The sequence below is a fragment of the Bifidobacterium simiiventris genome, from assembly GCF_019331715.1.
GTDB classification, from domain to species: domain Bacteria; phylum Actinomycetota; class Actinomycetes; order Actinomycetales; family Bifidobacteriaceae; genus Bifidobacterium; species Bifidobacterium simiiventris.
Window position 1 is genome coordinate 1 of record NZ_JAHBBG010000014.1, and the last position, 57,671, is coordinate 57,671.

A 57,671-nucleotide genomic window follows, 5' to 3' on the forward strand; every position below is an offset into this window, starting at 1 on the left:
CCCTCTCCGACGGGAGGGGATCGCATAGGTTATCATGCATAGCAACAAGCTTAATGAGGCCTTCCCCAACCGACTTGCCGTCCGGTCGGGTTGGCGGAGTTGGCTTGCTAGGTCACTGCCGGATATCTTCACGGGCGCAAGCCTTGAACCGTTAGGAAGGTGTAGTCTACTGGCCGGGCGAAACCGCTGGAATGCGGAAGGCCGTGTCACCATCACGTGAAGACGGGATGGATTGCCTTGCAGATGGCATGAGACCCTGGGAGGGGACGGGAAAAGCTTCCATCCCCTCCTCTCTATATCAGAGAAGACCTACAAGAACCATGTCGAATCACGCAACTCGTGATGAATAAGTACCGGTTCCAATCCCCCGGACGTTGGTATAGGTCATCCAATCCGCGGCACATCGAACAACGTATCAGTCCGAGGTTCGACATGTTGCAGTTCGTCGACATATGGCTGTAATACGTCGATCACCTGTGGCAACTCCTGTGTGACTGCTTGATAGAGACGAGCGAAGTCGAGTTCATCGTAATCGTGTACGATCCAATCGCGGGTGCCGGCAATAGCTTTCCATTCCGTTTGCGGCTCCGCATCCCGGAACTTGCGGGACAGTCCTTTGACGTGCTCGCCCACGCGTGCCACCGCCATCGCGACGGCGTTCTGTGTTTTGTCGTCATCGCTGAATTCTTCCAACGTCATGTTTCCCAGAAAGCGCTGGGCGTCCCTCATCGCGCGCATGATGGCGACGATGTGAATGGCGTCTCGCTCCGTCTGGTTTGCGTTCCGTATGTGCCGCTCGTCATTATGATCAGGCTTGGCCGTTTTGATCATGGGAATCTCCTAGGCGAAGGTTTCAGGGCCGTGTCATACGATACGGTACATAGGATGTTTGGTGATGCTGTTGACGAACAGTATCCTCTGCATTTCTTTGAGCTGGTCGCGCTGCGGTTGGGTGAGATAGTCCTTGCGTACGAGGTCGATGTCGCGTCCGAATGCCCTGCGCAGCTCGTCACGCAGTGCGATGACGTCGATCAGGGGGTTGGCGTCGGGGGAGAAGTGGTAGATGAAATCGATGTCCGAATCGGCTCGTCCCTCGCCTCGTGCCATCGAGCCAAACAGGTAGAGTTCGTCGACGCGGTTGCGCAGCGCAATCGGTTTGGCGATCGCTGCGATATGCTTGGGTGTGGTGCCGCGTGATATGTCATCAAGTGCTTGCTGGTACCGTTCCAGAAAACCTTGCGTGGGATTACCGCGTAGCGCGCGGGACAGCACGGGTGGGCTGACATGCATCGCCTGGGCGACGGAGCTTTGCGAAAACCCGCGTTCTTTGCGGACCTGATCCAGCTGTTCAATAGTTCGCATACCGCCAACATTAGCATAAAAACTAATTTAAAGGCATGTCGGCTGATTTAAGGCCGTACATCGGGTGGCTGTCGTACTAAGGCCGGGAGCAATTTCTGTTTGACTCGCTTTGGCTTCTATTTTATGGTTCTATAACTAAAACAGGTGTTATAAAGGTGAGTCTTGCTCAATATTGACGGAACGTGTGCTGCTCGCCGAACGGCGGGTGTCCCGGTTGTGGAACCAGATTCCCGACGTCATGCGTTGGGACTACATACGGCATTCCATCAGTGAGGAACTGTTCGCCGCCAATGAGATGGAAGGGGTGCGCGGCACTCGCGGGGAAACGCAGAATGCGGTGTCGGTGGCTGAGCAAGCAAGAAAACAGGGCGATGAATCCAGAGCAAGATTCACTCAGTGAGTAGTCAATATGGAGTGTTGAGGAAGCTTCTCTCCGACGAGAGGGGGCGCGTATGCTGTTCTGTATGCACTCTATGCACGATACGAGATCGTCGAAATTCTCGCAATGGAAACCGTGGCTGGCCGGGACGCGACCGCGCACGTTGCCGGCTTCGATCTCGCCGGTGGTAGTGGGGGCGGCCTGCGCGTGGAGTCATATCCGTGTGCTCGGCGTGTGCACCATGAACTATCCGGTTCCGGCGGAATGCGTGGCGAACCGGGCGCTGCTGGGCGAACTGACCGGGCGGTTCTGGCCGGTCGCCGTCCTGTGCACGGTCGTCGCATTGTGCCTGCAGATCGCCGTCAACTTCGCCAACGACTACTCCGACGGCATCCGCGGCACGGACGATGGGCGGTCGGTGCCTGAATCGGCCGTGGCGTCGGCGCAATCGGCACCGCAGCCACAAGCATCATCGCGGTCTCAAGCGTCGGCTCAGCCGATCAATTCAACCGACCTCGCGGCATCGCAATCGCAACCGTCATCCGCGCATTCGATATCCGGCGCGCGGTCCACATCGTCATCCGGCGAACGTCTTCATCCGGCTTCCGCTCCCAAACCGCAACGGCTCGTCGCATCCGGTGTCCCACCGAGGCAAGTCCTCGCCGCCGCCGGCATCGCCGCCGCGATCGCATGCGTCGCCGGGCTCGCGGCAATCCTCATCTCGCATGCCTGGTGGCTGTTCGCGGTCGGCATGCTGAGTCTCCTCGCCGGCTGGTTCTATACCGGCGGCCGTCACCCTTACGGCTACGCGGGATTCGGTGAACTCGGCGTGTTCCTGTTCTTCGGACTGGCGGCCGTGCTCGGCACCGAATACGCACTCGCCGGCACGATCGACCTCATGGGCGTGCTCGCGGCTATATGCTGTGGACTCAACGCGATGCTCCTGCTCATGGTCAACAACCTGCGCGACATCGATTCGGATGCGAGGCATGGCAAACGCACGCTGGCCGTACGACTGGGGGAGCGGGGAGCGCGCGTTGCACTGACCGTGTGCGTCGTGGTCGATTTGCTGCTGTCTCTCGCGATCGTCGCCATGCTGTGGTGGCCGTGGGGCATGATCCTGGCGATTTCCGGCATCGCCGTGCCGCTGCGGATCCTGCGCAGCGTCGAACGGCACGACTATCGGTGGGCGCTCGCCGACGCCGGCTATCAGACGCTGTTCTTCGCGGCTCTGATCGTGGTCTGCGTGCTCGCATCCGGCATCTGACCGCGCCGACCGCGCTGATGGTCACATTGATGACCGTGGCCCTGACCGCGCCGACCGCCCGTTTTTCAGACAAACGCTCGTGTCTGGGCTGACGGGGCGGTAGACTGGGCCGTATGACTTACAAACTAGTACTGCTCCGTCATGGACAGAGCGCATGGAACAAAACCAATCAGTTCACCGGCTGGGTCGACGTCCCGCTGACCGAGCAGGGTGAGGCCGAAGCCAAGCGCGGCGGCGAGCTGCTCAAGGAGAAGAACGTCCTGCCGGACATCGTCTTCACTTCGCTGCTGCGTCGTGCGATCAACACCGCCAACATCGCGCTGGACGCCGCGGATCGTCTGTGGATCCCGGTCGAGCGCAGCTGGCGTCTCAACGAGCGTCACTACGGCGCTCTGCAGGGCAAGAACAAGACCGAGATCCGCGAGGAATACGGCGACGAGAAGTTCATGCTGTGGCGTCGTTCCTACGCGACCCCGCCGCCCGAGATCGACCCGAACGACCAGTACGCGCAGAGCCACGACCCGCGCTACACCGGCGATCCGGTTCCGGAAGCCGAGTGCCTGGCCGACGTCGTCAAGCGTGTCGAGCCGTACTTCAAGTCCGACATCGAGCCGCAGCTCAAGGCCGGCAAGACCGTCCTGATCGCCGCCCACGGCAACTCGCTGCGTGCCATCGTCAAGATGCTCGACAACCTGACCGAGGAAGAGATCGCCAAGGTCAACATCCCGACTGCCATCCCGCTGCTGTACGAGCTTGACGACGACTTCAAGCCGATCAAGCCGCGTGGCGAGTACCTCGACCCGGAGGCCGCCGCTGCCGGTGCCGCCGCCGTCGCCGCCCAGGGCCAGAAGTGATCTGACCTCACGCTGTCAGGCAACCAAAGAAGCCTCCCGAAAGGGAGGCTTCTTGCGTATTCATGCCATTGTTCGTGCGACCGACAACAAAAGGGGGATTCCTGACTTGCAGGAATCCCCCTACATCGCTCACAAAGAGAACGATGGCGATCAGTCGACGGCACCGTCCTCGTCGCGGGTCGGCTCCTTGCTCGGGTCGAAGCCGGAGACGATGAACACCACGCGGCGCGCGGCGGACACGGCATGGTCGCCGAGGCGCTCCATGAAGCGGCCGAGCAGCACCACGTCGATCAGCTGCTGCTTGGTACCCTTCCAATCGTCGGACAGCGTCAGCTCGAAGGTCTTGTGGTGCAGCTCGTCGAGCTTGTCGTCGTTGCGGATGATGCGGTCGGCGATCTTCGCGTCGCGGTCGGCCAACATGGCGACAACGTTGTCGGCGGTCTCGTCGAGGAAGTCCTGCATCTGCTTGAAAACGTCCTTCGCCTCTTCCGGCAGCGGGGACTCCGGGTACGCGCGGCGGGCCGACTCGGCGATGTGACGGGCCAGATCGCCCATGCGCTCAAACGTCGCGGCCAGACGAAGCGTGGAGACGACCACGCGCAGATCGGTGGCGACCGGGGTCTGCTTGGCAAGCAGCTTGACGCACTGGTCGATCACGCTGGATTCAAGGGCATCGATCTCAATATCGCCGTCGATCACGGCCTGCGCCGCTTCGACATCGGTGTCCAGCAGCGCCTTGCCTGCGCCGTTGATGGCCTTGCGAACATCCCTGGCCATGCGGTCGAGATCGTCGGCGACGGCCTTCATCTCCTCATTAAAGATAACGCGCATTGTGGTGCCTTTCCTTTCAACACTTCTGCAACCTATACCAGTGTATTAGCCGTATCGCACGTTTCTCAACAACGTAGCGATAAAGCCACGCGACGTTTAGGCATTGTTCACGGAAACGTTCACCCTGCATTCACCTGCCCGGCATGTCGTTAGCCTTCACACTCGCGATGTGGGAAAATAGAACGTATGCCTGAAACCTTGCGAACCATCATTGTGTTTGTGCCATTCTCCATCATGGGGTTGGGATTGGTGACCCTGGCGGTGTTCTGGATCTACGATCTGATCCGCCCGCTGTTCGACAATCGGTTCGTCGGCAAGGACGCGCAGGATGAGACGGACGGCGCGCAAAGCCAGCCGGACCGCGGCACGGATCGTGCGGGTTCGCTGCCGCAGCGGATCGTCTCATGGTTTCACGCATTGTTTCACAACAGGATCGATGACGATGCCGAAACCGAGGATCTTGATCCAGATACGACCTCGCTGCTGGCGATGCTGCCCGAGGCGACGGTCGTGATCAACGATCATGACGAGGTGATCCGCGCGAATCCGGACGCGTACACGCTCGGCGTGGTCGACGACGAGTCGATCATCAGCGACGAGGTGCGTGACGCGGTGCGCGAGGTGCGTCGCGTCGGCGGCCGCAAACAGTTCGATCTGACCACGCATACGCGCGAGCAGGACGGCCCTGATGCGTCGGTGAAGGTGCGTGGCGTGGTGCGGCCGAACTGGCTGAAGGTCACCGTCGGCAAGGTCGGCGATTTCGTGGTCGTGCTCATCGATGACGTGAGCGAGGCGATCCGGTTCGCCCAGGTGCGCGACTCGTTCATCAGCAACGTGTCCGAACAACTGATCAAACCGTCGCAGGCGTTGGAACAGCTCGCCGATTCGCTCGCGAACGACGCATTGGACGCCGAGCAGGTGTCGTGGCATGCACATCAGGTGCGTTCGTCGTGCGACCGGCTCAACCGCATGGTGGCCGACCTCATGCTACTCATCAAGGCGCAGGAGCCGATCGCTCCGTCATCCGCGAACCGGCTGAACATGATGGAGCAGGTGCGTCTGGCATGCGAACGGTTGCATGCGGAGAGCGCTCGATACGACGTTTCCGTCAATATTTCCGGCGATGATTCGCTGACCGTGAACGGGGATGCGGAACAGGTCGTCGCCGCGATTTCGAAACTGGTGCAGAACGCGCTCGTGTACTCGCCGGCCGGCGGCACGGTGAACATCGCGGTATCCAAGTCGGAGAACGGTTCGCAGGCTGCGGTCGAGGTCGTCGACCAGGGTGTGGGCATCGCCAAGGACGAGCAGACGCGCATCTTCGAGCGGTTCTACCGCGGCAGCAACCAGACGCTGCGCTCGCGTGACGGCATCGGATTGGGATTGGCGATCGTCAAGCACGTCGCGCTCACTCATCACGGCAATGTGACGGTATGGAGCGTGCCCGGCAGCGGCAGCACGTTCACGTTCTCGCTGCCGCTGGCACAGTAGGCTGGTGAATCACACGCCGAGACGGCGGTAGTCCCAGCGGTCGAAATGCTCCCAGATCAGCATCATCACGCCGATCACCGTGCCGGCCGCGCATACGATCAGCCAACGCAGCACCGGCAGATCGAGGAACAGCAGAACCGCGCACACGATCAGCGCCACGCACCATATCGCCGTGCCGATCAGGAACGTCTTGCGCAGATCGACGCGCACGGGCTTGGGAGCCGGACGGCAGGCGTCCGGATTGATGATCGGTGCGAATTTCATATCGTGCACTCTACCGCGAACCCGTTACCGTGGCGGATATGGTGTCATTTCGACCGAGCGCAGCGAGTGGAGAAATCTCTTGCCGACGGTGGATATGAAAGATTTCTCGACTCGGCTTCGCCTCGCTCGAAATGACAGGCGACGAGGATATGGAGTCAGTCGGCGAGATGTTCGACAACGTAGTCAACGCACTGCGTGAGCGCGGCCACGTCGGACGGTTCGACCGAGGGGAACACGCCGATGCGCAGCTGGTTGCGGCCCAGCTTGCGGTATCCGGACGTATCCACGATGCCGTTCTCGCGCAACGCGGCCACGACCTGATTCGCGCTGACGGCATCGTCCAGATCGATGGTCACCACCGAATGCGAACGCGCGTTTGCATCGGCAACAAACGGCTGCGCGTACTGCGAACGTTCGGCCCAGTCATACAGCAGTGACGCGGACTTCGCGCACCGTGCGGCCGCCCAATCCAGTCCACCGTTGTCGTTGAGCCAACGCACCTGATTCTCCAGCATGACCAGCGTGGCCACGGCCGGCGTATTCAACGTCTGATCCTTGCGCGAATTGGTGATCGCCGAGGTCAGCGACAGGAACGGCGGCACCCAACGGCGCGCACCGTCCAGCTTCGCGCCCTGCTCCACGCTGGCGGCGCGTTCGACCGCAGCGGGGGAGAGCACCGCGATCCACAGGCCGCCATCCGAACCGAACGCCTTCTGCGGCGAGAAATAATAGGCATCCGTCTCGCTCACATCCACCGGCAGCGCGCCGGCCGCCGACGTGCCGTCCACCAGCGTGATCGCGCCCTGCTCAAGCGAGCCGGACACGCGCCGCACCGGGGCCGCCACGCCGGTCGACGTCTCGTTGTGCGCCCAGCAATACGCGTCCGCATCCTCGGTGAACTCAGGCAGACGATACGTGCCCGGCTCGCCCTCGTAGACCACGGGATCCTCCAGAAACGGCGCATTGGCCGCCGACGCGGCGAACTTCGCGCTGAACGAGCCATATGCGCCGAACGCGGCGCGCCTTGAGATCAGCGAGGCGCAGGCCATGTCCCAGAACGCGCTCGCGCCGCCGTTGCCCAGCGCGATCTCATAGCCGTCCGGTGCGTGGAAGAACGCCGACAGTCCCTCGCGGATCGAGGCGACCACCTGCTTGACCGGGGTCTGGCGGTGCGAGGTGCCGAGCAGCGTCCGCGCGTCGGCCTGCAGGGCGTCGACCTGTTCGCCGCGGATCTTGCTCGGGCCGGAACCGAACCGACCGTCCTCGGGCAACATGGACTGGGGGATGATAATCGTATTGGCCATGCCCCTCAGCCTAGCCGTCGACTCGGATTCGGGGCAGAATCGTCCGTTGTGCGAAACGCCGTCGGTCGCGGCCGGCCGTCTCGTACAACGTGTCCCGTTGCCCGCAGGAACGGGGGAGTTGACCGCGCCTTGGGGTAAGGTGCAGGGATGGAGCGGAAGCATAGGCTTTTTCGCTGATGATTGATAATTCGCACAACGGCAGACAGGCAAGGAGCGTACCGTATGAGGCATGGAGCCCACAAGGCGCACAAGGCTACGCCGCAGTATCTTCAGCTGGCGCAGTCGCTGTTTGCCTCGAGCCGCGGCTCGCATTCGCCGCGCAACGTGCGCGCGGTGCAGCTCGCCAACGGCGGTGCGATCCTCGGCCTTGATCAGGCGCTCGCCGACAAGCTCAACGAAGTCGCCCCGCAATCCCGTCGCGCCATCCGCGAGGCGGCGCGTGCGGCCGAACGTCGTTCCGCATTCGTGACGTCCGCGTCCCTGGCCGCACTGGTCGGTGCCGCCGCCAGTGCGATCGCCGTCGCCAATCCGAACGTGCTGGATCTCGCCGATGCGGATCCGGCAACCACCACCACGCAGCTCAAGCCGGTCGTCGCCAGCGAGAGCGGCTCTGATACCGCCTCGGCGTCGCGTTCGGAAAGCCGTACGCCGCTGAGCGAGCTGTCTTCCGCCTCTTCCGCGAACTCCGCCGACGGTGCGTCCCAGCAGACCGCCAACGAGGGCGATTGGGGTCTGGACAGCGGTACCGCCTCGCTGGACGTTGACAGCATGTCCAAATCCATTGCGGACAACGCCGTGGTTGCGGCGCTGATGGATCAGGATGCGGACGCGCTGCCGGAAGGTTTCAACCCGAACCATGCGACCGGCGAGAACGGCGGCAATGCCTACCCGTGGGGCCAGTGCACGTGGTACGCCTACAACCGGCGCGTGGAGCTCGGCCTGCCGGTCGGCTCGTATTTCGGCAACGGTGCGGATTGGGCCGATGCAGCGCGCACGTTCGGCTACTGGGTCGATTCGACCGCGCGTCACGTCGGCGACGTGGTCGTCTTCCAGCCCGGACAGCTGAACGCCGATTCGTATTACGGCCATGTCGCGGTCGTCGAGAAGATCCACAAGGACGGCTCGATCGAGGTGTCCGAATCCAACGTCAAGGGTCTCGGCGTGATCTCGACACGTACGATCAGCGCGACCGACGCGGCGCAGCTGCAGTTCATCCACTACTGATTCATCCACTACTGATCGCTGACATTTCTGATTCCGACAGACAAGCCGCCAGACAAATTCCAGACAGACTGTTCGTGGCTGGTTGTCCGTGGCGATCGCTTGTGCCGTATGGTCTGACCGCTCGTCTGATCGATCGTCGCGTATTTTTCGGATCTGCGGCGGAATGGTGACCGGACGATGTGTGATGTTCGCGACTTTACTGGGCGTTATCTTGGCGATTCCTGAACAAGTCGGACATTTGGATAGATCCCGTAGTAGTGTCGCTTGGTGATGAATATTAAACGTAATGTATCTGTGATTGTCGCCGTCGCGGCGTTGTCGGGCATGGCCTGTGTTGCGGTCGCCCCTGCCGCGTTCGCCGCCGATGCGGCTGGAACCGTCACCTCGTCTCGCTCGTTCCCGAAGGCTCAGGTGGTGCGTAAGGATCTGCTGGCCGAAGCGACCTCCACGTCGGTGAATGACGATGCGAACTGGGGCAGCACCGAGAACCTCGATGTGCCGCAGACCCAGTCCCAGGCTGAGAAGGACGCCGCCGCGGCCAAGGCCGCCGAGGAACAGGCCGCCAAGGAGGCAGCCGAAGCCGCCGCGCAGGCCGCTCAGGAGGCTGCTGCGGCTCAGGCGGCCGCCGCCAGCCGTTCGTCCGAGCGCGAGTCCATCTCCAACGACTCGTCCTCTCAGTCCACGTCTTCTTCCGATTCGTCCACGTCCACTGGCGAGGCCGCCGGCTCCGCCGCAAGCACGTCGGCCGTCACCTCGGCCAGCGCCGAGGCGCTTGTTTCGTATGCCACCCAGTTCGTCGGCGCGCCGTACGCCGCCGGCGGCAACACGCCCAGCGGCTGGGACTGCTCCGGCTTCGTGCAGTACGTGTTCGCCCAGTTCGGCATCAGCCTGCCGCGATCGTCCGGAGCGCAGGCCACGGTGGGCACCGCGGTCGCCAGCATCGCCGAGGCACAGCCCGGCGACATCCTCGCCAACGGCACCCACGCCGCCATCTACATCGGCAACGGTCTGGTCGTCAACGCGCTCAACCCGTACCAGGGCACGCAGATCACCGGCCTGGGCGTGTTCACCAGCGGCTACTCCATCCGACGGGTTCTCTGATCATTCCGATCGTCACGACCATCCGGCATTACGTTTAGGTCCAGACACCAACGCGAACGGCATCCGATTTCGGATGCCGTTTTGTGTTTTTTCCCACGTTTTTCCGCGTGGGGAAACACGCGATTTGTGTGTTTGACGGGTATTGTTAAGTGATGAGGGCGGTGCATAGATGCACCAAACGACGTAAGGAGGTCGTCATGATCAACGACAAGGCAATTCTCGTGGGCGTCGATGGCTCGCACGCCAGTTACAAGGCCACATGGTGGGCTGCGAACTACGCCAAGCATGCCGGACTCACGCTGCAGATCGTCTGCGCATACTCCCTGCCCAGCTACGCCGCGGTATCGTTCGATGCCACCTATACCGCGATGGGCGACGACAACGCCGCGCATTCCGACGCACAGGAGATCCTGTCCAAGGCCAAGGCCATCGCCGACGAGCAGGGCGTGGAGGCCGCCACGCTGATCGTCACCGGCGATCCGGCGTCCGTGTTCGTCGAACTGTCGCGCAACTACAACCTGATCGTCATCGGTAACCGTGGCAAGGGCGGTCTGGCCGAGCGGCTCCTCGGCACCACGTCGTCGTCGCTGCCGGCGTACGCATACTGCCCGATCGTCGTCGTGCCGTACACCGACGACGACGGCAACCTGATGCACCTGAACAACACGATCACCAAGGTCGCGGTCGGCTCCGACGAATCCAAGTGGGGCCTGAAGGCGCTCGAGATCGCGGCAGCGTTCGCGGACACGTGGGGCGCTGAGCTCGACGTGATCTCCGCGGTGCCGAAGATCCAGGGCATCGACGGCGAGGAGGGCGTGATCGAGTCCTACAAGGAGGATCTCGACGTGCGCTTGAAGCCGATCGTGGAGGCGCATCCGGGACTCAAGGTCAACAAGCAGGTCGTGCCCGGCTCCGCGGTGAACGCGCTGACCAAGGCCAGCTGGGACCACGACGTCGTGGTCGTCGGCTCGCGTGGCCGCGGTGGCTTCACCGGACTGCTGCTCGGCTCGACCAGCCAGGGACTGCTGCAACACGCCGTGACGCCGGTGTACGTGGTGCCGCGCAAGTATGTGGAGGCCGCGGAAAGCCGTCTCGACACGGTACCGAGCTCGCCGGCCGAAGTGCCGACCAAGTCGCTGGATGAGATCAGCGGCGTCGAGGAGGTTGCGGTGCCGACCGCCGAGCCGGAGGTCGCAGCCAAGATCGAGGCCAAGATCGATCCCGATCGTCAGTAGACCGTTCATCAGTAGATAGCGATTGCCCGGATGCATCGCGCTGAGGTATCTCTCTCGGCGCAACACATCCGGGCAATTGTGGTTGATCGCCGAGAATAGTTGCACTGAGGTAGCGTCAGCGCAACTATTCCCGGATTGTCAGCAGTGCCGCCGGCAAGACCGACGGTGAGATGAGATCAATCGGCGATATCAGTGGCGGATCGTCACGTTCATGCGCACGGGGGTCTCCTGCACGTAGGTGTGCTTGACCGTGCAGCCCTTGTCGATGTGGCGGGTGACGCGCTCCTTGAGCTTTTCGGCATCCTCGTCGGACAGGTTTGCATCGGTCGCGTCCACGACCACCTGTTCGTCGAAGCTGGTGTACGCGTCGCCTTCCGGATCATACTGGCCGTCGACCACGATCCTGGCGCCCTTGCCCTCGCCGAGCGTGTGCTCGATCGCGAACTCGCTTGACAGCGCGGCGCAGCCGGCCAGCGCGATCTTCATCAGATCGCCCGGCGTGAACACGCCCTTGCCCTTGCCGAACTTGATGTGCGCGCCATCGTCGCTGAACGCGTCCCACGAACCGTCCTTGTTGCGCTCGACCCACAGTCGCTTGCCCATAGTGTCCTCCTTGGAGTCCATCTGTCCGCGCGTCGCGCCGATCGCGTCGCGTCGTCATCACCTCCAATCTAGCCCACCCGCGCCGCGGTCTGCACACGATCGTCCAGCAGCGATATCCGTCCAATGCCGACGGGCATGTATGCTGGAACGCATGGCTTTGACACCTGAACAGCTCGCAGACATCCGCACCCGCATCCCGGCCCGACCGGCCACCGACATTCCCATGCCGTATGAGGACCTCGTGCGCAAGATCCTGACTGAAGGCACGCTCAAGTCCGACCGCACCGGCACCGGCACGATCTCCTTGTTCGGCCAGCAGATCCGTTTCGACCTGTCCGGTGGCGACTTCCCGCTGCTGACCACCAAAACCGTGTTCTTCAAGGGACTCGCGTACGAACTGCTGTGGTTCCTCAAGGGCTCGAGCAACGTGCGCTGGCTGCAGGAGCACAACGTGCACATCTGGGACGAATGGGCCGACGAGAACGGCGACCTCGGCCCGGTCTACGGCGTGCAGTGGCGCAGCTGGCCCGCGCCCACGCCCGAGGATCCGAATCGCACCATCGACCAGATCTCGAACGTGCTCGACCTCATCAAACATCATCCCGACTCGCGCCGCATGATCGTCACCGCATGGAACCCGGCCGAGGTCGACCAGATGGCCCTGCCGCCGTGCCACGCGCTGTTCCAGTTCTACGTGGCCGACGGTCGCCTGAGCTGCCAGCTGTACCAGCGCTCGTGCGACATGTTCCTCGGCGTGCCGTTCAACATCGCCTCGTATTCGCTGCTCACGTTGATGATGGCGCAGCAGGCCGGACTTGAGCCGGGCGAGTTCGTGTGGACGGGCGGCGACTGCCACGTCTACGACAACCACATCGACCAGGTGCTCGAACAGCTCGGCCGCGAGCCGTATCCGTACCCGCAGATCAGGATCCGCAAGGCCGACTCGCTGTTCGACTACGACTACAGCGACTTCGAGATCGTCGGCTACCAGCATCATCCGACGATCAAGGCGCCGGTGGCGGTGTGACCGGTGGCCGTGCCGGCCGTGCGGACGTCCGCCGCGTCGCGGTGTGACGTATCCGACATTCCGCGCCCGTCCCGCCGCCGCGTCGCGGTGTGACCGTACACTTGTCCCCAGTCCTAACCCCAAGGAGTGAGTGAAATGGAGCATGACAGTAGCCGCAGTGGCTATCACGAACCCGAGCCCGGAATCGCCGGGCTTGAGAGCGGGGAGGATTGGGGTGACGATTTCCCCAAGACCTTCTCGGTGAACCTGATCTGGGCCGAGGCGCACGACAAGGAAGGTCATGACGGCGCCATCGGTTTCCAAGGCGGCATGCCGTGGCATCTGGCCGAGGATATGAAGCATTTCAAGGAGCTGACCGTCTCGCATCCGGTGATCATGGGCCGCAAGACCTGGGAATCGCTGGATCCGAAGTACCGTCCGCTGCCGAACCGCGACAATATCGTCGTCTCGCATGACCCGCAGTACCGTGCGCTCGGTGCGACCGTGGCCGAAAGCCTGGACGATGCGATGGATTATGCGCGTCAGGAGGCGATTCCCGACGACGGCATGGACCGCAGCGAGATCTGGGTGATCGGCGGGGCGCAGCTGTTCCGCGAGGCGCTGCCGTTGGCCTCGAAGGCGTATGTGACGCTGCTCAAGGCCAAGGTCGACGCGGACACCTACGCGCCGGACGTGCGCGATCTGGTCGATCTTGGCCTGTGGCGCGTCGCCGACGAAAGCCATTGGATGAAGCCGGCCAAGCATGAGGACGGCATCGAGGCGTATCGTTTCGTGACCTACGAGAAGACGCGCTGACCGAAAGCCGACTGTACTCGACAGTAAGTCAGGCTGTATCTGACCGTAGTCGGTTGGTGCCGTTCGTCGCTGATCGTCACCGATCATCGTCGATCATGTACCGACCGATGCCGACCGTGATCGACGGTTCGTGACCGTATCCGATCGCGGTCTTACCCATCCCAGACCGAAATTGCGCGTCACCGCGCCGACCGAAAGCAGTATCGATGACCAGCAACCACCTGTACACCGTGATGACCGTCTGCACCGGCAACATCTGCCGGTCGCCGATGGCCGAGATCATCCTGCGCGCCGAATTCGAGTCGCGCGGACTCGCCGACCGCGTGCGCGTCATGTCCAGCGGCGTGTCCGACGAGGAGTACGGCAACCCGATCGACCGCCGCGCCGTGCGTGTGCTGCGCGCCGACGGCTATGAGATCCCCGCGCACCACTTCGCGCACCGCATCACGCGCGAGGAGATCAACGAAAGCGACCTGTTCCTGCCGATGACCGCGTCGCACATGCGCGCGCTGCTGCGCCAACTGCCGGCCGAGAAGCGCTCCGAAGTGCACATGTACCGCAGCTTCGACCCGAACCTGCCCAAGCCGGCGGCCGGACGCGAGGACGAGATCGATCTGGTTGACCCGTGGTACGGCGGCCCGCACGAGTTCCAGGTCGCGATCGACCAGATCAAGGAAGTCGCGCCGTACATCGTCGACTGGGTCGAGGCGCGGCTGGAGGCGTAGCTCGGGCCGTCGGCACTGCCTATCGTTTCGGCGGAGTATGATCCCCGGTATCTGTCGTTTCGATCGAGCGCAGCTTTTCATTCCTGTCATTTCGACCGAGCGCGGTTTTCTTATTGTCATTTCGACCGAGCGTAGCGAGCGGAGAAATCTTTCCAACGGATTCCCGCTCGCTTTGTGATATTTGCGACATCGATTCTGCACTATTGCCCGCAGCAAAGTCTTGACATTTGTAGCCGCATCCCCGTATCGTGTGAACGTGTCAAGCACGGGGGCTCGCGTGGCGAGCTGAGAGGGATGCGCCAGCATCCGACCGTCGAACGTGATCCGGGCAATACCGGCGAACGAAGTCCTTGAGCGTCGTCTGGACTGCGCGCGCCGCGTGTGCTCGCCGGTCTATCGGCCCTTCTGCCGCGTCGCCCTCGCTTGAAGACAATGACAAGAAAGCGAGAGAGATTATGTCTACTGATTCCAAGACTCCGGCCGCGCGTCCGTCGCTGCGCTGGAGCGTCGCCGACATCACCGTCGCCGCCGTCATCGCCGTTGCATCCGGCGTGATCTTCTGGGGTGCGGGCATCGTCACGCAGCCGCTCGAGGCCGTGTTCACGTTCCTGCCCGGCTCCGACGCGCTGCTGTGGGGCCTGTACTACTTCGCCGGCCCGCTGGCCGCCATCATCGTGCGCAAGCCGGGCGCCGCGCTGTTCGCCGAAGTGATCGCCGCGCTCGTCGAAGCGCTGCTCGGCAGCCACTGGGGCGGTCTCGGCACCCTCATCCCGGGCCTCGTGCAGGGTCTGGCCGCCGAAATCGTCTTCCTCATCTTCGCGTACAAGGCGTGGAACCTCGCCGTCACCGTGCTCTCCGGCGCGGCCGCCGGTTTCGCCGGCATGGCCGTCTCGTGGGTCATGTACTACCTGAGCTACGACGCATTCTTCATCGTCACCGCGTTCGTGTGCAGCACGATCTCCGGCATCATCTTCGCCGGCGTGATCGCGTGGTTCCTGTACCAGGCGCTCGCCAAGACCGGCGCGCTCGACCGCGTGGCCGGTGGCCGCGACGCCGCCGCGCTCGTGTGAGCTGTCGGTTGGCTGACGGATCGGCCGTCCGACACGGCCGATGCGATTGATTGACTGAACGGTGACCTGTGATCGATATCGCGGGTCACCGTTTTTGATATGAAGGAGATGTTCGTTGGAGAACCTGTCGCCGAACATGCGGCATGATGCCGCGCTGATGGATACGTTCGCATCGCTGCTGTCCGACGCACACTGCCACGCCGACGACGCGCGGTTCGTCGCCGTGCAGCGCAAGTACGGCGTCAGTTCGGTGATCAGCTGCGCGAACGGCGACCAATGGCGGCATACGTTGGCATGGATCGACGGTGCGCCGGATGGTGACGAGACCGGCGGCGGTGCACGGACAGGGTCGAGTATTGATTCGATCGACGATCGCGCCGTGCCGGAAGCGCCGGGCGCGGTCGATGCGCGGCCGGACATTCGCGTCAGCTTCGGCATCCATCCGTGGGACGCGAACCGGTATCGCATCGAGGATGCGCTGCCGTATCTCGAACAGGCCGCGATCATCGGCGAGATCGGACTCGACGGCGAGTGGACCGACGTGCCGCTGTCCGACCAGCTGACCGTATTCGAAGCGCAACTCGACTACGCGAGCCGGCTCCGCAAACCGGTCATCCTGCACACCAAGTCGCGCGAACGCGAAGTGCTGGAACTGATCCGGAAGTATCCGAATCGGTACATGGTGCACTGGTATGCGTGCGATCGTTGGCAGGATGAATATCTCGGCATGGGCTGCTACATGTCGATCGGACCGGATGTGACAGCCGACGAATCGGTGCGCTCGCTGGCGCGGCGGATTCCTGACGACCGGCTGCTTGTGGAAAGCGACGGGCTGGAGTCGCTGACATGGGCGTTGGGCCGCGAGTACGGCGTGGATGATTACGTTGGCGCACTGATCGACTTGCTGCGAACGTTGGCGGCGATTCGGGCCGGCGGGTCGTGCGGCGACGGTTGTGACGATCGGCGTGACGGTCGGTTCGGAAACGGGCCGACCGACGATGAGCCGCGACCTGACGGTCGGCTTGCGCATGATCGGCTGGAGACGGCGGCGATCGGTCTTGCGGCGCTGACCCGACGCAACCTGGCGGCGTTCTGCGCGCCTATTCCAAGCCGGCCGCTATAAATAATCCCATGACTATCGAAGAATCAACCGCCGATCAGACGCCGGACGCTCCGGGTGTGGCATCGGCTGCGTCGGACACGCAGGAACGCCCTGCGCTGTACGGCCGCAAGGTGCTCTCGTTCGTGCGCCGTTCCGCACGGCTCGACGACCGTTTGCAGCGTGCATGGGATACGTTTGCAGACACGTACCTGCTCGACATCAACGCGCGCGAAGGCTCTTTGGATGTGCGTGAAGGGCTGCGGGTCGACGCGGATTTCGTGCGCGGGACGTGGGGCAACGACCATCCCTTGATCGTGGAGATCGGCAGCGGTCAGGGCGAGAACGTGGTCGCCGCCGCGGCCGCTCGTCCGGACGTGAATTTCCTGGCGCTGGAGGTGTACGATCCGGGCGTGGCGCACACGCTGCTGCTGGCCGGCAAGCAAGGTCTTGCCAACCTTCGCATCGCGCAGGTGAACGCGCCCGAGCTGTTCAAGGCGTGCGACCCGGGCGTGCTGGCCGAGGTGTGGACGTTCTTCCCCGACCCGTGGCCGAAGATGAAGCACCACAAGCGGCGCATCGTGCAGCCGGAACTGGCCGGCGACGTGCGGCGCGCGCTGGCGGACGGGGGAATGTGGCGCATCGCCACCGACATCGAGGACTATGCGCTGCACGTGCACGAGGTGATGGACGGCGTGGAGGGTTTTGCGAACGTCGGCTCGCTGACCGTGAGCCTGCCGACCGGGCACGTGGGCAAGGGCAATGCCGATACTGCGGCCGACCTGCCGCACGCTGACTTCCGCGAATCGGAACGGTTCGACGGTCGCGTGCTCACCAACTTCGAGAAGAAGGGCCTGGCCGCGGGCCGTGTGATCCACGACTTCACGTACAGGGCCGTGTGAGTTCGCCGGAAGGCGGACACGCTGGCCGGAAACTGGAGCGCCGGCGGATCGTACTTGATGACGGTCGATCCGCCGGCGCCTTGGTATATAGAGAGCTGAAAAGCCCGAAATTCCAACGATCGGAGCGTGTGATGCCGTCGTGGAGCCATGGCGACACGCCGATTTGCGCAACTCCGTGGTCTCGCGTATTATCAATCGAGTTGTTCGCCCCCATCGTCTAACGGTTAGGACACCAGACTTTCAATCTGACAACGAGAGTTCGACTCTCTCTGGGGGTACTCACCGGCTCCGGGTTCCACGAGGTATCGTGGCCCGGAGCCTTTTGTTTCCAACGGTTTCAGGCCGCCAGCTTGGCCTTCAGTTGCTCGCACAGGAAACCCGGCGGTGGCCACTGCCACCAAAGATGCACCTCCGTCACTGCTCATTCCGCGCATCATCTGCTCGTACATCGACGCATCCAGCAGGGAGAGCGGGGGGACGTTGAAGAATTCCGCCACTGCGGCGATGTCCTGGATGGTCCAGGAAGTCTTGCCGGTCATCTTCGCGGACACGGCGCCCCTCTTCAGCCCCAGTGCCGCGCAAAGTGACTGCTGGGTCATCCCGCGGCCGGTCAGCTGCATGTTGACGTTCCAGATGAATACCCTCTGCAGGTAGTCGCCGAGTCCATTGGATTCGGGCAATGGTTCGATTTTTGCCATATCAAGTCCTTTCAGATTGGAGTTGTCCAATATCGATGGACATAATCCTACAACAATGATTTGCTGCTGTGCAAGTTTCTTGATATATTGTCTATTGTGAATGGACTGACGGCAAAAATAATGGATTCTCCGATGCGTCGCTATATGACGGCGGCGGGTCTGAGCTGCCGAGACCTCGCGAGGGAGATGGGTACGTCCAAATCCTCGGTCGCGGGAAAGGTCAACGGCTCGATACCGTGGCAGCAGTCCGACCTGATCTGGCTGGCCATTCACCGAAACCTGTCCCCTGGGTATGTGCTCGGCATCGACGCCTATCTCACGGATGGCGGGTGGAAACCCGAAACGAGAATCCCCGGACCGGCTGGAACCCGGCGCGGGGATTGAACGGCAACAACCATGGAGCCGCGGGCGCGCATATCCGCCAAGATCAGACGCCCGTCGTTCCGATTCCCCGAAGGAGGGTCATCGCCATGACCGATTCTACCAATACCGCCGGCATTCGCCCGGCATCCGTCTTCGAGCCTAATCGCCAGCGCGACGCCGCGCGGCGGACGACGCGGGCCGGCGGCAAAGTCGATCTGCGCATCGCGAAGGCGCATGTGCTGTCCATGCTCGCCCACCCGTCCCGGGGCTCGCGCCGCTGAGGCGCGCGTCCGCGGACCGTTTCCCCGATACCGGCCGAACCATGTGGTGGCTGGTCGTTGCCGCCGTGTGCGTGTCCGGCGGCGTTCTCTCGTATGCGTTGTGCCGCGCCGCCCGTCTGGGCGACGACATCGGCGCGAGGCTGCGCGAACGCCGCGAAGAGGACCCGGAGCATGACGGCGGGAAGGTCGAACGATGAGCAGCAGAGCCGAGAACTGGGCATGGGAGCGCGACGACGTCAAGGGCATCACCAAGTTCGTGCTGGTGTACCTGGCCCGCCGCGCCTACTACGACGATGGCGCCGCCGCGTGGCCGAGCGTGGAGACCATCGCGTTCAACTGCGGGTGCTGTGAGCGCACCGTGATCCGTTCGTTGCAGGAGTTGGAGCGCAAGGGCTACATCAGGCCCGGCGATCAGGAGATGTCGGCGCGCAACCCGCGCACGCGCAAGCCGATCGCCAAGGGACACCGCTCGCGCGTGTGGGACGTCGTCATGGACGGCGACCACGCCGCCGAGAACATCGAGGAGAAGCCCAGGAATCTGGACGCGCTGGCGGAAGGCGACGGAAAATCGAATCCAGACAAGGACAATTTGTCACCCGACGGATTGTCACCCGAACCGAAGGGCGTGGAGCCGAGGACAAATTGTCCCGGAATCTTGGACAGAAAGTCACCCAATAGACAAGTGATAAACAATTCTCCCCTCATCCCCTTCGGGGATGCTCCCCTCAACGCCGAACAAGCCCCCACGAAGACCGAACCCGTTCCGGCGACCGATTGGGGCAAGGCCCTGCCTCCAAGGGGCTGCAGGAACCCGCTATGGGTGCCCGAACCCGGCAAGCTGCCCGAGCCGGTCACGGAACGCGCCGGCCAGGAGGTGCGCGTGCTCGACGGCATCCGCCGGCGCATGCTCGCCGTGGACCAGAGGTTCGATGTTCCGGCGACCATGGCCGACCGCAAGGCCGTCCACTCGCTGCTGATCGATCGCCCGTACGGCGAGATCGTCGCGACGATGGACTGGGCGTACCGCAACCGCTACTGGCTGCCCCGGCTCACCAGCGGCGCCAGGTTCGCCGCGAACTACGTGCAGCTGCGACTGGAAATGCTCACCCATCCCGATCCGACGGGCAAGCGGGCGTCAGACGCCCCGCTGCCGGTCGTCAAGGACCCCAACCGGGCGATACCGGTCAGCTCGTCGTCCGCAAGCCGCGTGCCGATCTACGGGGCGGCGCTGCTGCGCACCTCGCTGTGTCAGGAACACATCGAAGGCGCCATCTCGCAGGAGGCGTGCCCGGTATGCGCGTACGACAAACGCAACCACGCCACCCACGACGTCGCCGGGCACCGCAAGACGAAAGCCGTTGCACCGGAGGAGGCGGTGCGGCCATGAGCGGGGACGGGCAGCGTCTTGAGGCGTGGAAGAAGGCCGGCGAATGCCGCGACTTCCCGCAACCATGGTCCGACTACCTGTGGTCGCTGGAGTTCGAGCACCGTCCCGGCGACGCGAAGGCGTTCCACTCGGTCGCCAAGGCCGTGTGCGAACGATGCCCGGTACGCGCCGAATGCCTGGCCTACGCGGCCAGCGGCGGACTTGAATGGGGCGTGTACGGCGGCAAGGTGTGCACCGACCGGCGCAGGATCGCGCGCATGGCCGAAGCCGACGGCGTCCCCTGCCGGGACCGCGGCCTGCCGTGGCCGCAACGCTGGCGGCTGCTCACGGACTGGATACGCGCCCACCGGAACGTGTTCGACGAAGCCACCGACGAGGCCAGCGCCGAACGCCAGCAACGACGCCTGCGCGCACGGGGGCAGGACGGCCGATCGCCCCGCCCCGCATGAGCCGTCAGGCAATCAAACATTCAAACAAGCAGGAATCCAAGCAATCAGACAAGCAGACAATCAGGCGGCCGACTGATCAGGTTCGCGTGATCGCCGGCAGTCGCAAAGGAGAAGAACGAATGCGCATCGCCATAGCCAACGCCAAGGGCGGGGTCGCGAAGACCACGTCCAGCATCTACATCGCCTCGGTCATCGTTTCCAGGGGCGGCAGTGCCGTCGTGTACGACGCGGACCCGCAGTCCAGCGCGAGCCTGTGGGCCGCCGCCGCTGAACAGACCGCGGACCCGCTGACGTTCGACGTGCTTCCGGCCAACCAGGCCACGCTCCGTCAGCTCGCCGCGGGAGCGGACCCGGACGAATGGGCGATCATCGACGCGCCGCCGCAGGGGCCGACCCTGGACATGGCCATCAAGGCCGCCGATTTCGTAATCGTGCCGGCGTCGGACTCGCCCATGGACCTCCAGCAGGCATGGAGCACCCTCGACATGGCCAGGATGAGCACGCCAGCCGCGCTGCTGCTGGTCAAGGCCGAACGCAACACGAAGGCGTTCCGCGACACCATGGACGCACTCAACGCCATGGACACGCCCCGGTTCGACACGATCGTGCCGAAGGCTCAGTCCTACAAGCGTTCGCTCGGCACCAACCCGCACCAGCTGGGCGAATACCGGGACCTCGTCACCGAACTCCAGCAGATCGCCGGAAAGCAGGAGTGAGACCATGCAGGGCAACTACCAGCCACTGGCACGGCCGGTGCCGTTCGACGACGTGCTGCGTCAGCAGAACAAGACCTCCAAGACCACGGGCGAACCGCTGGTCATGCTCTCATTGCGCATACCCGTGTCGCTCAAGACCCGGCTCAAGACCACGGCCGCCGCGCACGGATTGCCCATGCAGCAGCTCCTGCGCGACGCCATCGAACGCGAGCTCGACCGGCTCGACGGCGACGATGAGCCGTGACCCGTCAGACAATCAAGCAATCAAGCAATCCGACAATCCAGCAAGCAAACAAGCCAACAACCAAACGTTCAGGCAGTCAAACATGCAGACGCGATCCGGCAAGCCGGCGCGTCTGCGGAAAGGAGACACTATGGACTATTCGATGGAGGTCTCCGTGCTCGGCGACCGGATCAGCATCGGCGAGGAGGCGCACGTCATCACCCTCGGCGTGAACACGGGATTCCCCGCGGGCTCCACGGCGGGACTGGCGTACACGCTCTCGCCATTGCAGGCCCGCGTGTTCGGCGCGCAGATGCGCGCGGCCGCGGACTCCGCGGAGGGGCATCCGGGCATGCCATCCGACGAGGAGGTGAACGCGGCGGCGAAGGTGTTCTGCGGCGGCGTGTGGAACGGGTTCGATCCCGCCAGCATGATGCCGACCGAACAGTTCGACCGGTTCTGGGGCGACGGCGAGGGACACCAGCTCTACCTGGAGATCGCGCGCCACGCGCTCATCGCCGCCCGCATGTCTATCCTCGCCGGGCAAAACGAAAGCTGACAAGCAGACAAGCCCGCATGCAGGCAATCAAACAATCAAACTTGACTGCATGCAGTCAATCGGACATGCAAGCAATCAAGCAAGCCAACAATCGGGAAAGCAAACAATCCAACAATCAGGAACGGAGTAGAACCATGAACGACAACCATAACGAAGACGAAGAGATCTTCGACGGCACGAGCGAGGATTCCGCGCTCGAAGACCAGATGAGCGCGCATATCGCTGCCATCGCCGCCAGCGGCGTCGCCGCCGAAGCCGAAGCCCTGGCCAACCGACAAGCCGACATGGCGGCCAAGGAACGCCACGAAACCAGACTGGCGCTCCTTGCCGCCGTCACCGTCATCGCAGGTCTTATGGCCTATGTAATCACTCGCATCGTCAAATAAAGACGATGTTTCTGTCGCCTATCATTTCAGGGACGGGTAATTCCTTGAATCCACGTCCCTGAAAGGCGCGCGTTTCCCATTTATGCAATTAGGATGCCCCGTCAATGAGCTGAGCCATCGACTCGCCACAGCGGCGACACCCTCCATCCGTCAGGGAATCCCATGTCAGACTTTGGAATCTGAGGGTACCTGTCCATGAGGGAGATGAATTTCTCCGTCCATGCGGGTCCGTCGATCTGGGATGTCAGGTAGTTCTCCATGGTGAGGAATGCAGCGGGGCCGGAGGACTTACGGAAGATATCCCAATCGTTGCCCCACCAACCCTTTGCATGGGATCCGCTGCGATGCTTCGGCAGTTTCGGCGCTATGCGGGTGCTGGTTTCGTTCCAGAAGCGATCGTGGTGCGCGGTCATGTTCCGGGCCTGCCGGATAGTCTCAAGCCAATTGGAGAGGATTTTGGCGTCGCCGCGTACGGCGGGATTCGGGTTGGGGTTGAAGATATGCAGCCTGGTGGCCAGCTTTCTCTTGATATGGTCTGGCGCTCCTTGGTAGAAGTTCTCCTTGAGTGTTCCGTAGCTCAGGCATCCGACGATCATCCAATACGGAGGCAGCGGATCGCTGTAGGTACTCCGAAAATGCCTGAGGTACGGAAGATTTGATTTGGTGAATGTCGAACGCAACGAGGAAAGGCAAGCCAGATGGTCGTCATAGCTCAACCCCGGGAGTCCTTCCCGGGTCATGTAGCCGAATTCGCCGCCGAATACCGATAGTTCATGGGCGAGGAAGCTCTTGAGATAGATCTCGATGGTGACGATGCCGTCGAATACCAGCATCCGCAGTTCCTGATCGAACAGGTATCTATCCCAGATATCCTTGAATTGCACATCTTGACGGAAGGGCAATGAGCGCTTCGCCGACTGCTCCGATACCGGGGTGAGGAACGGATACCAGTACCCTTTCAGCCGGAAGTATCCCACTTGCTCGATTCGGCGCTCAAGCAGCTCACGACTTATTCCGGACAAACCGTTGTCAATAAGCTTGGCCGATAAATCATCCAATGATTTCGGCGGATGCTGCGGATAGGGGCGGAGCTGTGGAGTATCATTCTCGTCCATCGTTCCTCCGATAAGAAAAATGCCACCCTAGTGTGCTTCAGTGAGAGGCAATGGTGGCTTTTAACATCGCTAATTGTAGCGAATATATCGCCTTTCGTAAAGATACAGAACACTCCGTACATCTAGTATCCAAAGCAGAGCGATGCACTAAATGTAGTATTCGCGTCATGTTTCATCCGTGAACGGGTTGCCAATCTTCGTCACATGTCCGCCGCAGCGTCGCTCGATGCGGGGTGATGCTGATGGTGCGTTCGGGGTCCGATGGCCGGCCGTCGGGCTTGCGGGCGTGCTTTTCTTCCAGGGACCCGGGAGGAGGCGGGTTCTGGAGTCCCCGTCTCCTCCCTTTCCCGGAGAGGGGCTTGTGATCGCATGTGGGAAAGGATTTCGTATGAGGTTCGGGAAGAAGGGCGCCGGCGCGGTGGCGTCGATCACTGCCGCCGCGGCGTTGCTGGCCTGTCTGGTTCCGGTCGCGTTGGCCGATAACGGTGGCGGTGGTTCCGGCGAGGATGGCGGCGGTTCGGGCGGTGGTCCGACGCAGACGGCCGATGTGCATTGGATCTACAAGGATTCGTGGCCGGCCACGCTGGATGGCATGAAGACGGCGTTGAGTGATGCGAAGGTGCGTCTGTCGTCCGATCTGGCGAACGGGCAGAACCAGTTCGTGAACATGAACAAGACTTTGAGCGACGCGATCGATGAGTGCCAACGCTCCTATACGGGTGAGGGGAACGCGGACTGCCGTCTGGTGGCGGTGGGCTACGTGCGCTTGGCGGATGGTTCGTTCAACGGCAGCTACGTGAGCTCGAACGCGAAGAACCGTTGGGAGGCGCAGTGGAAGGCCGAGGCGAAGGGCGACTACACGTATCAGGGTCAGAAGTACTCGACCTCGACCACGTGGAAGGACAAGCTCGGCACGCGCAGCGTTGACTCGCTGGCACAGGAGTCAATCAACTCCAACCCGAACGCCTCGTTCCGCGTGATCGTGCTGGCGCAGAACCAGCCGCCGGTCGATTACAAGCTGAACGTGACCACCAGCCACAAGCAGAAGACCGACATGCAGGTCGGCTCCACCGACCCGATCGGCGACGTCATCCACGCAGACAACGGCGGTTCCGCAATCAAGGAGACGTTGAACGGCACCGCGATCATCCATTACGAGAACGGCTCCTATCTGCCCGCGAAGAGCGTGAGCAAGCCGATCAGCTTCTCTAGCAATGGAGACACCCAGCTCGACAATCTCGCCTCGCCGAAGGATTTCGGCATGAAATACTGGGCCGAGGGATCGTACTGGATCGACATCCAGGTGCCCAAGCAGGGCCGCATGCAGGCGGCCGTGGACACCGTGGACCGCGATCCGGCCGAATCCTGGAAGGTGAGCTCGGTGCCGCCCGAGCCCCCGGTCAAGAAGATCGAGGACGGCGTGAGCGCCGACCGGATGACGAACCGCACCACCATCACGTACGGCACCGGCCGCGGCGGCTACGAGATGCGTTTCCGCGACGTGATCGAACCCAACGGCGTCGAATATTCCGTGGACAACTACAGGCTCATCGACAGGACCGACGGCAACCGCGACGTTTCCGGCGAGTTCGAGATCAATTGGGACAAGGCGTCGAACACGGTGTCGGCCGCTCGTTCGGCGGACAAGGGCGAGATGCCCATGGACCATGTCTACGAATTCAGCTTCGACGTGACCGTGTCGAAGCCCTCCGACTTCCAGCAGGTCAGGGACCATGCGTGGGGCCAGTGGAACCACGGGCCCGAGGCCGACGCCGGAACGAAACAGTTCGATACGTGGCGGCCGAATCCCGACAAGAGCTGGATCCGCCTGAACGCGAAGGGCCAGTGGGAGGCGGTCATCGACCCGAAGGAGACCAACCAGACCGGCGCCGACGATATGACGCTTCTGGACGGGGACCGGGTCGCCTCGGTAGTCAACGGCACCATCGCCAAAAACCTCATCCAAGCCCCGGAGGCTCTGACGCTCACGGACGACTGGTCGGCCGCCGACTACCTGTTCGACGCCGACGACAAGTCGAAGATCAAGGTGTACGAGGCCGATGCCGGCACCGATCGCGAGTCCAGCGTCACCGACATCGCCAACCACGGCAGGGACGTCACCGACCAGTGGACGATCACGATGGAAGGCACCACGGTGACCGCCACCGCAGGCCAGGCCTACCGCGAGGGATTGAAGGGGCTGAAGACCGCGAAGCAGGTCACGCTGCTCATTCCCGGCAAGGCGTCCTATGCCAACGGCAAGGGCGCGGGCCAGGTGCGCGACGACTTCGGCAAGCAGTCGAGCGACGAACTGTCGTTCTGCACCACGCCGGATGGCAAGGCGCTGACGAACAAGGGATCCCAGACCGTCAACACGCACACCATCCCCACGAACGAACCGAAGATCTGCGGCTACATACCGCCCGTCGTCAAGGACGTGGTCGGCGAATCCTCGCAGGGAGGCGACCAGGCGTCCGTGGACGGCAGGGTCGTCTACCCGGGCCAGCGCGTGGAATACCGTCTGGAGACACAGCCCCACCTGCCCGGCAATCTCGCGTACTCCGTCAGTGAGGTGGCGGTCACCGACACCTACGACGAGCATCTTGAAGTGGACAAGCAGACCCTGGAGGTCACCGACCTGTCCACCGGCAAGTTCATCCCGAAAACCGAGTACGAGACCCAGTGGAACGACGGGCAGCATGCAGTGCGCCTCGTGTTCTCCGACGGGTACGTGAAGACCAACTGGCGCAACGGCGCGAACCCGCGCATCATCGTCCGCTTCGAGGGCACGGTCGCCAAGGACGCGCCCACGGACACCAAGATCGGCAACCAGTGGGCATTGACACTGAACAACATGGTCACCCCGAGCAACAGGGTGTGGAACGAGCCGCCCGACTTCACGCCGGTGAAGAAGGACACCCAGGCCGACCCGTCCATCAGCATCGACGGCAAGACCGCGCTGCTGGGCGACCGGATCTACTACCGCGTGACCATCGACGCCAAGCAGACCAACCAGGCCTACAAGGTCTGGAGGCTCGGCATGACCGATGACTGGGACGACGAATATCTCTCCCTTGACGCCAAGCGCATCGAGGTCATCGACACCGCGACCGGCAAGGATGTGACCGCGAAGTTCAACATCGCGGCGATCGACGGCGTCGCCTACGTGTACGCCAAGACCGCGGACACGAAGGTGCCGGCCACCGGCGAGACCATCAAGGGCGACCCCCAGCCCAAGAACCTCAAGGAGTACGCCGAAAAGAAGGACCACGACCCGTTGAAGGAGCCGGCCATCGATCAGTCGATGCTGGGCACGAGCTATGAGGTGAGCCTGCCGATGACCGTCATCAAGGTCACCGACGGACATATCGTGAAGAACAAGGCCACGCAGGTCGTCAACGACACCCGCAAGGACACCAACGAGGTCGCCAACCCCCTCAAACCCGTCAACCCGTCCAAGGACGTGGTCGTGAAGGTGGACGGCGAATCCATCGACAAGCGGAGCGTGTACCTCAACAGCCTGTTCCTCTACCGTCTCGACAGTTCCGTGCTGCCCGCTCACCGCGCCTACCAGAAGGTCACCGACTGGAGCATCACCGACCCGCTCGACACCGAGCATGACCAGTACACCGGCCAATGGGCCGTGTACGCCATGCGAGACCTGACCGAACAGGGCAAGGTGATCGCCCATAAAGGCGTGAAGATCGCCGGCAGCGGCTTCGATGCCGGCGCATACGGCGGCGAACTGTTCACCCTCGCGCAGGACGACAAGGGCGTGGTCACCGTTACCGCGACCCAGCGCATGCTCGACCTCGTCAGCGGCGACGACGAAAGCGAGCAGGCATGGACCGCGTTCATCCAGTGCAAGCGCGTCAAGACCGGAGAACACATCGCCAACCGGTTCGACGAAACCCTAAACGGCACCAAACGGCCTTCCAACCAGGTCGAGACGCACACGCCCGACATGACACCGAGCCTGAAGATCGAGAAATGGGACGAGGCCTCCGGCTGGCCGGCCGGCGACCGCGACCAGGTCAAGGACGCGCTGGCCATGCAGGGCGACACGCGCATCGTGTTCACCATCACCAACACCAGCACCACCGACCCCGACACCAAGCAGGGCGCATGGTACCGCACCAAGGACCTGAACCTCAAGGACCAACTGGTCGCCGGCGACGGCCGGGTGACCGATCTCGAATACCCCGCCGATTGGGACAGCCGCATCCTCAAGCCCGGCGAGAGCGTCGAGGTCAAGGGCGTCCTCAAGGGCGTGACCGACCATCACACCGACCGTGCCACGGTCACCGGCACGCCTCTGATCGAATGCGTCGTCTCCGACCCGGATCCGTTCGACGGCAAGGACGAGACGTCCGCACCCGATGACGCGGTCACGATCGACGGCAGGCTCGTCTGCCCCGATACCGAGGTGGTCAGCAACGCCGACGACTGGAACGGCTACCGGACCGGGCTCGCCCACACCGGCGCCGCCATCCAGGGCATGATCGCCGCGGCGATCACGCTGCTCGCCGTCGGCGGGGGACTGGTCGCCGCCCGCAGGTTCAGGCGCGGTAACAACGCCGGCGGCCGCCACTCCGGCACGATGCAACCCGTCGATGCCGAGGACGCCGACGCGGATGCCGTCGAAACCGCCGATCCGGTCCCCGGCGGGCAATCCGAGATCTGACCGAAGCGGCAGGAACCGCTCTCTGCCGCGATGATTCTTCCGGCCGGACGACAATCCGGCCGGAACCCCGCCGGTTCTCTTCCTTCTTCTCTCCCCGGCGGGCATGGCAACGGCCCGGCGCCAACGGTTCAAACCGTTAGCGCCGGGCCGTTCCCTTGCCGCCTTGATTACTTACCGCTTGTCGGGTTCCTCGGAGGCGAGTCGTTCTTCGAGCTGTTCGACGATGTGGTCGTGCATGTTCTCGTCGATCTTGACGGTCAGGAGGAAGACGACGAGGCTGGCGACGATGCCGGCGAGCGGCAGGTAGTAGGCGCAGGTCTTGAACGTGCGGATGTTCGCGGCGGTCATGTCGGCGGCGGTGGCGTTGCCGACCATGCCGGCGGCGACGGCCACGAAGCCCACGATGCCGTTGGACAGCGCGCCGGCGATCTTGTCGAGCATCGGGCGCACGGAGAGGGTGACGGCCTCGTTGCGCTTGCCGGTCTTGAGCTGTCCGTATTCGATGGAGTCGGTCATGCTCAGGATGGCGGTCATCTGGATGGTCTGCGCGGGCAGGTAGAAGAGGACGAGCGCGACGATGACGACGGGCAGGTTCATGGGCGCGATGATGAACAGCGTGTAGCCGGCGATCATGAACGCCATGCCTGCGGTGTACAGCCAGCGGCGCGGGATGCGGCGGTTGAGCACCGGGTAGAGGGGCGTGGTGACCAGTCCGGTGATGACCGGGATGACGCCGGCGATGGAGAAGCTGTCCGGCGCGCCGAGCACGTATTTGAACTGGTAGAAGAGCACGCCGGTGGTGGCGACGTTGGCCACGGAGTACAGCAGGTAGCTCAGGGCGACCCACAGGAGCTGGTCGTTCTGGGCGATGGCCTTGAACGCCTCGATGGGGTTGCCGTTGGCCTCGGCCTTGGCGCGCAGCTCGCCCTGGTTCTCGCGGGTGCCGAACGCGACGCTCCACGCGGTCAGCAGGCCGAGCACGGCGATGATGATGGCGAACGCGGCCCAGCCGGTGCGGCCCTGCTCCCATTGGCCGGTGAACTTCCAGGTGAACCAGCTGACGACGGGCACGACGATGACGGTGACGCCGTTGTAGCCGATGGATCCGGTGAACGCGCCGAGCGCGGTGTACGTGCTGCGTTCGTGCGAGTCGGAGGAGATTGCGGGGATCATGCCCCAGTAGGAGATGTCGCGCAGCGAGTAGATCACGTCCAGCAGGATGAACACGATGACGAACAGGACCATGAACACGCCGGTGTTCACGTCCACGAGGCCGAACAGGCCGGTGAACACCATAATCAGCAGGATGCCGGGCACGAGTCCGCCGATGAACTGCCAGGGGCGGAACCGGCCCCAGCGGGTGTTCGTGTTGTCCACGAGGTTGCCGAGCAGCGGGTCGAGGAAGATCTCCGCGATGCGGATGACCACCACGAGTCCGGTGATCACCGCGATGAGGCGCGCGGCCAGCGTCTTGTCCACGTCGATGAACAGCGCGGTGGTCACGAACGTGATGAAGAACGTGCTCATCGTGTTGTAGAACGCGGCCTGTCCCAGATTGCCGAACGCGTATGCGATCTTCTGGCCCATGTTCCTCGCGGGTGTTGCCTGCGGCTGTCCGGGCGTCGCCGTGCGCTGTGTGGTGGATCCGCTCATGGTGTGGTGGCCTCCTTGCGACCTGTAAAGAATCTGTGCGCGGGAACAGCTCCGATCCCGCAAGACGCGAGTATAGAACTTTCTCGAAAAAGTAAAAAACTTTACCGCGTGTCGCAAGCAACGCCAACGAATCGCATTCGTCGATTCGACACGACGCACGGACGAAAAGACACCGTAACAGCCGAATTATCAGTGCAATCAATGGATTTGCACAGGTTCTCGCAGTCACCGTCGAGGCATGCGCAAGAAGTTGCGTAAATTAGTAAATATCTTTATCATCGTTGTGCAAGGAGTCACATTCGAAGGCTCCCGCACTGCGGCGGCAACGACGCGACGCAATCCGATGCGAAAGCGAGGACATCATGAACACAACCGACGATCAGCGGAAGAACGGCGATCCGATCGTCTCCCCGTCCATGCCGACGACGGCATGGCTCGCCGACCCGCGCGTGTACGCGGTCCACCGGCTCGACGCCCATTCCGACCATGCGTGCTGGTCGCACGCCCCCTCCGGCGGCGAGGGCACGGATCTCACGCAGAGCCTTGACGGCGAATGGCGGGTCCGCGCCGAGACGGCGCCGGCGAACAGCTTCCCCGACGGGACGAGCGACGGGCCGGATTGGATCAGCGACGTGTCGCCGCTGTTCGCCGCGCCGGGCTTCGACGACTCGTCGTTCCCCCGCGTGCGGGTGCCCTCGCATCTGGAGACCGCGGGACTGCTCGACCCGCAGTATGTGAACGTGCAGTACCCGTGGGACGGCCACGAGGACCCGAAGGCCCCGGCCATCCCCGAGCATGGCCATGTGGCGGTCTACCGACGCAAGTTCGCCGCGGAGGGCGCGGTCGCCCAGGCCATCCGCGAGGGCCGCACGGTGACGCTCACCTTCCAGGGCGCGGCCACCGCCATCTACGTGTGGCTCAACGGCGCGTTCGTCGGCTACGCCGAGGACTCCTTCACGCCCAGCGAGTTCGACGTGACGGACGTCGTCAGGAAGGACGGCAACGTGCTGGCGGTCGCCTGCTACGAGTATTCGAGCGCGAGCTGGCTGGAGGACCAGGACTTCTGGCGGCTGCACGGCCTGTTCCGCTCCGTCGAGCTCAACGCGAGACCAGCCGCCCACGTCTCCGACATCCACGCCGAAGCCGATTGGGAGCCTGCCACGTCAATCGGATCGCTCTCGCTGGACGTGCTGATCGACGGCGCCACGAACGCCGCGACGGCCGACCTCGCGCTGCGAGACAAGAACGGCACCATCGTCTGGCGCACCGCCACGGAAGCGGCCGGAACGCTGCACGCCGAAGCCGAGATCGACGACGCCGCCCCCTGGAGCGCCGAACGCCCGGACCTGTACGAACTGTCCGTCACCCTGCTCGACGCGGGTGGCAAGGTTCTGGAGACCGCGCGCACCCGCATCGGCTTCCGGCATGTGGCCATCGAGGACGGCGTCCTCAAGCTCAACGGCAAGCGCCTCGTGTTCCGCGGCGTGGACCGCCACGAGTTCGACTGCCGGCGCGGCCGTGCCGTCACCGAAGAGGACATGCTGTGGGACATCCGCTTCATGAAGCGCCACAACATCAACGCGGTGCGCACCTCGCACTACCCGAACCAGTCACGCTGGTACGAGCTGTGCGACGAATACGGCATCTATCTGATCGACGAGACCAACCTGGAGACCCACGGCAGCTGGAACAGCCCCGGCGACATCCCCGTGGGCACCTCCGTTCCCGGTGACGACGAGGCCTGGCTGGGCGCATGCATCGACCGGCTGGACAGCATGATCATGCGTGACCGCAACCATCCCAGCGTACTCGTCTGGTCGCTGGGCAACGAATCCTACGCGGGCGAAGTCCTCAAGGCCATGAGCATGCACGCGCATCGGCTCGACCCGGGCCGTCCAGTCCACTACGAAGGCGTCAATTGGAACCACGCCTATGACGGGATCAGCGATTTCGAAAGCCGTATGTACGCCAAGCCGGACGAGATCCGCGACTGGCTCGAACACGGCGACGAGCGTGGCGCGGCGAACAAGCCGTTCGTCAGCTGCGAGTACATGCACGCCATGGGCAACTCGTGCGGCGGCCTGAGCGAGTTCATCGACCTCGAACAGTACGAGCACTACTCCGGCGGGTTCATCTGGGACTACATCGACCAGGGGCTCGTCCAGCGCCTGCCCGACGGGAGCGAACGACTCAGCGTCGGCGGAGAATGGGGCGACCGGCCGACCGACTACGAATTCGTGGGCAACGGCATCGTGTTCGCCGACCGCACGCCCAGCCCCAAGGCGCAGGAGGTCAAGCAGCTGTATTCGCCGATCAAGCTCACCCCCGACGGACACGGCGTGACCATCGAGAACCGCAACCTGTTCATCGGCACCGACGATTACGTGTTCGCCGCACGGCTCCTCGAAGACGGGCGCGAGATCTGGCACGCCGACTACCGGTTCGACGTGGCCGCCGGAGACACCCAACGCCATGACATCGCCTTCCCCGACATCGACACGGACGGGAATACGCGCGAGGTCACCTACGAGGTCGATCTCCTGCTCGCCGAAGCCACTGCATGGGCGCCGGCCGGCTACGAGCTCGCGTTCGGCCAGCTTACCGGCACTCTCAACCCCGAACGGGACATCACCGAGACCGATTATGACGACGACGACCGCGCGACGGTCACGCTCGGCCGGTGGAACGCGGGCATCCGCCGCGACGACGAGGAAATCCTCCTATCGCGCACCCAGGGAGGCATCGTCTCCTGGACGCGGGACGGACGGGAAATGGTCATCCGTCGCCCTGAACTCGTCACCTTCCGCTCCCTGACCGACAACGACCGCGGCAACCGTTCCGGATTCGACCGTGCAGCATGGTTCGCGGCCGGCCGCTACGCCATCGTGACCGATACGAGCATCACGCAATCCGACGACGGAGGACTCACGGCCGAATACCGGTACGAGCTCGCCGACCCGGGCCACACGCCCGTGACGGTCGCCTACCGCATCACGTCCGACATGCGCATGCGACTGACCGTTGAATACCCCGGCGGTGTCACCAACGCCGCCAGCCTGCCCGCGTTCGGTGTCGAATGGGAACTGCCCGGCGAATACACGCAGCTGCGCTACTACGGACCCGGCCCCGAGGAAACCTACCGCGACCGCAAGCAGGGCGGCAAGCTCGGCATCTGGGACACCACCTCAGAGGCGAGCATGGCGCCGTATCTCATGGTGCAGGAAACCGGAAGCCACGAGGACGTCCGCTGGCTCGAAGCCACCGACATCCAAGGCCACGGATTGCGCGTCAGCCAGCGCGGCGACCGTCACTTCACGGCCAGCCTGCTGCCATGGAACACCTACATGATCGAAGCCGCGCGCCGCCATGAGGACCTGCCCGCCCCGCGCCACAACTACCTGCGTCTGCTCGCGGCGCAGATGGGCGTCGGCGGAGACGACTCCTGGGGAGCCCCCGTCCACACGGCCTACCAGCTGCCCGCAGGCAGGCCGCTCACCCTCGACGTGAACCTCGAACTCATCTGACCGGCAACGGGCGGCGGCATGCACCACCATGCCGCCGCCCGTGCATATTCCCCAAAACACACCCACAGAAAAGAGACAATCAATCATGGCTGAAGTGATCATCGTCAAGAACGAGGAGGAGGCCGGCGAGATCTACGGCCGTTGCGTGGCGGACCTCATCAAGGCCAAGCCGGACGCGGTGCTGGGTCTGGCCACGGGCTCCAGCCCGCTGGCCGCCTACCAGGCCCTCGCCAAGATCGTGCACGAGGAGTCGATCGACGTCTCCCAGGTGCGCGGCTTCGCACTGGACGAGTACCTGGGCCTGCCGCTGACCCACCCGGAGTCCTACCACTCCACCATCCACCGCACGGTCGTCGAACCGCTTGGCCTCGACCCGGCCAAGGTCCACGTGCCCGGCGACGTGCTGAACGGCGCGCCCCTTGAGGACGGCGACAAGATCGCCGCCGCCGGCCCGGCCTACGACGCGGCCATCGAGACCGCTGGCGGCATCGACGTGCAGATCCTCGGCATCGGCACCGACGGCCACATCGGCTTCAACGAGCCCGGCTCCTCCCTCGCATCCGGCACGCGCGTCAAAACCTTGGCCGAGCAGACCCGCATCGACAACGCCCGCTTCTTCGACAACGACATCAACCAGGTGCCCACCCACTGCATCACGCAGGGCATCGGCACGGTCCTCAAGGCCCGCCACCTCGTGCTGCTTGCGTTCGGCTCGGGCAAGGCCGAGGCCATCGAGGAGACCGTCGAGGGCGGCGTGAGCGCATTCTGCCCGGCCTCCGCGCTGCAGCTGCACCCGCACGCCACGATCATCATCGACGAGGAGGCCGCCAGCCGCCTGCGTCACAAGGACTACTACCGCTACGCCTTCGCCCACAAGCCGGCCTGGCAGGGCATCTGACGGCAATCGAACGGTTCGGGCTCCTTCTTTCTCCGCAAAGAAGGAGCCCGAACGCATACAGGAAGGAAATCATGACACAGGACAGAAGTGAGATCGTCGCGCGCGTGACGGCGGCGTTGGAGGGCGAGGCCAAGCCGGTCGCGATCCGCGGGGCGCGCAAGGTGGACGCCCGCGGCGAGCAGTCGGGCTACTGGGTGGTCTCGGACGCGCGCGGCGTGATCGTGGCCACCGGTTTCGCGGCGGCGGACGGCAGCGGCGAAGAGGCGTTCGAACATGCCTGCCGCACGGTCGGCATCGACCCGGCCTCCCGCTCCGGCGAGGTGATCGACGCGGCCGGCCGCATCCTCACGCCCGGCTACGTGGACATCCACGCCCACGGTGCCTGGGAGAAGAGCTTCGACGACGGCCCTGACGGCATCGACGTGGCCCGCGCCGGCCACGCGGTGCACGGCACCACCCGCCAGGTCCTCTCGCTTATCACCAACCCGATGGATGTGATCTGCCGCAACATCCGCACCGTGCGCGAGAAGATGGCCACCCGCCCCGACATCCTCGGCTGCCACCTCGAAGGCCCGTTCCTCGCCCTCAAGCGCAAGGGCGCGCACGATCCGAACTGCCTCAAGGACCCGGTGCCCGAACTCGTGGACGAGATGCTCGACGCCTCGGGCGCCGACCCCGCCACTGGCAAGCTCGGCTGCATCCGCCAGATCACCATCGCCCCCGAACTGGAGCACGGCATCGGCGCCATCCGCCAGTTCGCTGCCGCCGGCGTGGTGCCCGCGGTCGGCCACTGCGACGCCGACTACGCCACCGCCCAGGCCGGCTTCGACGCGGGCGCCGGCATCATGACCCACATGTTCAACGCGATGAACGGCCTGCACCACCGCGAACCCGGCCCCATCCCGGCCGCCGTCGAGGACCCGCGCGTCACCATCGAACTCATCAACGACGGCTTCCACGTGCAGAACCCGATGGTCAAGCTCGGCTTCGGACTCGCGCCCCACCGCATCGCGTTCGTCACCGACGCCATGGCCGCCACCGACTGCCCCGACGGCGCGTACAAGCTCGGCGAACTCGACGTGAACGTCATCGACGGCCACGCCCGACTCGTCTCCAACGGCGCCATCGCCGGCTCCACGCTGACATTGGAGGTCGCGGTCCAGCGCGCGGTCAACGAACTCGGCTTCAGCCCGGTCGCCGCCGTCGAGGCCGCCACACTCACCCCGGCACGCGCCTTCGGATTCGACAGGCCCAACCCCGTCACCGGCACGCCGCTCGGCCTCATCGCCCCCGGATACGCCGCCGACCTCAACCTCCTCGACCCCACCGACTGGACCGCCCAACACGTCTGGTGCGCCGGCCGCCAGCTGAAGTAAACTCCTTCCAGCAAAATCGACACCGGTGCCGCCCGTCTTCGAGACGACGTCTTACGCCCGAGGAACGAAGCTTGCGCGCGGCACCAGCTCGGTCGTCAGCAGGATGTGACGCCGCACCCGCCGCTCATGCTTCAACCCATCAATCAAGGTGAAGAACGCCATACGGGCCAACTCCCTTTGATCGATCGCATACGAACTCAGCGACGGAGACGTGTACCGGGCGATCGACTGGTTGTTCACACTCACCACAGCCAACTCGTCGGGAACCGCCACACGCAGCGCATTCAACGCCTGCAACGCCCCCACCGCGAGCACGTCGGCGGCCACGATCAGGCCATCGGGCATGCTGCCGGCCTCACGATGGTCAGCCACCAATTGCTCCGCGAGACGGTAGCCGTTCTCCACGGTGAACGTGCCGGACGAATACACCAATCCGTCCGTTTCCAATCCCAGATGCGCGGCCCACTGGCGGAACGACAGTTCACGGATGTCCTCGGGATAGTCATGCATGCCCATGATGCTGCCCACGCCGCCGAGAAACGCAATACGCCTGCGGCCCGCCGCGATCATCTCGTCCAGGGCATCCAGCATCGTCTGCGACAGATCGGGACGTACGGAGTCGAACAGGTGCGGCGCCGGATTCGTGTCGATGCACACGCCATGCGGAAGCACCGCATGCAGGGCGCGCAGGTCCGCTTCGGGAAACACCGTGGCTCCCACGGTGATGAACCCATCGAACTCCGTTGCACGTTCCGTCAACTCGTGTATGGATCGGATGAACGTGGGCTGGTCCAATTCCATCGACTCCGCACACTCCGCAAGAACCTTCCGCAGATCGGCGAAGTACGCATCCTGCAATTCCTCCCCGGACGGAGGCGCATCCAACACCGCGATCGCGGGACGGAACACGTTGCGGTATCCCATCTCCTCGCACACGCGCAGCACGCGCCGACGCGTCTCCTCCTTGATGGAGAACGACGGGTCATTCAGCAAGCGCGACACCGTGCTCTGCGACACCCCGGCCCGTTCCGCGACTTCCTTGAGCGTGGCCATGACATCCTCCCCGCAAACTTTAGTAAAGGGTTTTACTACAGCATAACCCGAGATTTGAAAAGCCTCAGCATCTCCAGTGCACGAAGTTGCATACAGATGGTAGGCTGCGTATGTCCCGGCTAAAGGGGCAGTGCATAGGACGGCGGGTATATCTCAGCTGACATACCCGCCATTCTGAAGATTCTTCCGATGCGGATTCCCTTTCCGATTTTGCAGATCTACAAATATGTAATGGCAAGTACATATGTAAGCGCTTCAGTGCCGCTGCATATATGCCGACTCGGCCAACTACGCACTCAGGTCTTATTCCGCTGAGTGTGACGTTATGAATCGAAGAGGCAATTTTTTCGCTTATCTCCTTCCCCTTCTTCCACCACCCAAGCTGGGAAACAGGCTTTCTATACCTATATATAGGGGCAATGAGGTTTCTCTGTCCGCCGCTATCCTGCCGGTTTTCCCTGACGATGGGTGTCAACGGAGGCCGTTGCCTGTCGGGCTCCTTGATCGTCGTCAGAGGAGGCCGTCGTGGATTTGTTGAATCAGGTGCTTCAGTTGTTCGTCAGGTTCGCCACCATCGGCGGCGGCTTGTGGCTGGTGTGGGGCGCCGTCACCTTCGGCGGCGGCCTGAAGGATCATAATGGGCCGCAGACGCAGTCTGGACTGTGGCAGATCGTGGGCGGAGGCATGATCATCGCGGCCGCGCAGATTTTCAACGCGGTGGCTCTAGGCTGAGCTGATTCGGGGCCTGCCGTGGAGGACTTCATCGTAGCCATGCTCAACATGATCGGCGGCGGAGGTGCCGGTTCGATCACGGCCGGGCTGTTGTCCCAGACGCCGGAGACATGGAATCCCGCTCTTTACCAGTTGGCGGTGAACGTGCATGGAGTCGCCGTCAAGCCTCTGACGTCGGTGGTGCTCGCGGTCATGTTCACGTTGGAGCTGGCGCGCAACTCGACGCGCATCGAAGCGGACCGCGATCTGGGCGTGAAGATCGTGGCCGGCACCATGTTCAAGATCGCGCTGGTGTTCATCGCCGTGCAGAACGCCGGTTTGTTCATTCGGATGTTCAATCAGGTCACGCAGTTCCTCATGCAGGGCGTGTCCTCGCAGATGTCGTATGAGGCGACGGGCGACGGCGGTCAGTTGGGTGATCTGATGCGTGACCAGATTCGCGATGCCGGGGTGATGGGGCAGGCGGCGTTGTTCTTTCTGCTGGTGATTCCGTGGCTGTTGTCCCAGTTGGCGTCGGTGGTGTTCACGGTGGTGCTGTATGTGCGGTTCATCGAATTGTATGCGTTGACGGCGTTCCAGTCGTTGCCGTTCGCGTTTCTGGTGCATGAGGACACCAAGCCGATCGGCGTGGGTTTCTTCAAGTCGTATGCTCGCACGTCGGTGAATGCGGTGTGCGTGTTCATATGTCTGGTGTTCTATCAGCGGATCGTGGTCGATGCCGTGAAGATCCCGGATTCCGCGGACGAGGGCATGGTGGCGTGGGTGACGGGCAACTTCGGCAATCTCATGATGGCGGGCATCCTGCTGTTTTTTGTGATCGCGGTGAGTCAGCGTGTCAGTCGGGCCATAGCCGGCGGCGAGTAGCCGCCTACCACAACCGGGGCCAATCAGGGAAAGGATTCATTCATGTTGCAGATGCGCGTATATAAGGAGATCGCCAATGTTGAGGCGAAGGTGATGTGGGGGCTGAGCTGGCGCCAACTGGCGGCCGCCGCGTGCATGCTCGTTCTGGGCGGAGGTGAGGCGGCGTTGTTCTGGTCGTTGGGACTGTCCGATCTGGGGTCGTATCTGCTGTTTGCGGTTTGCCTGCCGTTCGCGCTGTGGGGTTGGTGGCGTCCGAAGGGGCTGAAGCCGGAACGGTATCTGGGATACATGCTGCGCCAGCGTTTCGGGCCGAAGGTCTATTTGCTTGAATCCTATGTTCCCGCGAGGTTTCCCGGCAAACCGTCGTTGAGGGAGAAGACCCGTAGACGAATCAAGGGAAGGAAGGCACGTCGTCATGTCTGACATCAGTGGCAGCAAGGCGGTCAAAGGCAACGGTAAGCGACATGGAAAGGCCGGGAACAGGCGGTCCGGGAATCGTCGCATGCCTCGTTCGTCGAAGGAGCTGCTTGGCTATGATTCGATGCTGTCCAATGGCATCGTGTTCCTCGGCGGCGACCGGTGGAGCGTGTCGCTGCGGATCAGCGACATCAATTATCAGGTCGCGACCCAGGATCAGCAGCTGGATGTCGTGGACCGGTGGGGGCGTTTCCTGAATTCGATCGGTGAGAACATGGGAGTCCAGATCACGGTCGCCACGCGCATGCTGGATCCCGAGGAGGTGACGCGCAGTATCGCCATGCCGCTTCGGAGCGATGCGTTGGATGGACTGCGCGGGGACTTCAACCGCAATGTGCGTCGGCGTCTCGCCGGCCGTTCGCAGGGCGCGGTGACGGACAAGTATCTGACGTTGACGTTGCGTGAGCGGGACGGGGAGCGTGCGGTCACGCTGCTGAACCGTGCCGCGTTGCGTGCCACGGCGCAGCTGCGGTCGGTGGGCGGCTGCGTCGGTGTCCGCTTGGATCGGCAGTCGCGTCTGGCGGTGCTGCACGGGATGCTGCGGCACGGTGTCCGGTTCTCGTTCACCGAGGATGGTTTCCTGAAATCGCATGGCATGTCCACGAAGGATTATGTGGCCCCGTTCGCCGTGGACGTGTCGGATCGCCGTCGGCTCCGGTTGAGCTCGGGCACCACGGAAGTATGGCATCAGTGTCTTTTGGTGCGTGATTTCCCGGATTATCTGAGCGATCAGCTGGTGTCGTCCATCACGGACATCAAGGCGGACATCACGGTCGGCATCCATCTGTCCCCGCGGGGTAAGGCCGAGGGGTTGAAGCTCGTGAACCGGACGATCGCCGAAATGGATATGCAGGCCATCGACGAGCGGCGCAAGAACCGCAAACAGCATCTACCCGAGGACATGCTGCCTCATGAGCTGCAGGAATCCATGACTCAGGCGGGTGAGCTGCGTGATGATCTGGAGCATAACGGCGACCGGCTGGTGGATTCCCTCATGATCGTGGACGTGTCGGCGGGCAGTCGCGAGCAACTGGACCAGACGGTTCGTGACGTGACGGCCGCAATCGATGGGCAGTCGTGTGTGGCCGAGACCTTGGCCTACATGCAGGTGGAGGGGCTGAACGCCGTACTGCCGTTGGGGAATCCCCTGCCGCCGATGCGTCGCACGTTGACCACATCGAGCGCGGCGATTCTGGTGCCGTTCACGTCGCAGGAACTGTTCGAGCCGGGCGGGGTGTTCCATGGGGCGAACGCCCGCACCGGCAATCCCGTGGTCATCGACCGTACGAAAGGCATGAACGGCAACGGATTCGTTTTGGGTACGACCGGTTCGGGCAAGAGCCAGGCGGCGAAGAACGAGATAACCCAGATCTATCTGACCCGTCCGGACGATGATCTGATCGTCATCGACCCGGAACGTGAGTTCACGCCGTTGTGCACCGGTCTTGGCGGCGAGCGAGTCGAGATCGGGGAATCGTCTCGCGCGCATATCAACGCTTTGGATATCGAGTATGAGGATGATTCCGAGGGTGATCCGATCCGGTCGAAATGTGCGAGCGTGCTGAACATGCTCGGCGTGCTGATCGGCGGACAGGACGGCATCGACCGCATGCAGCGCAGTCTGATCGACCGTACGGTCATCGGCATGTATCGCGAGGTGCGGGAGCATCCAGAACTGGGCATGCCCACGCTCGTCACCCTGCATGACCGTCTCGCGGCTTTGAATGAGCCAGGTGCCCGTGATGCGGCACGAGCATTGGAGATCTACGCGACCGGCAGTCTGAACGCCTTCGCCCATGCCACCGATGTGAATACGTCCAGCCGGTTCCTGGTCTATGACGTTTCCGGTCTGGGAGCGGAGTTGCGCACATTCGGTATGCTCGTCGTTCTGGATCAGATTTGGAACCGGGTCGTCAGGAATCGCCGTCTCGGCCGGCGCACCTGGCTGTGGGTGGACGAGTTCCATCTGCTGTTCTCGAACCGGTATGCGGCCGAATACTTCCTGCGCCTGTACAAGCGCGCCCGTAAATGGGGTTTGTGCCCCACCGGCATTACGCAGAACATCGAGGAGCTGCTGGCCAACCAGGATGCGCGTCTGATGCTCGCGAACAGCGACTTCCTGTTGCTGCTGAACCAGACCGCCACGGATGCCGACGCCTTGTGCGAGCTGCTGAAGCTGTCCGATGAGCAGCGGGCGTTCTTCACCGGGGTGCAGCCCGGTCAGGGCATGGCCAAGAGCGGCACTGCGTTCATACCGTTCGATGGGCGTATCGATGCCGATAGTCTGCTTTACCGGTTGTATACCACGAAATTCGAGGATCGGAAGCCCGAATGAGACCCGTCACCTCCGACTCATTCCACGCCACGCGCAATCTCGTTCGGCCGAACGGCATGATTCATGGTTTGAAAGTCCGTCATGTTAATGGACTCTTCCATGGCCCAGTGTTGGCCGGGCTGAAACAGCCACGAACCACCATCAGGAACAATCAATCCGAAGTATCGCGCCCGACCGGCATAACAACCGTCAGCGTTTTGGAACGTGGTGTGAAGGCGACACGGTCCGTGCTTGAATCGCAATCGGCACAGACGGATACCAGAGAGGACGACGACTTGTTGTCACCAATGGTTCCCGCAAGTCGGATACGCGACGGCGTGACCGGCATTATTCGCACAAGACATGCCGCAAGAGGTTCAACGGCACGTGCCGTGGCAGGAAGAACGGCTTCGGCTCGCGCCAAACGTGCGAGACATTCCGGCAAGACCGTACGATCGGGTGTCCAGGGGGCCAAATCCGCTGCCAGAGCTTCGACGCAGGTTGCACGACAGGTCACACAGGCGGTTTCTCGGACTATGACGGCGGTGAAGGCCGGTGTCGCGGCATCGGCATCAGCTGCGGTCAGCATTCCATTTCTATTGGGCACGGCGGCGGTGCTGATGGTCTTCAGCCTGCTGCTGTGGTTCATACCCACCGTTGCCGTCGGAGATGACGGAGGTTGCGAGGCCAGTGTGATCGAGGTCCCGGACGAGGCGAAGCCATGGGTAAGCGAGGCGGCCCGATCGAGCGGATTGAGCGCGGATTTCATCGCGGCGATCATGAAGCAGGAATCCGGTTTCCGACCGGATGCGTATGCCGACGACAGCAACGGCGGAACATGGGGATTGCTGCAGATGAACAGGAGCGTATGGCGCGGCGTGCATCCCGAAGGTGCCGATCAGACACCACCTGAAGGCATCACCGAGCCCATGGTCCACGCCCATTACGGCGGCATGTATCTGAAAAACCGCTTGGAAGGCGTCAAACAGCTCAAGGCCAAGCACCCGGGCATGCCGTTCGCCGAACTTGACGACCTGACGGCTTTGGTCATCGCCCATAACGCGGGCGAAGGCAACCTCATGAGGTACCCGGATATTCCCAACATCACCAAACGGTATCTCGACAACGTGAAGCCGGCGATTGATGCGGGAGGCGGCTGTTCGGCCACGGCAGGACGAACCATCGGCAAGCTCACGCCACCGTTGGTCATGCAGTCTGGCACGCTGAACGTGGATGTGGCGGCGACCGGCACGCCCGTGGGCAAGATCACCACCTATGAGACCGGCCAATGCACATGGTGGGCGGCCGCTCGCCGATTGCAGATCGGCAAACCGGTGGACGGATACATGGGCGACGGCTGGATGTGGGCGTCAAGCGCCAGAAAATTCGGATATCCAACGGGCGGCGGCATACAGCTCGGTGACGTGGCAAGCTTCGCCAAAGGCTATCTCGGCGCAAGCGCCGATTATGGACACGTCGCCATCGTCGAGGAAATCAAGGACGACGGAAGCATTGTTGTCAGCGAATCCGGCGGCGGCCTCCCATACGCATGGCTCAGGACCCTTACCAAAGAGCAGGCCAACAATCCCAGCATCACTTACATCCACTAATCCTGAGGGAAAGAAGGAATCATGCGTCGCATCAATTCCAAACTTGATTCGTACGAGCTTGCCGATTTGATGAGTGATTCTGACAACTGGGATCTTCTTGCGCAAATCCACGATCATCCCAGTACATGGCCGGAACTCGGCCAGTGGGCTGCGCATGCCATCGCACACCCCGAAACCGCTGGGGCCCCACCGGAACCGCTGCCAGACAGAAAACCCAAACATCGGCTGCTGCCCATCACACCCATCATCGACGATGAGCTGCCTCGCGATATACGGAACAACAGCACTCCCGTATCCAAGCCTGACAAACGGACGGGAACGACGATAGACACACCAATTAGGGTCGGGGAACATGTCGAGGATGATGTGTCCTTGGCGGAATTATCGGCTGACGACGCGGATGAGGTAGCCGTTCATCGGCATATCCCCTTTACCCGCATCGCCGGCATTATGCTCGCTCTGGTCACCGTAACGGGATTAGCCACAGGCCTTGTCATGGCGAAGAGGAACTACGACCATCGGGAAGCGCTCACGTCATGCAATCACGCAATCGAGCAATCTGACATAGTGAGGATTGAATGGGACAAGGCATTGAAACAGGCGGAACCATATGCGAAGCTCCAGGATAAAGACGTGCAGGATCCCAAATCTTTGGAACTGCTCGGCAAAATCATGCAATATCAGCCATCGGTCTCAACGGAGAATTGCGATCCGAGTCTGACGGCCGACCGTCTCGATCGCACTCGTGCGGAAACAGAGAAAGCTAACAGCCAGCTCAGAATCCAGACCAGGAACCTGCATGACACAGTTGACACGGTCAAGGCATCACAGGAACAACAACGGATTGACAACGCACAGAACGTACTGAGCCAAACCATTGAAAACGCCGATAGGCTCTACAAAGAATCCGAGAACAAGGTCAGAGACGACAACACCCGTGCACGGCTCAGTGAGCAGATTACCCGTGCACGACTCATGATGCGCGACCATCAGGATCTTGATGTCTATAACAGAACCATCCAGGACCTCAACGAAGTCATGCAAATCGTCCGGGATTCCATGACGGCTGTAAAGAACGAGGAAATATCTGATGCGGGCCGTTCGGATGAATCCACACAACCGGGATCGGATTCCCAGTCATCGAACCGACAGCCCGCACCATCATCGGAAGATTTATCCCCGTCAGTCACGCACGGCAATTCCACCTGGGATGTGCCTGGACAATCAGTAACCCCCTCATTCCCCGATCGATTAGGCTAGCGCCGCCTTTGAAAAAGGGCAGGAGATAGTGTGGCGGTATATGCCGAGTTCTCGGGCTAGTCAGTTTGGATGACGCGTCTCCAAAGATGAGGAGGACACCCAGCCGGCATGAGAACCAGAGAGGATGAAACGACTGTCGTTCATACCTTTGAGAACAAAGTAGCCGCTGCCCAGATTGATAGCGGTAGAATCAGATACACCCTTGGTGATATCGATTAATTCCACACTGGCAATATCAACCTTCCTGTCGCAACACTTGTAATTCTTGATGAGCCAATCGTGCTGGTTGACACAATAGCTGAAAGTTCAATGTTTGAGGCAATGCCTCAATTGAATCAGAATATGACCACGGTAATCATCGCTCACAGGTTTACAACCATTCATATGCAGATAAAATCACTGTTATTAAAGATGATACTGTTCATACGATTGTCAGATGCGCGGAGTTACCCAAACAATCAGAGTTTTATCGAAAGATGTTTCATGCACAGGTTTAATATAGCGATTTCCGAACAGATTATTTTGTTTAAATAAATGCGGCGAAGAATAGCGACAGACAAGTAGCGTTTCTCGCTTAGTATAGATGATTCGGATATTGAGCCCACACAACCAGACGCGAACAACAAAGACAGCAGAGACCATTTCTAAAAGAATTCTTTATCACAGCATAAACCATGCAGGAATACGGATCAGAAGCAAACTTCAATCCTTCTAAATATGCTTTAATGCGATTCATCGGTTCAATGGTCTGGGTTGTTTATTTATTACTGGAATCCGCATTCCGCCAATAGCAATAACATTAGGTGGTAAAAATTAAATGTGATCATGGATGACGATAGACATCTATCGCTGTTAAGGTAAATTGGTTATTTATCATATATATACCAACGACAGACTTTAATATACTCGCATCACCTAATATCCCTATAATTCAACGTTGCACACGCTATTCCAATTGCAATCAATAAGTAAACTAGAGCAATCACACCGCTAAACAAAGGGCTGATAATTGGTTCAGGCTCCAATATGGCAGTGCCTGCAATAGATGGTATCCATGTACTCAATGTTTGAGATGCAGGTAAATTAGCAACCACAATGGGAAGGAGATAATACAAGGCAATGTAAGACGCCGCACCTTTCCCCACTGAATCAACGGCTACGCATAGTGAGGCGGCAATAAGCATACGCCCGGTAAGTATCAGGGCCACGGGAAGACATAAGAGCAGCGATGTGGACAACGGAGAGGGCCATGCTTGCGATGGTACGACGGGGCCGAGGATGAGCCGAGAGGTACCAGTTGCGGTAAGTCCTCCGGTTGCGGCCATAATAAAACCAACAATAGCGATATCGACACATAAGATTAGAAACAGTCGCGTTCGCTTCGGTTCAATCAGGAACAGCGGAATGGCTGTGGACGTATTGAGCAGGACACGGACGGATAGCAGTGCCGCGATGATTGCCAAGGGCTCGGCCATGGGCATAACCGCACCGGCGATGCTCGGCCCCAATCCTTCGAGCGTGGCGAAGCCATCGAGTTTGGAGCTGGAGGAGAGCATGAGCCGGACGGAGGCGCTAGTCAACGCGGCGAACGCGGCGAACGCCAGCGGCAGCCCAACCCATGCCGCGAGGGTTGCCGGCCGGCATACCACATAACGTATGAGCAGCATCATGCGTTGCAAATCCCGTGTACCCCCGTTCATGACGTGTGGCTCTTTACTGAAGACCGGTTGATTATGCTAGTCATTACTTCGCGAAGCGTCGGTTCGGCGCGATTGAGCTGAACCAATGGAGCCTCACATCTGGCTGCGGTTGCGAATACAGTATCTTCATCCGTCCGTCGTGCCAAATACAAGTCATTCTTTAGGGCGCGAAGATCGGCCCCCATTCCCATCAGATCATTCAGGGCCGCGGCCTTTCTGCTCACATCTACGCCGTTTGCAAAGCGGAATATGATTCCAGCCCCGTCGCTGTTGTCGTTAATGACTTGCTCGATTGGCCCGCAACCCATTTGCCGACCATGCATGACAATCAGGACATGGGTGGCTATGCGTTGCAGTTCTTCAATCTCATGAGCTGCCAAAATAACGGTTCTGTCGGACTCGGCCCATTGTTTCAATGAATCATGCAGCCAAAGTCTTCCTTCGATATCCAATCCATTGAATGGCTCGTCCAATACAAGTATCGGTGCGTCGGAGAGCATCGCGCAAGCAACGCCCAGTCGTTGTCTCATACCTGTGGAATACCCCCTAATCCGGACTTTCGGCCAATGATCCAGACTACAGGCACGCAGCACGCGGCGAACGCGACGACGCACGTTATGCAATCCCTGCATGCCGGCCATAAACGTCAGATACTCACGGCTGGTCATCGACTCATCCCCCAATCGCCCACCTAGGAATACACCCACTTGCAAGCCCGGATGCTCCAACTGCCGATACGGTCGGCCCATAACCAGTGCACGACCTTGGCTGGGAGAGGCTAGGCCGAGCAGCATGCGTAGCGTGGTGGACTTACCTGCACCATTCGACCCCGCCACGGCCAATACTTGCCCCGGCCAAACCTCAAAATCAATCGGACCTACCACCGGCCCGGATACATATCGTTTAGTCAATCCATGAACTTCAACCACGGCGTCCACGAAGACCTCCTATACGGCGAATCATGCTGTCGGACGTGGTTGTTTCTTCAACGGGATTGATGTCGCACCTGTCCAAATGATCATTAGCCGTATCATCTGGGGAGGGGCTCTCTGGCTTCTCCTCCAACCGAACAATCCCTTTGCGCTGGTCTGCTAGCTCATGTACAAGATAAATTACGAATGGCACATACAACAAGCTGCATACCATCGATATAATCATCCATGCGAACTGGCGTCGCGCCCACTGCCGATATGCCAACACCAGCCAAACCGCCGAGCATGACCATTGGAACACCGTTACCGGTACGACAGCCGGTGGCGTAGACGGTACCCCTGCCAACAGGTTCGTGAATACCTCACGCGCATATTCACCATACGCGGGCAACGCCACAGCTTCCGCCACGCCGAGCCATATGATTAATACTGCGGCCAATACTAAATACCACCAATTCAAAGTGATGCAGCGCCAGGCGGCAATGCGCCACTTCAAGGACTCAAACCAGACTGACAGGCGAATCATGATGCTCCTTAAATATGAGATATATATGTCTCTATGATTGCAGCCCAAAAAAGCGAGAACCATGAAATAAAAACCACAAACAAGGACAATAAAGTGGCATTATCTATGCTAATATCCCGCTTTCGATTGTTCTGCAAGAAACAAAATTCATAGTGCGTAATAGTCAAAGCAATGCCAGATATGGTGATCAGCGCAAAGCATTCAAAGAAAAGATGAGGGACTACTGCGGTCAATAATTTACCTCCTTGGTCTTGAAATAAATACTGAGCCGCACTCCATCCAAAAGAACTATAATTAATAACTAATACAATAGTTGTAGGAATGGAGAATAGAAATCCTCCAAATAATAGTATTAGCCATACCTTAGTATTGTTCCATAGTAGTTCATGAAGATATATCTTCGGAATTATGGCCCTGCTCAAAGGATACGGACGTAACTTGGCTAAAAATACGCCAACCAGAAATGCTGCTAAGGAAATCCCAAGGACGCAACGCGTCTTAGTGAGAAATAGCTTCAAGAATCCCGTCATACCTCCTCCTCCGCAGGGCCATAATATCCAATCAATGAATCACCATGCCGCAGCGCCCGAAGTCCCCAAGGTGCCAATCATGGACTGGATGGTGGAAGTGAGCGGCGCAGCTGCAGGGAAAATCATTCCCACCGCAGCCGATCCAAGCCAAGCTACAGCGACAATGGCGGTAGCTGCCGCACTCCCAATTCCCAATACCGCCATCAGAGAAGCAACCAGCGGAATAACAAAAGGAGTGACGAACACTGCCGCAAAAGCGACTGCCACACTTGCCATCTGCCGATTTCCCTTATTGCAAGACGTACCGCGAGCATTATTTTCATACCTAGACATCATTGTCTCCCTTGAATAGTATGGGCAAATATTATTTTTTGGGCAAATTATATACATTTCCGTGAAGTATATACGAGCATTATTCTATGCCGCTATAAGCAACAACTAACGGCGGCAATCGTACCGTTTTTACAAACTTTTTCATCATAAAATCCTTATATGATCTCACTATTGCATGGTTGCCATTTTCTTGCTACAAGACATCGGCAAGAGTCTCAGAAATTGCATTTACAATTTCCTCGTTCCAGTTGTATTGTCAGCTTCTCAAATTGAAAATGGATCCACAAGGATCAAATTACTAACTGTCATTCCGAGATGACAACACTCAAGTATTTTCGGAATCGCCTATTGCCAATTATCTTTTTCCGTCTGAGGAACGGTGGTACGCCTCTGAGCAGGTAGATGTACTGGCCGGTGGGGAGAGACTGTTTCGGAAAGTGTGTAGCCGGCTTTGATCGCCGGCTGCGTGGCTGGCGGGAAAGGGTCTGTAATGAGCATGTCGACTGAGACAATGGAAGCCATGGCAATGTGAAGACGGCCCTCAGCAAGGAAGCCACGGAGAAACCAGCGAAACCCAGTGATCCAAAGGCATCCCCGATCTAGCGCGAGCTCGCGCTAGAGATAATCCGGCAGACCAAGGAGCAGGGGCTTGACTTGACCGGCCGCGACGGTCTGCTGAGGCAATTCACCAAGACCGTGCTGGAGACCGCCCTCGACGAGCAGATGACCGAGCACCTCGGACACGAAAAGCACGAGAAAAGCGCCGATGGCAGGGCCGCGAACACGCGCAACGGGACAACCGCCAAGACCGTGACGACGGAGGCGGCCGGACCAGTCACCATCAAGGTGCCTCACGACCGGGACGGCTCGTTCGACCCCGTCATCGTCAAAAAACGGTATCGCCGGCTCAACGACGTGGACTCGGTCGCACCTATGCTAGGTGCCTGACCGCCGGAAAGATCAGCGCGCACTTCCAGGAGAGCTACGGCACCTCGGTCTCCAGAGAGACCGTCAGCCGCCTTCACCTGCTGCGCAATACGTTCCACTATGTGTCCAGAAAGGACTGGGACATACTCAAACGCGACCCGAAACCCATCTACACCGTCGTCAACGAAGCAGCCGCGGAACAGGCTCGCGACGAGATGCTCGACAAGTGGGCGTCCAAATACCCGGCTATGGGCGGCCTGCGGCTTAACACGTGGGATCGGTTCGTTCCGTTTCTCAACTACGATGTGGAAATCCATCAGACGATCTGTTCGACGAACGCGATCGAGAGTCTCAACGCGCGGTTCCGTCGAGCGGTCAGGGCGCGAGGTCACTTCTCCGACGAACGTGCCGCGTTGAGGTGCCTGTACCTGACCGTCAAGTCGCTGGCCCCGACCGGCAAGGCGGGTACGATGGACGACACGTGGAAGCCCGCGTTGAACACGTTCACCGTCACCTTCGCCGACCGCTGGTCCGCCAGCGAGAACATATAACCAAACCACTAGTTACACACTTAACGGGACCGTCCCTCACGACCTTGGCAGCGCCGCACAATGCGATAGCATTATCGTATTTGTCATCTATAGATGACATAACTTCTCACTGAGGAACGGTGGTATGCCTCTGAGCAGGTAGACGCACCGGCTGGTGGGGATGCGTCCGAGTTCGTCCGGAGTGAGGAGTTTACGAGCGTTTTTGCGGGTGCTGCGTGTCCAGCTGCCGTTGAGACCTTTGGTTTCGCTGGTTTCAATGACATCGATGGTCTGGTCTCCGAGCCGGTCGCTGATGTATTTGGTGGTGCTGGGTTCGTTGCCGCCGAGGAAGAGCTGGCTGTCGCAGTTGCCGGCGATGGTCTCCCAGTCATCCCGATAGAGGCTCTTGCCTTGGCTGACGGTCTGGAGGATGATGCTGCAGCTGATGCGTCGGCTTCGTATGGTGGCGATGAGCCTTACGAAGTTGGGGATTTTGCCGATGTTGGCGAATTCGTCGAGCATGCAATGCACGTCGCGGTCGAGCACGCCGTCAGGTTTGGCGTCGGCTTTGCGTACAAGCGTTTCGAAGAGGCATTGGTAGAAGACGCTGGCGATGAAGGAGAACGTGGCGTTGGTGTCGGGTAGTTCGAGATAGATGATGCGTTTGCCTTGGTCGAGGGTTTCGAGCCGGATGTCGTCGCCGTCGAGGATTCGGCGTACCTCGCGCACTTGGAGTGGTGCGAGGTGGACGCCGGTGGTGATGATGATGCTTTTCTTGGTTTCGCCAGAGACGAAAAGTCAAGGACTTTTTCATCAAATTCACAAAGAAGTCACATTTTGCGGACTTCCTCACGGAGCAGACGCTTGATTTTGTCCTCCATTGTCTCTTTTGCGGTCTGGCTGAAATGCACACGGACGATATAGGTTGTCTTGCCAATCTGCTTTCTGACAGTAGGGCAAGTGGCGGTGTTGGTTGCGGTATTGTTCATTCAAAATCCTCCTGTAAATGAAAAATGCCCGGTGACTGTTCATCATCGGGCGGTGTCGGTATGAGGGAACAAGGCAAGGCGGCAACATTAAGGTATCTATAAAAACCTTGCCGTCTTTGCCACGCTTGCCGTGTTCCTGTTGTCAATCTCGGAGATAGCAGACCCATGCTGTGCCGTCTTTCTCGGTCACAAGTCTGTCCCCGATACGGCTCTTTGCCGTTCTCATGGTGCGTGAGGAAATCCCACGCTCATTGACTGCCTTTTCCAGCTCTGCGCTCGGCATACGCTTTCCATCTGCAAGCAGTTCCAGAATGAGCATTTGCGCCTGTGCGGTCTTGCTTTCGGTCTTGGCGGTGTCTGTCCCGGCAAGAAGCTCGTCAGCGGTAATGTCATAAGCTCCTATCCATTCAAAGCCTTTCTCGTCTCCCAGAGAAAAGGCAAGGGACTGTCCGGGCGGCGCAAGGGAGCTTTTCTCATGGATAAGCACCCTTGTTGTGGGACTGTCTTTCAGCTTGCCAATAAACAGCAGACTGCGGACTGCCGCCGTAATGTCGATAGACCCCAATCCCCGGTAGGTGCTTTGCGTTCCTGCGGCTTTGTTGAGGTGTCCAATCAGCACGATAGCGCACCCGGTAGCCTGTGCAATGTCTCCCAGACTGCGGAATATTGGGCGCACCTCGTTTGCCCGGTTCATGTCCACATCTGCGCCCAGAAACGCCTGTACCGGGTCAATGATAACCAGCCTTGCGTTGTTCTCACGGATTGCCCTTGCTATGCGCTCATCGGCAAGAGTCAGCGGCGTGTCTCTATCGTCAATGACAAGCACTCGTTCAAGGTCTGCGTCCGCTTCCATCAGCCGGGGCTTAACGGTATCGCCCAAACCGTCCTCTGCGGTCTGATAGATGATATTGAAAGGCTCAAGTTTCTCCATACCGGGTAAAGGCTTTCGGTTGGTGCAAGCCGCCGCAAGACGCATGGCAAAGTAGGTCTTGCCCTCACCGGGGTTGCCCTGTATGATCGTCAGCTTTCCAAAGGGGATATACGGAAACCATAGCCAATCCACGCTCGTCAGCTCCACATCTGCCATGCGGAGCATTGGGACAGGCTGGGCGGTGGGCAGCTCTCGCAGCGTGATTGTCTCGGCTATGAATTTGCGGCTGGGAATGTCCCCTTGCTGACGGAGAACATCGTTCCAGTCTTTCCTTGCCGGGACAAGGCGAATGACGGCGATCTCGCCGGGAATGGACTGTGCCAGTCGGGAGCAGGCTTCACTTCCTGCGGTGTCGCTGTCAAGGCAGAGGAATACTTTTCGGGTGTCCTTGCGTTCAGAAAGAAAACGGTCAAGGGCTTTGCCCGAAACGCCGCCCAGGGCAAGATAGCTCCTTGTCTGCCAGTCCTGCGGATAAAGGCAGATGAACGATAACAGGTCAATCGGCGCTTCAAAGACAAAGAGCTGGTTGCCGTTGCCCTCGTATCGGAACGGATAGGACTTGTCAGACCCGGCAATGTCCTGTCTGAATGGGTCTGCCGTTCCTCGCACATGGGCGTATCTCGGCGTACCACTTCGGTCTCTGCCAACAAACACAACATTTTGCCGCTTTGCGTCTTCGTAAATATCCCCGGAAAGAAGAAAAGCCTCAACAAGCATTTTGTTGAGACCTCGGCTTTCGCAAAGATATTGAATTGCTCTGTCGGCTGTTCTGTTGTGCAAGGGCAAGTGAAACGCTGTGGGCGGTGCTGTGCTGGCTTCGCTCTGTCCCTCGCCGCTTTCGCCGATCAGGAGCTGGACGGCTTCGGGAAAGGACTTTCCGTAAAACTCCATGACAAAATCAATGGGATAGCCGCCCTTACTCTGGCTGTGGCGAAACCATTTGTTTCCTCGGACGGTCAGACTGTCATGCTCTTTCCAGCGGTATTCCCGTCCGCTTTTGATAAGCGTTTCTCCCTGTGTGCGGAGAAAATCTTCCAGACTGACGGCGTTTGCCCGGTCAATCTGTGCTTGGGTGTACTGCATGAGCGTCCTCCTTACTTCTTGAAAACAGCGCATCGTCTGCAAACGCCATGCTCACGCTCGTCCAGCGTATAGGGGCAGTTTGCACATTCCTCACCGTACTGTCTTGTGGTAACGGGCAGATAGCCCAAATCCTGCAACATATCAATCTGACGGTCGGTGAGGGTGGCTTCAAAGGCAAGGCATTTCCGGGTGTGTTCGTCCAGCTCAATTAGATTGGAAAGCGGTCTGCCATCGGTCAAAGGCTCTCCGCTCAAAAGGCGTTTTGCCGTTCTGCGGATGGGGTTGTATTCGTTCTTCCAGTCGTATTTTTTCATCGGGATATATCCTCCTTTTTGTGTCGTGTTTGGGGTCGATTTTGGAGCTTTTGTTCCTCTGTACGCTCGTTAAATCGGGCGGCAGTATCTACGCATGACTTGACCTTCCAAAGGCGGTGTAAATCGTCTCTGACGGTCTTAAACTCGCCGTAGGTGGTTTCATGCGCCTGTTCCAGAGCGTCATACTCTGCGGACAGCTTTTTCATATCCACCTTACCGTCCGGGAACTCTCCGGTCAGCTTTCGTCTGGCGGCGTAGAACTGTTTCAGTTCCGCTTCATGCTCTGCCTTGTACTTGGCTCTGGGCTTCTCAAACTTGATTTTCTGCAAGCCGTCATAGATAGGCTTCAAGCTCTGGAAAGCAGCGGAGCTGTCATAGAGCTGCTTAATTGCTTTCATTCGGGCGGTCTGTTCGTCCAGCGTTTTCTTCAAGCTCTCTGTGGCAGCACTGTGTTCGCTGACACGGTGTTCCAAATCTTCAAGGGAGTAAATGTCGTTTGCCCGGAGATAATTGAAAGTCTCGTTCATCTCCTTTAGATTGCTGACCTTGCCTTTCTGCGAATACGCCCCGGCTCTGCGCTGGGTGTAATAGGCGTTCAGCAGAGAAACAAGGTCGGGTGCCTGCGGCTTGGCAAGCTCCGCTTTTGCTTCGGCAATCCAATCAAACAGGAGAGCGATTTTCTTCTTGATGTCCCGGATAACGGCGTTGGTGGCTCTGATCCAGCGGTTGAACTCGCCTTTCTCGGTGCGTATGCCTTTCTTCTCCATTGCCCGGACGGTTGCGCCATCATGGACGGTGGGAAGAAGCTCCACGCCCTGACGCTCATAGCTTCGGTGGTCGATACGAACGTCAAGCCCCTTTTCCGCAAACTTGGCGTTGCATAGCTCCGCCCATGTCTGCCGCCAGTATTCCAGCGTTTCGGGACTGCCCCAGTCGGTAGTGGGAACGGCGTTGAACACAAACTTTCCGTCTGCGTCCCGGATACGGTTGCCGTCCTCGTCCAGCTCGTACACCCGGCGTTGCTTTAGCCCCCATTTGCCGTTCTGCTCGATGGGGCGGATGGGGCAAAGCACATGAAAATGCGGATTTGGTATGCCGCCGTCCTCCCGGTCTGGCTGGTGTACGGCGAAGTCAACCACCATGCCCCGGCTCACAAAGTTCTCCAACAAAAATTGCCTTGCAAGAGCGATGTTTTCCTCAAGGGAAAATTCATTCTGCAAGGCAATGTCAAAGCTGTATGCAAGCTGGGCGTTCTTTCCACGCTCGGCTTTTTCCACGGCGTTCCATAGCGTCTGGCGGTCTGCGTATTCGGGCGGTGCATGGGACGGCAGGAGAATGTCAGAGCAGATCACGCCGCCCTTGCGTGTGTAGTCGCTGTATTCGCCGTAATACTCGCTATACAATCGCTCCCCGGCTCGGTAGGCGGCAGAAGCAATAGCGGACTGTCCTGCGCTTCGTTTAGTCTGCGTGACGCTCAGATGAAATAGTGCCATCGACTTTCAACTCCTTTTCTCTGTTTGCTTGGCTGATGTGGGTAATCGCCATATGGTGGACGGCTCGCTGGACTTCTGCCAGAGAAAAGATGTACTCCATCAGCTCTGTCATTTCGGTGCGTGTGAGATCTTTGACCTCCGGGGCAAGGCTCTCAATCGTGCCGCCCAGATTGCAAAGGCGGTGGGTGCGCTTGGTGCGTTCGCCTTTCTCCAGATACTTCTTTCGATTCTCCAGACGCTCCAGCTTGTGCTGTTCCTGCGCAAGCTGCGTCTCGGCTCGTTCCTTTTCGGCTCGGAGCTGTTCAAGGGTTTTCGGTTTTGTCATTGTGCTTGACCTCCTTTTTTGATTTTGGGGATAAAAAAAGACCGCCGACTTTTCGCATAGTGCGACCAGTCAACGGTCTGATTTTCGGTATTTGTTTTTCCAAACTTGCTGGCGGCGAACAGCATTTTATGCTGTTTGCGGACGGCAAGTCCACAGGGGATAGCCGCATTAGCGGCGCAAGGGGGTGTAGCCACCTTGACGGAACGAAGTGACGCAACATTCTCGGTCATGCAGTTTTCTTCTGCCGACCGGGAATGAAGCTCCGCAGGACGCACGATACTTCCGACAGGGGAGTATAGAAGTGCGCCCTTTAGTTCCTAAAGGGATTTTATCAGTTCGACAAATCGGAAGTTATCTATTTCTCCTCTTCGTTAAGACCTAGTTCATTACATATTACTTGCTATCCCTGATACCTTATTCTTTCTACCAGCGTTTCCTTTTTCAGATTACTGCTTAAAACACAGGAAAGCACAATTTGTAGAATACCAACCAGAAGAATCATAACAAGAATCGGGATAAGAGGAACGTGATAAACGTTCATTCCAAAAATCCCATTATGCTTCGCATAGGAAAACAGTGCATAGCCAAGGGGCAGACCGGCAGCAAGTGCGACGCAGATGGTGCCAACCGTAAAAATCAAGCCCTGTATTTGTAAGCTCAGATTCAACTGCTTATTGGTCATGCCTACCGCTTGCAGCACACCGTATTCCTGCTTCTTCGTGATGATATTGATGATCATGGTGTTTGCCAGATTCATAAACCCAATGAGACCGACAATTGCCATGAACAGATAGCAGCCAAGCTTCATCATACGGCTTGCGTATTCTGCGGTTTGCAATTCTGCGTGATAGGTGTTCAGCTTGATATGAGAAGTATCGGAGAGCAGGTCATTCAGGCTTTGCTCTACAGATGCCACATCTTTTTTATCACAGTCCACCCACAGATATCCATAGGCTGTTCCCCTCGGATTCATGGAACGGTATACACCTTCCGGAATGACAAGATAAGTGTCCGCGCTTACAAAGGATCCTGCAATCTTTCCCTGATAGGTATAGGTTTCACTTCCGTTGTCAAAGTTGAATGTAATCGGTGCACCCGCAGAATACCCGTCAGCTTCCATCCACTTGGACCAGCCAAAGAAAACATCCCCGTTTTTGACAGCCTGTGCATAGTCCATGGAACCGATATCGCCATCCCCGCGCATCATTTCAAAATCCTCTTGATTTACGATTGCAACCGGAAATTTTGTTCCGTTCAGATCTGCAGAGACGATTTCTCTCGTCAGTACATCCGTTACACCGGGGATGGATTTGATTTCTTTAATCAAAGAATCATTCAGTGGGTTGTTCTGTAGGATTGTGTCCAGATTATTCTCCGAATAGGCTTCATCATAATTCTGGGAATAATCCAGCTGCAACTCAAATTGTCCATGGTTGATTGCAATCCGCGCCTCGTGCTCCGTGTCAATATTCCCAACATAATTAGAGATAATTACAAACAATACACAGGAAAGCCCCATGGTAAGAATCGTAGCAATGGTTCTTTTCGGATTGCCTGTCACATTTGCCATTGCCATGGAGAAAACGGTGACATCTTTTCTGCCTTTTCGTCTGCCCTGTTTTTGCGTTTTGGAGCCGTCAAGATACCGTGTCGCTTCGATGGGTGAAATCCGGGAAACAATTTTCATGGGTTTGCGCAGAGCCAAAACGACCGTAAGAAACGATACAAAAATGCAGATGAGCATAATTGTCAGTGAAAACAGAGGCACCTGATGGTTCTTGATTCCGGACGATACCAGATTTCCCTGCTCCACCAGCCAGTTGAAGCTGACGTTTGCAATCAGGAAACCAAACAGCAGCCCCAGCGGTATCGAAGGAACCGCCAGAAGAATGCCCTCACGAAAGATCAACTGCTTCATCTGCTTTCTGGTTGCACCCAGCGCCTTGATTTTTCCGTACTCCTGAACCTTCTGGGCGATCCCGACCTGGAAGATATTATAAATGACCACAACGGAAAACAGCACGATTCCGAGGATCAGGGTTCCACAAACCACAATCATTTCATAGCTCGGCTGCAATACCCACTGCAGGTAGAGGTCATTGATGATCACGTTTTTCTGGTCAATGCCGCAGGAATCCGCGATTTCTTTTATAACAGGCGCAACATTATTCATAGATACATTTGCAGAATCGCTCAAGGTAAAATAGATATTATATTGCCTGTCACCCTCCGCAACACGCTCATTATAAAAATCCTGCGAACCGAATACAACATAGGAAGCCTCGATGGTATATTCATCCCGGTCATATAAAAGCCCGCTGACAGTAAATTCCATCGGTGCGTATTCCGACTGCATGCCGGAACGGTACTCCAATGTTACGGTGTCTCCGACCTTTACATCATGGTATCCCACTGCATCAAAGAAAGCGCGTCCTGCGGCAATTTCCTGCGCCTTTTCCGGATAGGTACCTTCCTTCAACACATATTCCTGATTATAGGGAAGCATTTTCCTGACCGTTTCATCCGCACTGACAAAGCCGCCATTCTCATTTCCTTTCAGGATGCCCTCCGTACGCATGATGCCGATATCAGATATCTCAGCTCTGCGTTCCACTTCTTTTAATTGCGTACCATCTGCGGCGATAAACAGGCCGTAGTTGCTTCCGTATGAGCTTGCAGCCTGATCCTTCTGTAAGAGGATCAGTCCATTTCCAATTGTACTGATAATGACCAGAAGCATGGTAGTCAGGCAAATCGCCGTCATAATGAGGACACTTCTTGTCCGATTTCTTTTGTCGTTGCTGAATGCAATTTTGCTGATCGTCCTCAATTGAAATCCACCACCTGTCCATCCTCGATGACTAAAATACGGTCAGCAACCTGCGCGATCTCATCATCATGGG

Annotated in this window: 52 protein-coding genes, 1 tRNA gene and 4 pseudogenes (1 of these 57 running past the window's edge); 34 read left to right on the forward strand and 23 right to left on the reverse strand. The window is 60.0% G+C overall.

Translation table 11 applies throughout. The features are described 5' to 3' along the window. Positions 1-384: 384 nt before the first annotated feature. Entirely contained in the window at positions 385-831 is a 447-nt protein-coding gene (locus KIH76_RS10195) for a HepT-like ribonuclease domain-containing protein (protein ID WP_236036975.1), read from the reverse strand. Positions 832-864: 33 nt separating this feature from the next. Beyond that, positions 865-1,362: a nucleotidyltransferase domain-containing protein gene (locus tag KIH76_RS10200; protein ID WP_214372426.1), complete on the reverse strand. Its 498-nt coding sequence runs from the start codon at positions 1,360-1,362 to the stop codon at positions 865-867. 178 nt (positions 1,363-1,540) lie between these two features. On the opposite strand from KIH76_RS10200, the pseudogene KIH76_RS10205 reads away from it, so the two are divergent. The 3 genes and pseudogenes from KIH76_RS10205 to KIH76_RS10215 all read left to right on the forward strand — a co-directional run. Continuing rightward, positions 1,541-1,759 (forward strand): annotated as a pseudogene (locus KIH76_RS10205) (Fic family protein); the annotation flags it as partial. 76 nt (positions 1,760-1,835) lie between these two features. After that, positions 1,836-3,008, forward strand: a complete 1,173-nt coding sequence (gene menA / locus KIH76_RS10210) for a 1,4-dihydroxy-2-naphthoate octaprenyltransferase (protein ID WP_236036977.1) — start codon at positions 1,836-1,838, stop codon at positions 3,006-3,008. A 113-nt stretch (positions 3,009-3,121) separates the two neighbouring features. Beyond that, complete coding sequence (locus tag KIH76_RS10215; protein ID WP_219070580.1) at positions 3,122-3,862, forward strand: phosphoglyceromutase; 741 nt, start codon at positions 3,122-3,124, stop codon at positions 3,860-3,862. 150 nt (positions 3,863-4,012) lie between these two features. On the opposite strand, the gene phoU is transcribed toward KIH76_RS10215, so the two are convergent. Next, positions 4,013-4,693 (reverse strand): phosphate signaling complex protein PhoU, encoded by a 681-nt coding sequence (gene phoU, locus KIH76_RS10220; RefSeq protein ID WP_219070582.1) that lies wholly within the window; start codon positions 4,691-4,693, stop codon positions 4,013-4,015. A 186-nt stretch (positions 4,694-4,879) separates the two neighbouring features. On the opposite strand from phoU, the gene KIH76_RS10225 reads away from it, so the two are divergent. Beyond that, the gene (locus KIH76_RS10225; protein ID WP_236036978.1) at positions 4,880-6,184 is read left to right on the forward strand and encodes a sensor histidine kinase; all 1,305 of its coding nucleotides are present in this window, start codon (positions 4,880-4,882) and stop codon (positions 6,182-6,184) included. 9 nt (positions 6,185-6,193) lie between these two features. On the opposite strand, the gene KIH76_RS10230 is transcribed toward KIH76_RS10225, so the two are convergent. Together KIH76_RS10230 and serC are read right to left on the reverse strand one after the other, a co-directional pair. Further along, on the reverse strand, positions 6,194-6,448 hold the full coding sequence (locus KIH76_RS10230; RefSeq protein ID WP_214372424.1) for a DUF2530 domain-containing protein: 255 nt from the start codon (positions 6,446-6,448) through the stop codon (positions 6,194-6,196). A gap of 155 nt (positions 6,449-6,603) precedes the next feature. Continuing rightward, positions 6,604-7,752: a phosphoserine transaminase gene (serC, locus tag KIH76_RS10235; RefSeq protein WP_219070585.1), complete on the reverse strand. Its 1,149-nt coding sequence runs from the start codon at positions 7,750-7,752 to the stop codon at positions 6,604-6,606. 222 nt (positions 7,753-7,974) lie between these two features. Between serC and KIH76_RS10240 the strand changes: the two genes are divergently transcribed. The 3 genes from KIH76_RS10240 (at position 7,975) to KIH76_RS10250 (ending at position 11,312) form a co-directional block, all read left to right on the forward strand. After that, positions 7,975-8,976, forward strand: coding sequence for a CHAP domain-containing protein (locus KIH76_RS10240; RefSeq protein ID WP_214372422.1), 1,002 nt, complete (start codon positions 7,975-7,977; stop codon positions 8,974-8,976). Between the two features lie 270 nt (positions 8,977-9,246). Beyond that, on the forward strand, positions 9,247-10,077 hold the full coding sequence (locus KIH76_RS10245; protein ID WP_214372421.1) for a C40 family peptidase: 831 nt from the start codon (positions 9,247-9,249) through the stop codon (positions 10,075-10,077). 197 nt (positions 10,078-10,274) lie between these two features. Then, positions 10,275-11,312, forward strand: a complete 1,038-nt coding sequence (locus tag KIH76_RS10250) for a universal stress protein (RefSeq protein ID WP_214372420.1) — start codon at positions 10,275-10,277, stop codon at positions 11,310-11,312. A gap of 189 nt (positions 11,313-11,501) precedes the next feature. Here the strand turns inward: KIH76_RS10250 and KIH76_RS10255 are convergent, their stop codons facing one another. Beyond that, positions 11,502-11,915, reverse strand: coding sequence for an OsmC family protein (locus tag KIH76_RS10255; RefSeq protein WP_219070587.1), 414 nt, complete (start codon positions 11,913-11,915; stop codon positions 11,502-11,504). A gap of 223 nt (positions 11,916-12,138) precedes the next feature. Here KIH76_RS10255 and KIH76_RS10260 point away from each other — a divergent pair, with 223 nt between their 5' ends. The 7 genes from KIH76_RS10260 (at position 12,139) to KIH76_RS10290 (ending at position 17,811) form a co-directional block, all read left to right on the forward strand. Next, a complete protein-coding gene (locus KIH76_RS10260) occupies positions 12,139-12,942 on the forward strand; it encodes a thymidylate synthase (RefSeq protein ID WP_214372747.1) in 804 nt (267 codons plus the stop codon). Positions 12,943-13,077: 135 nt separating this feature from the next. Next, a complete protein-coding gene (locus tag KIH76_RS10265; RefSeq protein WP_214372418.1) occupies positions 13,078-13,737 on the forward strand; it encodes a dihydrofolate reductase in 660 nt (219 codons plus the stop codon). A 206-nt stretch (positions 13,738-13,943) separates the two neighbouring features. After that, positions 13,944-14,462: a low molecular weight protein-tyrosine-phosphatase gene (locus KIH76_RS10270; protein WP_214372417.1), complete on the forward strand. Its 519-nt coding sequence runs from the start codon at positions 13,944-13,946 to the stop codon at positions 14,460-14,462. A 455-nt stretch (positions 14,463-14,917) separates the two neighbouring features. Further along, entirely contained in the window at positions 14,918-15,532 is a 615-nt protein-coding gene (locus KIH76_RS10275) for an ECF transporter S component (RefSeq protein WP_214372416.1), read from the forward strand. 115 nt (positions 15,533-15,647) lie between these two features. Beyond that, positions 15,648-16,655 (forward strand): TatD family hydrolase, encoded by a 1,008-nt coding sequence (locus KIH76_RS10280; protein ID WP_219070589.1) that lies wholly within the window; start codon positions 15,648-15,650, stop codon positions 16,653-16,655. 8 nt (positions 16,656-16,663) lie between these two features. Continuing rightward, positions 16,664-17,533, forward strand: coding sequence for a tRNA (guanosine(46)-N7)-methyltransferase TrmB (trmB, locus tag KIH76_RS10285; RefSeq protein WP_214372414.1), 870 nt, complete (start codon positions 16,664-16,666; stop codon positions 17,531-17,533). 206 nt (positions 17,534-17,739) lie between these two features. Continuing rightward, positions 17,740-17,811, forward strand: a tRNA-Glu gene (locus KIH76_RS10290). Positions 17,812-17,973: 162 nt separating this feature from the next. Here KIH76_RS10290 and KIH76_RS11795 read toward each other — a convergent pair. Continuing rightward, positions 17,974-18,231: pseudogene (locus KIH76_RS11795) on the reverse strand (helix-turn-helix domain-containing protein); the annotation flags it as partial. A gap of 470 nt (positions 18,232-18,701) precedes the next feature. Here KIH76_RS11795 and KIH76_RS10300 point away from each other — a divergent pair. The 8 genes from KIH76_RS10300 to KIH76_RS10330 all read left to right on the forward strand — a co-directional run bounded on the left by KIH76_RS10300 (position 18,702) and on the right by KIH76_RS10330 (position 22,595). Continuing rightward, positions 18,702-18,875, forward strand: a complete 174-nt coding sequence (locus KIH76_RS10300; RefSeq protein ID WP_165775776.1) for a hypothetical protein — start codon at positions 18,702-18,704, stop codon at positions 18,873-18,875. Positions 18,876-18,916: 41 nt separating this feature from the next. After that, positions 18,917-19,072, forward strand: a complete 156-nt coding sequence (locus tag KIH76_RS10305) for a hypothetical protein (RefSeq protein ID WP_165784788.1) — start codon at positions 18,917-18,919, stop codon at positions 19,070-19,072. Next, complete coding sequence (locus KIH76_RS10310; protein WP_214372413.1) at positions 19,069-20,262, forward strand: helix-turn-helix domain-containing protein; 1,194 nt, start codon at positions 19,069-19,071, stop codon at positions 20,260-20,262. The genes KIH76_RS10305 and KIH76_RS10310 overlap by 4 nt, the downstream gene beginning before the upstream one ends. Continuing rightward, positions 20,259-20,711, forward strand: coding sequence for a WhiB family transcriptional regulator (locus tag KIH76_RS10315; protein ID WP_214372412.1), 453 nt, complete (start codon positions 20,259-20,261; stop codon positions 20,709-20,711). The genes KIH76_RS10310 and KIH76_RS10315 overlap by 4 nt, the downstream gene beginning before the upstream one ends. A gap of 119 nt (positions 20,712-20,830) precedes the next feature. Continuing rightward, positions 20,831-21,427 (forward strand): ParA family protein, encoded by a 597-nt coding sequence (locus tag KIH76_RS10320; protein ID WP_164514793.1) that lies wholly within the window; start codon positions 20,831-20,833, stop codon positions 21,425-21,427. Positions 21,428-21,431: 4 nt separating this feature from the next. Continuing rightward, complete coding sequence (locus KIH76_RS11640) at positions 21,432-21,671, forward strand: hypothetical protein (RefSeq protein ID WP_033892026.1); 240 nt, start codon at positions 21,432-21,434, stop codon at positions 21,669-21,671. Between the two features lie 130 nt (positions 21,672-21,801). After that, complete coding sequence (locus tag KIH76_RS10325; protein WP_219070590.1) at positions 21,802-22,209, forward strand: transcriptional regulator; 408 nt, start codon at positions 21,802-21,804, stop codon at positions 22,207-22,209. Positions 22,210-22,226: 17 nt separating this feature from the next. Next, complete coding sequence (locus KIH76_RS10330) at positions 22,227-22,595, forward strand: hypothetical protein (protein WP_236036979.1); 369 nt, start codon at positions 22,227-22,229, stop codon at positions 22,593-22,595. 101 nt (positions 22,596-22,696) lie between these two features. On the opposite strand, the gene KIH76_RS10335 is transcribed toward KIH76_RS10330, so the two are convergent. Next, a complete protein-coding gene (locus KIH76_RS10335) occupies positions 22,697-23,710 on the reverse strand; it encodes an Abi family protein (protein WP_214314315.1) in 1,014 nt (337 codons plus the stop codon). A 388-nt stretch (positions 23,711-24,098) separates the two neighbouring features. Here KIH76_RS10335 and KIH76_RS10340 point away from each other — a divergent pair, with 388 nt between their 5' ends. Continuing rightward, positions 24,099-28,394: an LPXTG cell wall anchor domain-containing protein gene (locus KIH76_RS10340; protein ID WP_219070591.1), complete on the forward strand. Its 4,296-nt coding sequence runs from the start codon at positions 24,099-24,101 to the stop codon at positions 28,392-28,394. 171 nt (positions 28,395-28,565) lie between these two features. Here KIH76_RS10340 and KIH76_RS10345 read toward each other — a convergent pair whose 3' ends face one another. Further along, complete coding sequence (locus KIH76_RS10345; protein ID WP_214372409.1) at positions 28,566-30,047, reverse strand: glycoside-pentoside-hexuronide (GPH):cation symporter; 1,482 nt, start codon at positions 30,045-30,047, stop codon at positions 28,566-28,568. 362 nt (positions 30,048-30,409) lie between these two features. On the opposite strand from KIH76_RS10345, the gene lacZ reads away from it, so the two are divergent. The 3 genes from lacZ to nagA all read left to right on the forward strand — a co-directional run bounded on the left by lacZ (position 30,410) and on the right by nagA (position 35,845). Further along, positions 30,410-33,571, forward strand: a complete 3,162-nt coding sequence (gene lacZ / locus KIH76_RS10350; RefSeq protein ID WP_214372408.1) for a beta-galactosidase, LacZ type — start codon at positions 30,410-30,412, stop codon at positions 33,569-33,571. Between the two features lie 85 nt (positions 33,572-33,656). After that, positions 33,657-34,469, forward strand: coding sequence for a glucosamine-6-phosphate deaminase (gene nagB, locus KIH76_RS10355; protein ID WP_214372407.1), 813 nt, complete (start codon positions 33,657-33,659; stop codon positions 34,467-34,469). Between the two features lie 71 nt (positions 34,470-34,540). Beyond that, positions 34,541-35,845, forward strand: coding sequence for an N-acetylglucosamine-6-phosphate deacetylase (gene nagA / locus KIH76_RS10360; protein ID WP_219070592.1), 1,305 nt, complete (start codon positions 34,541-34,543; stop codon positions 35,843-35,845). A gap of 51 nt (positions 35,846-35,896) precedes the next feature. Here the strand turns inward: nagA and KIH76_RS10365 are convergent, their stop codons facing one another. Next, positions 35,897-36,898: a LacI family DNA-binding transcriptional regulator gene (locus tag KIH76_RS10365; protein ID WP_033495383.1), complete on the reverse strand. Its 1,002-nt coding sequence runs from the start codon at positions 36,896-36,898 to the stop codon at positions 35,897-35,899. 525 nt (positions 36,899-37,423) lie between these two features. Here KIH76_RS10365 and KIH76_RS10370 point away from each other — a divergent pair. The 6 genes from KIH76_RS10370 (at position 37,424) to KIH76_RS10395 (ending at position 44,155) form a co-directional block, all read left to right on the forward strand. Continuing rightward, on the forward strand, positions 37,424-37,630 hold the full coding sequence (locus KIH76_RS10370; RefSeq protein ID WP_025263185.1) for a hypothetical protein: 207 nt from the start codon (positions 37,424-37,426) through the stop codon (positions 37,628-37,630). Between the two features lie 18 nt (positions 37,631-37,648). Further along, a complete protein-coding gene (locus KIH76_RS10375) occupies positions 37,649-38,494 on the forward strand; it encodes a VirB6/TrbL-like conjugal transfer protein, CD1112 family (RefSeq protein WP_033495386.1) in 846 nt (281 codons plus the stop codon). A gap of 42 nt (positions 38,495-38,536) precedes the next feature. After that, positions 38,537-38,917: a PrgI family protein gene (locus KIH76_RS10380; RefSeq protein ID WP_163232860.1), complete on the forward strand. Its 381-nt coding sequence runs from the start codon at positions 38,537-38,539 to the stop codon at positions 38,915-38,917. Between the two features lie 79 nt (positions 38,918-38,996). Continuing rightward, positions 38,997-41,306, forward strand: a complete 2,310-nt coding sequence (locus KIH76_RS10385; protein WP_236036981.1) for a VirB4-like conjugal transfer ATPase, CD1110 family — start codon at positions 38,997-38,999, stop codon at positions 41,304-41,306. Further along, the gene (locus tag KIH76_RS10390) at positions 41,303-42,895 is read left to right on the forward strand and encodes a CHAP domain-containing protein (RefSeq protein ID WP_236036982.1); all 1,593 of its coding nucleotides are present in this window, start codon (positions 41,303-41,305) and stop codon (positions 42,893-42,895) included. Before KIH76_RS10385 ends, KIH76_RS10390 begins: the two co-directional genes overlap by 4 nt. 21 nt (positions 42,896-42,916) lie before the next feature. Continuing rightward, complete coding sequence (locus tag KIH76_RS10395; RefSeq protein WP_236023788.1) at positions 42,917-44,155, forward strand: hypothetical protein; 1,239 nt, start codon at positions 42,917-42,919, stop codon at positions 44,153-44,155. A gap of 911 nt (positions 44,156-45,066) precedes the next feature. On the opposite strand, the gene KIH76_RS10400 is transcribed toward KIH76_RS10395, so the two are convergent. The 4 genes from KIH76_RS10400 to KIH76_RS10415 are packed head-to-tail and all read right to left on the reverse strand — an operon-like array spanning position 45,067 to position 47,843. Next, a complete protein-coding gene (locus tag KIH76_RS10400) occupies positions 45,067-45,825 on the reverse strand; it encodes a hypothetical protein (RefSeq protein ID WP_236023789.1) in 759 nt (252 codons plus the stop codon). Positions 45,826-45,851: 26 nt separating this feature from the next. Beyond that, the gene (locus KIH76_RS10405; RefSeq protein WP_219070594.1) at positions 45,852-46,793 is read right to left on the reverse strand and encodes an ABC transporter ATP-binding protein; all 942 of its coding nucleotides are present in this window, start codon (positions 46,791-46,793) and stop codon (positions 45,852-45,854) included. Then, positions 46,777-47,313 carry a hypothetical protein gene (locus tag KIH76_RS10410; protein ID WP_035138070.1) on the reverse strand — a complete coding sequence of 179 codons (537 nt, stop codon included), beginning with the start codon at positions 47,311-47,313 and terminating at the stop codon, positions 46,777-46,779. The genes KIH76_RS10405 and KIH76_RS10410 overlap by 17 nt, the downstream gene beginning before the upstream one ends. A gap of 8 nt (positions 47,314-47,321) precedes the next feature. Further along, a complete protein-coding gene (locus tag KIH76_RS10415) occupies positions 47,322-47,843 on the reverse strand; it encodes a stage II sporulation protein M (protein ID WP_081892026.1) in 522 nt (173 codons plus the stop codon). A 79-nt stretch (positions 47,844-47,922) separates the two neighbouring features. On the opposite strand from KIH76_RS10415, the gene KIH76_RS10420 reads away from it, so the two are divergent. Continuing rightward, entirely contained in the window at positions 47,923-48,195 is a 273-nt protein-coding gene (locus KIH76_RS10420; protein WP_152600621.1) for a hypothetical protein, read from the forward strand. 602 nt (positions 48,196-48,797) lie between these two features. Beyond that, positions 48,798-49,654, forward strand: a pseudogene (locus KIH76_RS10425) (transposase). An 87-nt stretch (positions 49,655-49,741) separates the two neighbouring features. Here the strand turns inward: KIH76_RS10425 and KIH76_RS10430 are convergent. From KIH76_RS10430 to KIH76_RS10470, 9 genes and pseudogenes are all read right to left on the reverse strand, one after another. Beyond that, positions 49,742-50,413, reverse strand: a pseudogene (locus KIH76_RS10430) (VirD4-like conjugal transfer protein, CD1115 family); the annotation flags it as partial. A gap of 50 nt (positions 50,414-50,463) precedes the next feature. Next, entirely contained in the window at positions 50,464-50,622 is a 159-nt protein-coding gene (locus KIH76_RS10435; protein ID WP_006428300.1) for a transposon-encoded TnpW family protein, read from the reverse strand. Between the two features lie 142 nt (positions 50,623-50,764). Continuing rightward, the gene (locus KIH76_RS10440; protein ID WP_109056363.1) at positions 50,765-52,636 is read right to left on the reverse strand and encodes an AAA family ATPase; all 1,872 of its coding nucleotides are present in this window, start codon (positions 52,634-52,636) and stop codon (positions 50,765-50,767) included. 11 nt (positions 52,637-52,647) lie between these two features. Beyond that, a complete protein-coding gene (locus KIH76_RS10445) occupies positions 52,648-52,950 on the reverse strand; it encodes a hypothetical protein (protein WP_033495400.1) in 303 nt (100 codons plus the stop codon). Further along, positions 52,947-54,443 (reverse strand): MobQ family relaxase, encoded by a 1,497-nt coding sequence (gene mobQ / locus KIH76_RS10450; protein ID WP_033495402.1) that lies wholly within the window; start codon positions 54,441-54,443, stop codon positions 52,947-52,949. Before mobQ ends, KIH76_RS10445 begins: the two co-directional genes overlap by 4 nt. Beyond that, the gene (locus KIH76_RS10455; protein ID WP_034526285.1) at positions 54,409-54,768 is read right to left on the reverse strand and encodes a DUF3847 domain-containing protein; all 360 of its coding nucleotides are present in this window, start codon (positions 54,766-54,768) and stop codon (positions 54,409-54,411) included. Before KIH76_RS10455 ends, mobQ begins: the two co-directional genes overlap by 35 nt. Then, positions 54,765-54,998, reverse strand: coding sequence for a hypothetical protein (locus KIH76_RS10460; protein WP_084686030.1), 234 nt, complete (start codon positions 54,996-54,998; stop codon positions 54,765-54,767). Before KIH76_RS10460 ends, KIH76_RS10455 begins: the two co-directional genes overlap by 4 nt. 170 nt (positions 54,999-55,168) lie before the next feature. Continuing rightward, entirely contained in the window at positions 55,169-57,532 is a 2,364-nt protein-coding gene (locus KIH76_RS10465; RefSeq protein WP_219070595.1) for an ABC transporter permease, read from the reverse strand. Positions 57,533-57,594: 62 nt separating this feature from the next. After that, on the reverse strand, positions 57,595-57,671 hold the 3' portion of the coding sequence (locus KIH76_RS10470; RefSeq protein ID WP_206430963.1) for an ATP-binding cassette domain-containing protein. Its footprint extends 592 nt past the window's final position; 77 of the gene's 669 nt are visible here — the last part of the coding sequence; its start codon lies off the right edge, out of view; the stop codon is at positions 57,595-57,597.

Excerpts from the sequence above, each read along its gene's own strand:
- KIH76_RS10215 (WP_219070580.1), top strand. The coding sequence starts at position 3,122 with ATGACTTACAAACTAGTACTGCTCCGTCATGGACAGAGCGCATGGAAC.
- KIH76_RS10420 (WP_152600621.1), top strand. The coding sequence starts at position 47,923 with ATGGACTGGATGGTGGAAGTGAGCGGCGCAGCTGCAGGGAAAATCATT.
- KIH76_RS10380 (WP_163232860.1), top strand. The coding sequence starts at position 38,537 with ATGTTGCAGATGCGCGTATATAAGGAGATCGCCAATGTTGAGGCGAAG.
- KIH76_RS10400 (WP_236023789.1), bottom strand. The coding sequence starts at position 45,825 with ATGATGCTGCTCATACGTTATGTGGTATGCCGGCCGGCAACCCTCGCG.
- KIH76_RS10390 (WP_236036982.1), top strand. The coding sequence starts at position 41,303 with ATGAGACCCGTCACCTCCGACTCATTCCACGCCACGCGCAATCTCGTT.
- KIH76_RS10315 (WP_214372412.1), top strand. The coding sequence starts at position 20,259 with ATGAGCGGGGACGGGCAGCGTCTTGAGGCGTGGAAGAAGGCCGGCGAA.
- KIH76_RS10230 (WP_214372424.1), bottom strand. The coding sequence starts at position 6,448 with ATGAAATTCGCACCGATCATCAATCCGGACGCCTGCCGTCCGGCTCCC.
- KIH76_RS10340 (WP_219070591.1), top strand. The coding sequence starts at position 24,099 with ATGAGGTTCGGGAAGAAGGGCGCCGGCGCGGTGGCGTCGATCACTGCC.
- menA (WP_236036977.1), top strand. The coding sequence starts at position 1,836 with ATGCACGATACGAGATCGTCGAAATTCTCGCAATGGAAACCGTGGCTG.
- mobQ (WP_033495402.1), bottom strand. The coding sequence starts at position 54,443 with ATGGCACTATTTCATCTGAGCGTCACGCAGACTAAACGAAGCGCAGGA.
- KIH76_RS11640 (WP_033892026.1), top strand. The coding sequence starts at position 21,432 with ATGCAGGGCAACTACCAGCCACTGGCACGGCCGGTGCCGTTCGACGAC.
- KIH76_RS10335 (WP_214314315.1), bottom strand. The coding sequence starts at position 23,710 with ATGGACGAGAATGATACTCCACAGCTCCGCCCCTATCCGCAGCATCCG.
- KIH76_RS10440 (WP_109056363.1), bottom strand. The coding sequence starts at position 52,636 with ATGCAGTACACCCAAGCACAGATTGACCGGGCAAACGCCGTCAGTCTG.
- KIH76_RS10310 (WP_214372413.1), top strand. The coding sequence starts at position 19,069 with ATGAGCAGCAGAGCCGAGAACTGGGCATGGGAGCGCGACGACGTCAAG.
- KIH76_RS10245 (WP_214372421.1), top strand. The coding sequence starts at position 9,247 with ATGAATATTAAACGTAATGTATCTGTGATTGTCGCCGTCGCGGCGTTG.
- nagA (WP_219070592.1), top strand. The coding sequence starts at position 34,541 with ATGACACAGGACAGAAGTGAGATCGTCGCGCGCGTGACGGCGGCGTTG.
- trmB (WP_214372414.1), top strand. The coding sequence starts at position 16,664 with ATGACTATCGAAGAATCAACCGCCGATCAGACGCCGGACGCTCCGGGT.
- KIH76_RS10460 (WP_084686030.1), bottom strand. The coding sequence starts at position 54,998 with ATGACCGAGAATGTTGCGTCACTTCGTTCCGTCAAGGTGGCTACACCC.
- KIH76_RS10415 (WP_081892026.1), bottom strand. The coding sequence starts at position 47,843 with ATGACGGGATTCTTGAAGCTATTTCTCACTAAGACGCGTTGCGTCCTT.
- KIH76_RS10255 (WP_219070587.1), bottom strand. The coding sequence starts at position 11,915 with ATGGGCAAGCGACTGTGGGTCGAGCGCAACAAGGACGGTTCGTGGGAC.
- serC (WP_219070585.1), bottom strand. The coding sequence starts at position 7,752 with ATGGCCAATACGATTATCATCCCCCAGTCCATGTTGCCCGAGGACGGT.
- KIH76_RS10305 (WP_165784788.1), top strand. The coding sequence starts at position 18,917 with ATGTGGTGGCTGGTCGTTGCCGCCGTGTGCGTGTCCGGCGGCGTTCTC.
- KIH76_RS10330 (WP_236036979.1), top strand. The coding sequence starts at position 22,227 with ATGCAGGCAATCAAACAATCAAACTTGACTGCATGCAGTCAATCGGAC.
- KIH76_RS10345 (WP_214372409.1), bottom strand. The coding sequence starts at position 30,047 with ATGAGCGGATCCACCACACAGCGCACGGCGACGCCCGGACAGCCGCAG.
- KIH76_RS10365 (WP_033495383.1), bottom strand. The coding sequence starts at position 36,898 with ATGGCCACGCTCAAGGAAGTCGCGGAACGGGCCGGGGTGTCGCAGAGC.
- KIH76_RS10325 (WP_219070590.1), top strand. The coding sequence starts at position 21,802 with ATGGACTATTCGATGGAGGTCTCCGTGCTCGGCGACCGGATCAGCATC.
- KIH76_RS10275 (WP_214372416.1), top strand. The coding sequence starts at position 14,918 with ATGTCTACTGATTCCAAGACTCCGGCCGCGCGTCCGTCGCTGCGCTGG.
- KIH76_RS10265 (WP_214372418.1), top strand. The coding sequence starts at position 13,078 with ATGGAGCATGACAGTAGCCGCAGTGGCTATCACGAACCCGAGCCCGGA.
- KIH76_RS10320 (WP_164514793.1), top strand. The coding sequence starts at position 20,831 with ATGCGCATCGCCATAGCCAACGCCAAGGGCGGGGTCGCGAAGACCACG.
- KIH76_RS10465 (WP_219070595.1), bottom strand. The coding sequence starts at position 57,532 with ATGACGGCGATTTGCCTGACTACCATGCTTCTGGTCATTATCAGTACA.
- KIH76_RS10435 (WP_006428300.1), bottom strand. The coding sequence starts at position 50,622 with ATGAACAATACCGCAACCAACACCGCCACTTGCCCTACTGTCAGAAAG.
- KIH76_RS10260 (WP_214372747.1), top strand. The coding sequence starts at position 12,139 with ATGCCGTATGAGGACCTCGTGCGCAAGATCCTGACTGAAGGCACGCTC.
- KIH76_RS10455 (WP_034526285.1), bottom strand. The coding sequence starts at position 54,768 with ATGACAAAACCGAAAACCCTTGAACAGCTCCGAGCCGAAAAGGAACGA.
- KIH76_RS10250 (WP_214372420.1), top strand. The coding sequence starts at position 10,275 with ATGATCAACGACAAGGCAATTCTCGTGGGCGTCGATGGCTCGCACGCC.
- lacZ (WP_214372408.1), top strand. The coding sequence starts at position 30,410 with ATGAACACAACCGACGATCAGCGGAAGAACGGCGATCCGATCGTCTCC.
- KIH76_RS10200 (WP_214372426.1), bottom strand. The coding sequence starts at position 1,362 with ATGCGAACTATTGAACAGCTGGATCAGGTCCGCAAAGAACGCGGGTTT.
- KIH76_RS10300 (WP_165775776.1), top strand. The coding sequence starts at position 18,702 with ATGACCGATTCTACCAATACCGCCGGCATTCGCCCGGCATCCGTCTTC.
- KIH76_RS10395 (WP_236023788.1), top strand. The coding sequence starts at position 42,917 with ATGCGTCGCATCAATTCCAAACTTGATTCGTACGAGCTTGCCGATTTG.
- KIH76_RS10445 (WP_033495400.1), bottom strand. The coding sequence starts at position 52,950 with ATGAAAAAATACGACTGGAAGAACGAATACAACCCCATCCGCAGAACG.
- nagB (WP_214372407.1), top strand. The coding sequence starts at position 33,657 with ATGGCTGAAGTGATCATCGTCAAGAACGAGGAGGAGGCCGGCGAGATC.
- KIH76_RS10385 (WP_236036981.1), top strand. The coding sequence starts at position 38,997 with ATGCCTCGTTCGTCGAAGGAGCTGCTTGGCTATGATTCGATGCTGTCC.
- KIH76_RS10195 (WP_236036975.1), bottom strand. The coding sequence starts at position 831 with ATGATCAAAACGGCCAAGCCTGATCATAATGACGAGCGGCACATACGG.
- KIH76_RS10240 (WP_214372422.1), top strand. The coding sequence starts at position 7,975 with ATGAGGCATGGAGCCCACAAGGCGCACAAGGCTACGCCGCAGTATCTT.
- KIH76_RS10270 (WP_214372417.1), top strand. The coding sequence starts at position 13,944 with ATGACCAGCAACCACCTGTACACCGTGATGACCGTCTGCACCGGCAAC.
- phoU (WP_219070582.1), bottom strand. The coding sequence starts at position 4,693 with ATGCGCGTTATCTTTAATGAGGAGATGAAGGCCGTCGCCGACGATCTC.
- KIH76_RS10410 (WP_035138070.1), bottom strand. The coding sequence starts at position 47,313 with ATGATTCGCCTGTCAGTCTGGTTTGAGTCCTTGAAGTGGCGCATTGCC.
- KIH76_RS10225 (WP_236036978.1), top strand. The coding sequence starts at position 4,880 with ATGCCTGAAACCTTGCGAACCATCATTGTGTTTGTGCCATTCTCCATC.